The sequence below is a fragment of the Bacillus sp. 179-C3.3 HS genome (assembly GCF_047229225.1).
In the GTDB taxonomy this organism is placed as follows: domain Bacteria; phylum Bacillota; class Bacilli; order Bacillales; family Bacillaceae; genus Bacillus.
The window spans coordinates 230,686-288,356 of the sequence record NZ_JBFEFT010000001.1 but is presented as its reverse complement, the minus strand read 5'-3'; the positions used below and the strand labels follow the sequence as shown (position 1 = coordinate 288,356).

Annotated in this window: 63 protein-coding genes and 2 pseudogenes (2 of these 65 only partly in view); 22 read left to right on the top strand and 43 right to left on the bottom strand. The window is 41.1% G+C overall.

Translation table 11 applies throughout. The annotated features are described in order from the left end of the window. Positions 1-692 carry the 5' portion of an acetoin biosynthesis transcriptional regulator AlsR gene (gene alsR, locus AB1K80_RS01485; RefSeq protein ID WP_412854843.1) on the bottom strand. The gene continues 196 nt to the left of window position 1, outside the view, so 692 of the gene's 888 nt are visible here — the first part of the coding sequence; the start codon lies at positions 690-692; its stop codon lies off the left edge, out of view. Positions 693-842: 150 nt separating this feature from the next. On the opposite strand from alsR, the gene alsS reads away from it, so the two are divergent. The 5 genes from alsS to AB1K80_RS01460 all read left to right on the top strand — a co-directional run bounded on the left by alsS (position 843) and on the right by AB1K80_RS01460 (position 5,115). Then, entirely contained in the window at positions 843-2,543 is a 1,701-nt protein-coding gene (gene alsS / locus AB1K80_RS01480; RefSeq protein WP_412854842.1) for an acetolactate synthase AlsS, read from the top strand. Between the two features lie 34 nt (positions 2,544-2,577). Further along, positions 2,578-3,348 carry an acetolactate decarboxylase gene (gene budA, locus AB1K80_RS01475; protein WP_412854841.1) on the top strand — a complete coding sequence of 257 codons (771 nt, stop codon included), beginning with the start codon at positions 2,578-2,580 and terminating at the stop codon, positions 3,346-3,348. 153 nt (positions 3,349-3,501) lie between these two features. Beyond that, complete coding sequence (locus tag AB1K80_RS01470) at positions 3,502-3,978, top strand: Lrp/AsnC family transcriptional regulator (protein WP_412854840.1); 477 nt, start codon at positions 3,502-3,504, stop codon at positions 3,976-3,978. A 16-nt stretch (positions 3,979-3,994) separates the two neighbouring features. After that, entirely contained in the window at positions 3,995-4,579 is a 585-nt protein-coding gene (locus AB1K80_RS01465; RefSeq protein ID WP_412854839.1) for a chromate transporter, read from the top strand. Then, the gene (locus AB1K80_RS01460; protein ID WP_412854884.1) at positions 4,579-5,115 is read left to right on the top strand and encodes a chromate transporter; all 537 of its coding nucleotides are present in this window, start codon (positions 4,579-4,581) and stop codon (positions 5,113-5,115) included. The genes AB1K80_RS01465 and AB1K80_RS01460 overlap by 1 nt, the downstream gene beginning before the upstream one ends. Before the next feature lie 35 nt (positions 5,116-5,150). On the opposite strand, the gene AB1K80_RS01455 is transcribed toward AB1K80_RS01460, so the two are convergent. Together AB1K80_RS01455 and AB1K80_RS01450 are read right to left on the bottom strand one after the other, a co-directional pair. Then, complete coding sequence (locus AB1K80_RS01455) at positions 5,151-6,470, bottom strand: UDP-glucose dehydrogenase family protein (RefSeq protein ID WP_412854883.1); 1,320 nt, start codon at positions 6,468-6,470, stop codon at positions 5,151-5,153. A 118-nt stretch (positions 6,471-6,588) separates the two neighbouring features. Next, positions 6,589-6,732 carry a hypothetical protein gene (locus AB1K80_RS01450; protein WP_412854838.1) on the bottom strand — a complete coding sequence of 48 codons (144 nt, stop codon included), beginning with the start codon at positions 6,730-6,732 and terminating at the stop codon, positions 6,589-6,591. Between the two features lie 186 nt (positions 6,733-6,918). Between AB1K80_RS01450 and AB1K80_RS01445 the strand changes: the two genes are divergently transcribed. Together AB1K80_RS01445 and AB1K80_RS01440 are read left to right on the top strand one after the other, a co-directional pair. Further along, positions 6,919-8,526, top strand: a complete 1,608-nt coding sequence (locus AB1K80_RS01445; RefSeq protein WP_412854837.1) for an SWIM zinc finger family protein — start codon at positions 6,919-6,921, stop codon at positions 8,524-8,526. Beyond that, entirely contained in the window at positions 8,513-11,290 is a 2,778-nt protein-coding gene (locus tag AB1K80_RS01440; RefSeq protein ID WP_412854836.1) for a DEAD/DEAH box helicase, read from the top strand. Before AB1K80_RS01445 ends, AB1K80_RS01440 begins: the two co-directional genes overlap by 14 nt. Positions 11,291-11,363: 73 nt before the next feature. On the opposite strand, the gene AB1K80_RS01435 is transcribed toward AB1K80_RS01440, so the two are convergent. The 3 genes from AB1K80_RS01435 to AB1K80_RS01425 all read right to left on the bottom strand — a co-directional run bounded on the left by AB1K80_RS01435 (position 11,364) and on the right by AB1K80_RS01425 (position 13,922). Then, positions 11,364-12,152: a PAS domain-containing protein gene (locus tag AB1K80_RS01435; RefSeq protein ID WP_412854835.1), complete on the bottom strand. Its 789-nt coding sequence runs from the start codon at positions 12,150-12,152 to the stop codon at positions 11,364-11,366. A 145-nt stretch (positions 12,153-12,297) separates the two neighbouring features. Continuing rightward, entirely contained in the window at positions 12,298-13,167 is an 870-nt protein-coding gene (locus AB1K80_RS01430; protein WP_412854882.1) for a Cof-type HAD-IIB family hydrolase, read from the bottom strand. A gap of 398 nt (positions 13,168-13,565) precedes the next feature. Continuing rightward, positions 13,566-13,922, bottom strand: coding sequence for a hypothetical protein (locus AB1K80_RS01425; protein WP_412854834.1), 357 nt, complete (start codon positions 13,920-13,922; stop codon positions 13,566-13,568). 118 nt (positions 13,923-14,040) lie between these two features. Here AB1K80_RS01425 and AB1K80_RS01420 point away from each other — a divergent pair, with 118 nt between their 5' ends. Continuing rightward, positions 14,041-14,451, top strand: coding sequence for a YwpF-like family protein (locus tag AB1K80_RS01420; RefSeq protein WP_412854833.1), 411 nt, complete (start codon positions 14,041-14,043; stop codon positions 14,449-14,451). Positions 14,452-14,478: 27 nt separating this feature from the next. Here the strand turns inward: AB1K80_RS01420 and mscL are convergent, their stop codons facing one another. Then, on the bottom strand, positions 14,479-14,874 hold the full coding sequence (gene mscL / locus AB1K80_RS01415) for a large conductance mechanosensitive channel protein MscL (protein ID WP_412854832.1): 396 nt from the start codon (positions 14,872-14,874) through the stop codon (positions 14,479-14,481). 114 nt (positions 14,875-14,988) lie between these two features. Beyond that, on the bottom strand, positions 14,989-15,423 hold the full coding sequence (fabZ, locus tag AB1K80_RS01410) for a 3-hydroxyacyl-ACP dehydratase FabZ (RefSeq protein ID WP_412854831.1): 435 nt from the start codon (positions 15,421-15,423) through the stop codon (positions 14,989-14,991). 217 nt (positions 15,424-15,640) lie between these two features. Between fabZ and AB1K80_RS01405 the strand changes: the two genes are divergently transcribed. Continuing rightward, complete coding sequence (locus AB1K80_RS01405; RefSeq protein WP_412854830.1) at positions 15,641-16,696, top strand: tetratricopeptide repeat protein; 1,056 nt, start codon at positions 15,641-15,643, stop codon at positions 16,694-16,696. An 18-nt stretch (positions 16,697-16,714) separates the two neighbouring features. On the opposite strand, the gene AB1K80_RS01400 is transcribed toward AB1K80_RS01405, so the two are convergent. From AB1K80_RS01400 to spoIIID, 4 genes are all read right to left on the bottom strand, one after another. Then, positions 16,715-17,533, bottom strand: coding sequence for a flagellar hook-basal body protein (locus AB1K80_RS01400; RefSeq protein WP_412854829.1), 819 nt, complete (start codon positions 17,531-17,533; stop codon positions 16,715-16,717). 24 nt (positions 17,534-17,557) lie between these two features. Beyond that, positions 17,558-18,397 (bottom strand): flagellar hook-basal body protein, encoded by an 840-nt coding sequence (locus AB1K80_RS01395; protein WP_412854828.1) that lies wholly within the window; start codon positions 18,395-18,397, stop codon positions 17,558-17,560. Positions 18,398-18,531: 134 nt separating this feature from the next. Next, entirely contained in the window at positions 18,532-19,533 is a 1,002-nt protein-coding gene (gene mbl / locus AB1K80_RS01390; protein WP_412854827.1) for a cell shape-determining protein Mbl, read from the bottom strand. A 184-nt stretch (positions 19,534-19,717) separates the two neighbouring features. Continuing rightward, positions 19,718-19,996: a sporulation transcriptional regulator SpoIIID gene (gene spoIIID / locus AB1K80_RS01385; protein WP_008343327.1), complete on the bottom strand. Its 279-nt coding sequence runs from the start codon at positions 19,994-19,996 to the stop codon at positions 19,718-19,720. A 345-nt stretch (positions 19,997-20,341) separates the two neighbouring features. Between spoIIID and AB1K80_RS01380 the strand changes: the two genes are divergently transcribed. The 3 genes from AB1K80_RS01380 to AB1K80_RS01370 all read left to right on the top strand — a co-directional run bounded on the left by AB1K80_RS01380 (position 20,342) and on the right by AB1K80_RS01370 (position 22,663). Further along, complete coding sequence (locus tag AB1K80_RS01380; protein WP_412854826.1) at positions 20,342-20,755, top strand: MarR family winged helix-turn-helix transcriptional regulator; 414 nt, start codon at positions 20,342-20,344, stop codon at positions 20,753-20,755. Positions 20,756-20,770: 15 nt separating this feature from the next. After that, positions 20,771-21,937 carry an MFS transporter gene (locus tag AB1K80_RS01375; RefSeq protein WP_412854825.1) on the top strand — a complete coding sequence of 389 codons (1,167 nt, stop codon included), beginning with the start codon at positions 20,771-20,773 and terminating at the stop codon, positions 21,935-21,937. Positions 21,938-22,063: 126 nt separating this feature from the next. Continuing rightward, complete coding sequence (locus AB1K80_RS01370; RefSeq protein WP_412854824.1) at positions 22,064-22,663, top strand: undecaprenyl-diphosphatase; 600 nt, start codon at positions 22,064-22,066, stop codon at positions 22,661-22,663. A gap of 37 nt (positions 22,664-22,700) precedes the next feature. Here the strand turns inward: AB1K80_RS01370 and AB1K80_RS01365 are convergent, their stop codons facing one another. Next, entirely contained in the window at positions 22,701-24,074 is a 1,374-nt protein-coding gene (locus AB1K80_RS01365) for an MFS transporter (RefSeq protein WP_412854823.1), read from the bottom strand. Positions 24,075-24,240: 166 nt separating this feature from the next. Here AB1K80_RS01365 and AB1K80_RS01360 point away from each other — a divergent pair. From AB1K80_RS01360 to AB1K80_RS01350, 3 genes and pseudogenes are all read left to right on the top strand, one after another. Next, a pseudogene (locus tag AB1K80_RS01360) lies at positions 24,241-25,128 on the top strand (transporter substrate-binding domain-containing protein). A 54-nt stretch (positions 25,129-25,182) separates the two neighbouring features. After that, positions 25,183-25,845: an amino acid ABC transporter permease gene (locus AB1K80_RS01355; RefSeq protein ID WP_412854822.1), complete on the top strand. Its 663-nt coding sequence runs from the start codon at positions 25,183-25,185 to the stop codon at positions 25,843-25,845. 10 nt (positions 25,846-25,855) lie between these two features. Then, a complete protein-coding gene (locus tag AB1K80_RS01350) occupies positions 25,856-26,596 on the top strand; it encodes an amino acid ABC transporter ATP-binding protein (protein WP_412854821.1) in 741 nt (246 codons plus the stop codon). A 97-nt stretch (positions 26,597-26,693) separates the two neighbouring features. On the opposite strand, the gene AB1K80_RS01345 is transcribed toward AB1K80_RS01350, so the two are convergent. Further along, positions 26,694-27,590 (bottom strand): peptidoglycan DD-metalloendopeptidase family protein, encoded by an 897-nt coding sequence (locus AB1K80_RS01345; RefSeq protein WP_412854820.1) that lies wholly within the window; start codon positions 27,588-27,590, stop codon positions 26,694-26,696. Between the two features lie 115 nt (positions 27,591-27,705). Here AB1K80_RS01345 and AB1K80_RS01340 point away from each other — a divergent pair, with 115 nt between their 5' ends. The 4 genes from AB1K80_RS01340 to rpsN all read left to right on the top strand — a co-directional run bounded on the left by AB1K80_RS01340 (position 27,706) and on the right by rpsN (position 29,665). Further along, the gene (locus AB1K80_RS01340; RefSeq protein WP_412854819.1) at positions 27,706-28,215 is read left to right on the top strand and encodes an N-acetyltransferase family protein; all 510 of its coding nucleotides are present in this window, start codon (positions 27,706-27,708) and stop codon (positions 28,213-28,215) included. 323 nt (positions 28,216-28,538) lie between these two features. Continuing rightward, a complete protein-coding gene (locus tag AB1K80_RS01335; protein ID WP_412854818.1) occupies positions 28,539-28,961 on the top strand; it encodes a hypothetical protein in 423 nt (140 codons plus the stop codon). Between the two features lie 138 nt (positions 28,962-29,099). Then, the gene (gene rpmG, locus AB1K80_RS01330; RefSeq protein WP_003214771.1) at positions 29,100-29,249 is read left to right on the top strand and encodes a 50S ribosomal protein L33; all 150 of its coding nucleotides are present in this window, start codon (positions 29,100-29,102) and stop codon (positions 29,247-29,249) included. Positions 29,250-29,395: 146 nt separating this feature from the next. Beyond that, positions 29,396-29,665: a 30S ribosomal protein S14 gene (gene rpsN / locus AB1K80_RS01325; RefSeq protein WP_412854817.1), complete on the top strand. Its 270-nt coding sequence runs from the start codon at positions 29,396-29,398 to the stop codon at positions 29,663-29,665. Positions 29,666-29,920: 255 nt separating this feature from the next. Here rpsN and moaA read toward each other — a convergent pair whose 3' ends face one another. Beyond that, positions 29,921-30,928: a GTP 3',8-cyclase MoaA gene (gene moaA / locus AB1K80_RS01320; RefSeq protein WP_412854816.1), complete on the bottom strand. Its 1,008-nt coding sequence runs from the start codon at positions 30,926-30,928 to the stop codon at positions 29,921-29,923. Positions 30,929-30,938: 10 nt separating this feature from the next. Further along, positions 30,939-31,649, bottom strand: a pseudogene (fdhD, locus tag AB1K80_RS01315) (formate dehydrogenase accessory sulfurtransferase FdhD); the annotation flags it as partial. Between the two features lie 212 nt (positions 31,650-31,861). On the opposite strand from fdhD, the gene AB1K80_RS01310 reads away from it, so the two are divergent. After that, the gene (locus AB1K80_RS01310; protein WP_412854815.1) at positions 31,862-33,124 is read left to right on the top strand and encodes an OFA family MFS transporter; all 1,263 of its coding nucleotides are present in this window, start codon (positions 31,862-31,864) and stop codon (positions 33,122-33,124) included. 83 nt (positions 33,125-33,207) lie between these two features. After that, on the top strand, positions 33,208-35,556 hold the full coding sequence (locus AB1K80_RS01305) for an FdhF/YdeP family oxidoreductase (RefSeq protein WP_412854814.1): 2,349 nt from the start codon (positions 33,208-33,210) through the stop codon (positions 35,554-35,556). Between the two features lie 39 nt (positions 35,557-35,595). Here AB1K80_RS01305 and AB1K80_RS01300 read toward each other — a convergent pair whose 3' ends face one another. The 6 genes from AB1K80_RS01300 to AB1K80_RS01275 form a co-directional block, all read right to left on the bottom strand. Then, positions 35,596-36,270, bottom strand: coding sequence for a VWA domain-containing protein (locus AB1K80_RS01300; RefSeq protein WP_412854813.1), 675 nt, complete (start codon positions 36,268-36,270; stop codon positions 35,596-35,598). A gap of 83 nt (positions 36,271-36,353) precedes the next feature. Then, positions 36,354-37,052, bottom strand: a complete 699-nt coding sequence (locus AB1K80_RS01295) for a VWA domain-containing protein (protein ID WP_412854812.1) — start codon at positions 37,050-37,052, stop codon at positions 36,354-36,356. Positions 37,053-37,374: 322 nt separating this feature from the next. Beyond that, positions 37,375-38,400 carry a stage II sporulation protein D gene (gene spoIID, locus AB1K80_RS01290; protein ID WP_412854811.1) on the bottom strand — a complete coding sequence of 342 codons (1,026 nt, stop codon included), beginning with the start codon at positions 38,398-38,400 and terminating at the stop codon, positions 37,375-37,377. Positions 38,401-38,654: 254 nt separating this feature from the next. After that, positions 38,655-39,962, bottom strand: a complete 1,308-nt coding sequence (gene murA / locus AB1K80_RS01285) for a UDP-N-acetylglucosamine 1-carboxyvinyltransferase (RefSeq protein WP_412854810.1) — start codon at positions 39,960-39,962, stop codon at positions 38,655-38,657. Between the two features lie 32 nt (positions 39,963-39,994). After that, entirely contained in the window at positions 39,995-40,729 is a 735-nt protein-coding gene (locus AB1K80_RS01280; protein ID WP_412854809.1) for a YwmB family TATA-box binding protein, read from the bottom strand. A 116-nt stretch (positions 40,730-40,845) separates the two neighbouring features. Continuing rightward, positions 40,846-41,076: a DUF1146 family protein gene (locus AB1K80_RS01275; RefSeq protein WP_412854808.1), complete on the bottom strand. Its 231-nt coding sequence runs from the start codon at positions 41,074-41,076 to the stop codon at positions 40,846-40,848. Between the two features lie 170 nt (positions 41,077-41,246). On the opposite strand from AB1K80_RS01275, the gene AB1K80_RS01270 reads away from it, so the two are divergent. Further along, complete coding sequence (locus tag AB1K80_RS01270; RefSeq protein WP_412854807.1) at positions 41,247-41,714, top strand: hypothetical protein; 468 nt, start codon at positions 41,247-41,249, stop codon at positions 41,712-41,714. Positions 41,715-41,762: 48 nt separating this feature from the next. Here AB1K80_RS01270 and AB1K80_RS01265 read toward each other — a convergent pair whose 3' ends face one another. The 21 genes from AB1K80_RS01265 to prfA all read right to left on the bottom strand — a co-directional run. Continuing rightward, positions 41,763-42,158 carry a F0F1 ATP synthase subunit epsilon gene (locus tag AB1K80_RS01265; protein ID WP_412854806.1) on the bottom strand — a complete coding sequence of 132 codons (396 nt, stop codon included), beginning with the start codon at positions 42,156-42,158 and terminating at the stop codon, positions 41,763-41,765. A gap of 24 nt (positions 42,159-42,182) precedes the next feature. Then, positions 42,183-43,604, bottom strand: a complete 1,422-nt coding sequence (gene atpD / locus AB1K80_RS01260; RefSeq protein ID WP_412854805.1) for a F0F1 ATP synthase subunit beta — start codon at positions 43,602-43,604, stop codon at positions 42,183-42,185. 24 nt (positions 43,605-43,628) lie between these two features. After that, entirely contained in the window at positions 43,629-44,492 is an 864-nt protein-coding gene (locus AB1K80_RS01255) for a F0F1 ATP synthase subunit gamma (RefSeq protein ID WP_412854804.1), read from the bottom strand. An 88-nt stretch (positions 44,493-44,580) separates the two neighbouring features. Continuing rightward, the gene (atpA, locus tag AB1K80_RS01250; protein ID WP_412854803.1) at positions 44,581-46,089 is read right to left on the bottom strand and encodes a F0F1 ATP synthase subunit alpha; all 1,509 of its coding nucleotides are present in this window, start codon (positions 46,087-46,089) and stop codon (positions 44,581-44,583) included. A gap of 16 nt (positions 46,090-46,105) precedes the next feature. Next, positions 46,106-46,651, bottom strand: a complete 546-nt coding sequence (locus tag AB1K80_RS01245) for a F0F1 ATP synthase subunit delta (RefSeq protein WP_412854802.1) — start codon at positions 46,649-46,651, stop codon at positions 46,106-46,108. Next, complete coding sequence (atpF, locus tag AB1K80_RS01240) at positions 46,648-47,169, bottom strand: F0F1 ATP synthase subunit B (protein WP_412854801.1); 522 nt, start codon at positions 47,167-47,169, stop codon at positions 46,648-46,650. The genes AB1K80_RS01245 and atpF overlap by 4 nt, the downstream gene beginning before the upstream one ends. A 131-nt stretch (positions 47,170-47,300) precedes the next feature. Next, the gene (atpE, locus tag AB1K80_RS01235) at positions 47,301-47,513 is read right to left on the bottom strand and encodes a F0F1 ATP synthase subunit C (RefSeq protein ID WP_412854800.1); all 213 of its coding nucleotides are present in this window, start codon (positions 47,511-47,513) and stop codon (positions 47,301-47,303) included. Positions 47,514-47,565: 52 nt separating this feature from the next. Beyond that, positions 47,566-48,300 (bottom strand): F0F1 ATP synthase subunit A, encoded by a 735-nt coding sequence (gene atpB / locus AB1K80_RS01230; RefSeq protein ID WP_412854799.1) that lies wholly within the window; start codon positions 48,298-48,300, stop codon positions 47,566-47,568. Between the two features lie 7 nt (positions 48,301-48,307). Continuing rightward, positions 48,308-48,691 carry an ATP synthase subunit I gene (locus AB1K80_RS01225; RefSeq protein ID WP_412854798.1) on the bottom strand — a complete coding sequence of 128 codons (384 nt, stop codon included), beginning with the start codon at positions 48,689-48,691 and terminating at the stop codon, positions 48,308-48,310. A gap of 490 nt (positions 48,692-49,181) precedes the next feature. Next, positions 49,182-49,811, bottom strand: a complete 630-nt coding sequence (gene upp / locus AB1K80_RS01220; protein WP_003214553.1) for a uracil phosphoribosyltransferase — start codon at positions 49,809-49,811, stop codon at positions 49,182-49,184. Positions 49,812-49,958: 147 nt separating this feature from the next. Continuing rightward, positions 49,959-51,206 (bottom strand): serine hydroxymethyltransferase, encoded by a 1,248-nt coding sequence (glyA, locus tag AB1K80_RS01215; RefSeq protein WP_412854797.1) that lies wholly within the window; start codon positions 51,204-51,206, stop codon positions 49,959-49,961. Between the two features lie 176 nt (positions 51,207-51,382). Next, a complete protein-coding gene (locus tag AB1K80_RS01210; protein WP_412854796.1) occupies positions 51,383-51,922 on the bottom strand; it encodes a TIGR01440 family protein in 540 nt (179 codons plus the stop codon). A gap of 12 nt (positions 51,923-51,934) precedes the next feature. Then, the gene (gene rpiB / locus AB1K80_RS01205; protein WP_412854795.1) at positions 51,935-52,384 is read right to left on the bottom strand and encodes a ribose 5-phosphate isomerase B; all 450 of its coding nucleotides are present in this window, start codon (positions 52,382-52,384) and stop codon (positions 51,935-51,937) included. Between the two features lie 141 nt (positions 52,385-52,525). After that, the gene (locus AB1K80_RS01200; RefSeq protein ID WP_412854794.1) at positions 52,526-52,984 is read right to left on the bottom strand and encodes a low molecular weight protein arginine phosphatase; all 459 of its coding nucleotides are present in this window, start codon (positions 52,982-52,984) and stop codon (positions 52,526-52,528) included. A 58-nt stretch (positions 52,985-53,042) separates the two neighbouring features. After that, a complete protein-coding gene (locus AB1K80_RS01195) occupies positions 53,043-53,597 on the bottom strand; it encodes a manganese efflux pump MntP family protein (RefSeq protein WP_412854793.1) in 555 nt (184 codons plus the stop codon). 69 nt (positions 53,598-53,666) lie between these two features. Further along, positions 53,667-54,710: an L-threonylcarbamoyladenylate synthase gene (locus AB1K80_RS01190; protein WP_412854792.1), complete on the bottom strand. Its 1,044-nt coding sequence runs from the start codon at positions 54,708-54,710 to the stop codon at positions 53,667-53,669. A gap of 161 nt (positions 54,711-54,871) precedes the next feature. Then, complete coding sequence (locus tag AB1K80_RS01185; protein WP_412854791.1) at positions 54,872-55,315, bottom strand: GNAT family N-acetyltransferase; 444 nt, start codon at positions 55,313-55,315, stop codon at positions 54,872-54,874. Between the two features lie 62 nt (positions 55,316-55,377). Then, positions 55,378-56,034: a stage II sporulation protein R gene (spoIIR, locus tag AB1K80_RS01180; RefSeq protein WP_412854790.1), complete on the bottom strand. Its 657-nt coding sequence runs from the start codon at positions 56,032-56,034 to the stop codon at positions 55,378-55,380. Between the two features lie 58 nt (positions 56,035-56,092). Continuing rightward, positions 56,093-56,632, bottom strand: a complete 540-nt coding sequence (locus AB1K80_RS01175; protein ID WP_412854881.1) for a hypothetical protein — start codon at positions 56,630-56,632, stop codon at positions 56,093-56,095. A 143-nt stretch (positions 56,633-56,775) separates the two neighbouring features. Continuing rightward, positions 56,776-57,663 carry a peptide chain release factor N(5)-glutamine methyltransferase gene (prmC, locus tag AB1K80_RS01170; RefSeq protein ID WP_412854789.1) on the bottom strand — a complete coding sequence of 296 codons (888 nt, stop codon included), beginning with the start codon at positions 57,661-57,663 and terminating at the stop codon, positions 56,776-56,778. Next, positions 57,653-57,671, bottom strand: partial view of a peptide chain release factor 1 gene (prfA, locus tag AB1K80_RS01165; RefSeq protein ID WP_412854788.1) — the final stretch only. 1,049 nt of this gene lie beyond the right edge of the window; 19 of the gene's 1,068 nt are visible here — the last part of the coding sequence; its start codon lies off the right edge, out of view; the stop codon is at positions 57,653-57,655. Before prfA ends, prmC begins: the two co-directional genes overlap by 11 nt.

Sequence of the window (57,671 nt, the reverse complement as noted above, 5' to 3'; positions counted from 1 at the left end):
CCAATCACCATTTGATACTCCGCCGCTTCCTGCACAATATTTGGAGAAAATCCGTACTTCTCACACACCAGCACAAAGTGTTGATAAAGAGACGGCCATGACTCCTTTGACAGAGAAATAATCGGTTCATTCTCAGTATCCTTGATGGACACTGTCTCCTTTTCAGCGAGTGGGTGATTTTTGGGTATCGCAAAAATACACTCACTTCTCTTCATTAAACGACTAATGAGTTGATCGTGCGGAGCAGATGGATGCAAAAAACCAATATCGATCTCCCCATTCAAAAGTGCCCGTCGCTGTTGCTGTACGGAAAGCTGCTTTAACTCCATACTGACAGAGGGATACATTTCCCTGAATTCACGCACAACTGGCGGCAAAATATCATATGTCGCCGTGCCAACAAAACCAATGATGATCTTGCCAAGTTCTCCCCTTGCAGTATGTCGTGCATGATCCACGGCTTTACCTAACTGTTGAAGGACCCCTCTCACCTCATGTAAAAACACTTTTCCAGCAGCAGTTAACTCTACTGCTCGCTTAGACCGGTGGAACAATGGAAACCCCAATTCTTCCTCAAACTGCTTAATCTGTTGACTAAGTGGAGGCTGTGTCATATTCAACCGTGTAGCCGCTCGTCCGAAATGCAGCTCCTCTGCCACTGTGACAAAATACTGCAAATGTCTTAGTTCCATCCTTTCACTCCCTCTTGATTCATTCGCAAAACATATCAAAACCCTTTTAAACATATATTGGAAATTTTACCTCTTGAAATGTATAGTAAATCATATCATGAAAATAAATTTTTCATATACATTTTACTTTCCGAAAGGAGTGAGGGGTGCATGATGACTCAAGCACAACCCCTAACAAAACGAGGAGCAGAATTAATTGTCGATACACTGATCGCACAAGGTGTCACCCATGTTTTTGCCATTCCAGGTGCAAAAATTGATGCAGTATTTGACGCATTGAAAGATCGTGGTCCAGAGCTCATCTTATGTCGACACGAACAAAATGCAGCCTTTATGGCAGCAGCGGTTGGCCGTCTAACTGGAAAACCAGGTGTTTGTCTCGTCACATCAGGCCCGGGTGCAGCAAATTTAGCGACAGGGCTCTTAACAGCCAATACGGAAGGTGATCCTGTTGTAGCCATTGCTGGGAACGTCATTCGAGCGGATCGGCTCAAACGAACACACCAATCACTCGACAATGCAGAGCTATTCAAGCCAGTGACAAAATATAGTGTTGAAGTACAAGACGTGAAAAATATACCTGAAGCGTTAACCAATGCGTTTCGTGCGGCACAAACCGGTCAAGCTGGGGCAGCATTTATCAGCTTTCCACAAGATGTCGTAACAGAACAAACCACACAAACACCTGTGTCTGCCCATCCTTCTCCAACATTAGGCCCTGCACCGGATGCTCTCATCAGTTCGGCCATCGCCAAAATCCAAAATGCACACTTACCTGTTGCCATCGTTGGCATGAAAGCTAGTCGTCCAGCTACAGCACGAGCAACAAGGAAGCTATTAAAAACGCTTGGTATTCCATTTGTAGAAACTTACCAAGGAGCGGGTGTTCTCTCAAGAGAGCTAGAACATCAATACGTTGGTCGAATCGGTTTATTTCGGAATCAGCCGGGAGATCTTTTGATTGAACAAGCAGATGTGGTGTTGACCATCGGCTTTGATCCAATTGAATACGATCCAAAGCTCTGGAACCTAAAACCAAAACAGCGCCAACTGATTCACGTTGATGACATGCAAGCAGATATTGACCATTTCTATGAACCAGCGCTTGAGCTAGTTGGGGATATATGTGAAACAGTCGAACACCTCGCACATGACAGTGTTCCACTTTCACTCTGTGAAGACAAACAAACGCTCATCACTGACTTACAACAACTATTAAGAGACATGGAAAAAGCGCCAGAAAGAGAAAGTCACCTTTCTCACCCATTGCATGTCGTTCAAACCCTTAGACAACTCATTCCAGATGATACGAAAGTGACTTGTGATATCGGGTCACACGCCATATGGATGTCGCGCCACTTCCGTTCATACGAACCGAATACATTCATGGTGAGTAATGGAATGCAAACGTTAGGTGTGGCTTTACCATGGGCGATTGCGGCATCCATTTTGCATCCAGACGAGACCATTATTTCTGTTTCAGGTGATGGCGGCTTTCTCTTCTCTGCCATGGAACTAGAAACAGCTGTCCGAATGAAAACAAATCTTGTTCACCTCGTATGGAATGACAGCACATACGATATGGTGGCTTTCCAGCAGGAAATGAAATATAACCGCACATCATGCGTGGAATTTGGACAAATCGACTTAGTGAAATACGCAGAAAGCTTTGGAGCCACTGGATTACGTGTGAATTCGCCAGAAGAGCTTTCAACAGTCCTTCAAAAGGGTATCAACATAGAAGGACCTGTCATTATTGATATTCCGATCGACTATCAAGACAATCCACACCTCGCCGGTCAAAAATGGCCAGAAGCATTTCGTGAAAAACGAGCGCTAAACATCAAGTAGAACATGATCGATTACATCAAAGGAGTGAGCGAATATGGGAATGATGCACCCAATCAATCAACATCACAACACAAGAGAACGAGACAAAAAGCAAGAGGTCTTTCAAGTATCGACGATGACCTCGCTGCTGGAAGCCGTTTACGATGGAGATTTCTCCCTATCACATATTCCTGAACACGGTGATTTCGGAATCGGCACATTTAATCAATTAGATGGGGAATTAATCGGCTTCGACGGAGCATTTTATCGCCTTCGATCTGATGGAACGGCAACACCCGTCACAGATCAAGATTATTCACCTTATTGCTCTCTAGCATTCTTTGAAACAGATATCGTCCATCGAATTGATGCACCCATGACATCCAAGGAACTTGAAGAAGAAATAGATCGCATCTTACCTAGTAAAAATGTATTCTATGCCATTCGCATTGATGGCTCATTCAAAAAGGTTCAAACCCGGACGGTTGAAAAACAGGAGAAACCCTATGTCCCAATGGTCGAGGCGGTGAAGTCACAACCAATTTTTGATTTTGAGAACATTCGAGGAACCATTGCAGGATTTCGCACACCACATTATGCACATGGCATCGCAGTGAGTGGATATCATCTTCATTTTATTGATCATGATCGGCATGTCGGCGGTCACGTATTTGATTACACCGTCGATCAAGTCACCATCCGCATTTCTCAAAAAAGGCACATGAATTTACATCTGCCAAATACACAGGACTTCTTTCAGGCAGATATCGACCGAGCTGACCTTGCACAACAAATAGCCAGTGCTGAAAGCAGCCCTGATCAATAAAGTGAACACCCCGTAGGAATCGGGGTGTTTTTTTCATACAAATCGACATTTTTTATTTATCATTATGTTCATTTAGTGTTTTAAATACAAATATGACCTTCCTTTCGAAACAAAGTGTGATAGAATACTAGCAGAAAGAAAGGTGGTCATATTGTGCCAAACGACTATAGCATACCGAATTTGACATTAGATGAAAGAGATAAACACATTTTATCCATATTACATGAGGATGGGCGCATTTCTTATACGGACCTCGGGAAACAAGTCGGACTCTCACGTGTTGCGGTTCAAGCTCGAATTCAGCAGCTCATTGAAGCCGGTGTCATCGAAAGATTTACCGCTGTTATTAACCCTGCTAAAATCGGCATTCATGTGTCTGTCTTTTTTAATGTGGAGGTCGAGCCGAAACATTTAGAAGCAGTTGCCCTTCAGCTTGAACAGGAAACAGCCGTGACTAGCCTTTATCATATGACAGGACCAAGCAAATTACATATGCACGGAATTTTCCAAGATGAACAGGAAATGGAGACATTTCTTACGAAAAAACTATATCCACTCGAAGGCGTCGTGAGCGTCGATTGTCAGATGCTCATCAAACGATATAAAAGCCGAATGGGTATGAAATTGTAGATAGGGGTTGAACCGATTGCATTCATATATCGAACTCATCATCGCCATGGTGCGAACCGGAACGCTCGGCTTCGGCGGAGGTCCTTCCGTCATACCACTCATTCGCCACGAGGCCGTGGTGAAGTATCAATGGATTGATGATGATGAATTTGGAGAAACACTCGCGATTGCGAACGCATTGCCGGGTCCGATTGCTACCAAGATGTCTGCTTATCTCGGCTACCGATTAAAAGGGACATTTGGTGCCATTATCGCAACAGCAGCACATATATTACCGACATGTCTAGCCATGGTTGCACTTGTTACACTTGTCAGCGTCTTAAGCTCATCACAGGTCATTCAAAACATGATTGGCGCTGTGACACCGGTCATTGCCGTTCTTTTAGGCATGATGGCATATGAATTTGGCCAAAAGGCTTTAAAAGGATTTGGACTAATCTTCGGTGTCGCACTGTTTCTTCTTGCATTTATCGGCCTTCAAGTACTCTCCATCCATCCGGGGATCATTGTCATCATCTTTTTATTCTATGGTGCCTTTCATTTTAAACTGAAGAATCGCTGGAGAAGAACCGAGGAAAAGAAAGGAGAATCCTCATCATGATGCTGCTTCTCTTTCTATTTTGGGCATTTTTCATCTCGAATCTATTGGGCTATGGCGGAGGGCCTGCCTCTATTCCGCTCAACTATGAAGAAATCGTCAATCATTTTCAATGGATGACAAACGAAGGGTTCTCCAATATGCTCGCTTTAGCCAATGCATTGCCAGGGCCAATTGCGACGAAAATTGCGGCATATGTCGGTTATGATGTCATGGGCTGGCCTGGCTTTGTCGTGGCAATCCTTGCGACAGTCTTGCCATCTGCTATTGCCTTGATCTTATTGCTGAAGCTCATCAACCGTTTTCGTCAGTCTCCTGTCGTGAAAGGAATGACCTTATCTGTACAACCAGTCATCGCCATCATGATGCTTGTCTTAACATGGGAAATAAGCGGAGATGCAGTAAAAGCCATCGGCTGGACACAATCACTCGCGATTGCAGCCATCTCATTTTTCTTGATGAAAAAGCTAAAGGTACATCCTGCTTTTCTGATCGTGGCTGCTTTTTTATACGGAGGCCTAATCCTTCCGCATTCATAAAATAAACCGATAACTTGAGGGTTATCGGTTTTCTTTTACAAATAAATTGGTGTAACAGATCGTCGTCCAACGGAATGATATTCAATACCTGCAAGCTCCGCCTCTTGAAGTGAATGGCAGTTTCGTCCATCAAACATAAGCGGTTCCTTCATCAATCTCTTAAAGGTCTTGAGTGGAAAGTTTTGAATATCCGTCCATTCCGTTAAAATACAGACCGCATCGGCGTTCTCGATGGCTTCTTCAATGGTTTGTGCGAAGTAGACGTGATCTGGTAATTTATTCGCTGCTTGGCGCATGGCGACAGGGTCATATGCGATAAGCTCTGCGCCTAATCGGTGTAACTCATGTGCAATCGGAATAGACGGTGCCTCCCTCATATCGTCTGTATTCGGCTTAAAAGAGAGCCCAAGAAGCGCGATTCGCTTACCGTCCAGCTTTAACCCGAGCCTCTCCTGAATTCGGCGAATGAAATAGGCTTGCTGCTGATTGTTGACCTTGATTACGGCTTTCAATAGCTCAAAGTCATGCTTCACATGGCCAGCCATTTGAACAAGCGCATTCGTATCCTTTGGAAAACACGATCCGCCATATCCAATACCTGCTTTTAAAAAGGCCGCACCGATTCGCTGATCGAGCCCCATCCCCTTTGCGACCATCTCAACATCAGCACCTGTTTTTCCACAAATGGAGGCAATTTCATTCATAAAACTAATTTTTGTTGCAAGAAAAGCATTTGATGCATATTTGATCATTTCAGCACTCTTCCGATCGGTTCTCACAAATGGCAGGTGAAAATCCGCATACATCTCCTCTAAGCGATCTAATATGTCCGGTGTTTCAGCCCCAATGACAAGGCGATCTGCCCTGAGCGTATCAGAAATGGCAGATCCTTCTCGTAAAAATTCAGGAAGAGACGCGATATGTAACGGTTCCTTTCTCCCTAATTCTTGATGTATAAAGCGGTCAATTCGATCACAAGTCCCTACAGGCACTGTACTTTTCACTGCAAGCACAGCACCAGATTTCGCTTCTATCCCCATCTCTTTTGCTGCCTGAAACACATACTGCAAATCAGCTTGACCATCTACCTGCTGCGGCGTGCCAACAGCAATCATCAGCACATCTGCCTGTTGGTAAGCAGTCTTCCCCTCTACTTGAAATTGAAGGCGACCTTGATCAAGATTTCGTCTAAGCAGCTCTTGTAATCCCGGTTCATACATCGGAGGGTTTCCTTTGCTAAGCTGCTTCAGCTTGTCATCGTCAATATCTATACATGTCACCTCATGACCCGCCTCTGCTAAACACACACCTGTGACAAGGCCCACATATCCACAACCTGCAATTGCAATCCTCACAGCTCCATCAGCTCCCCCAATACGCCTTCTACTTGTAATGTCATCGTATGCCGGGAGCTTCCTTTCCATTCATAAAAGCATACAAAAACCCCCTGCTGTCAGTAGCAGGGGGTCCACTTTATGAAACAAAACCGTTACGAATATGTGCAATTAAGTTTTCAAGCATTTCTTTTGTTGTCACATCATGAGAATTTTCACCAATATCATGAGCGTACATCAAAATCTTTAAAAATTCTTCTTGATTTAAACCCTTATTCTCCATGTTTATATCCTTTCGAATCCACTAATTTCATTATTATATGATGTAAGGTTGGTTTATGCAATACTCTAATACATCATTCGACAGCATTTGAAATTTATGACCATTTTCATGAAAAACTTTTTTCTAAAACGCCATTGAGCTATAATAAAAGAATTGGAATCTTTTACTTGGTTAGGAGCGGATCAAATGCTTCAGCACAACATCAATGAAGAAGAAATCAAGCAAACAGCCGAACAGATCAAAGAACTTCTTCCCGTGACAGATGAAAACAAACAACTCATCAAAAAAGCATTGATTACTTATAGACAGGACAGCGTATACCGTCTCAAGCAAGAATCTGACACTGAATGGTCAGCTTACGTACACGATGTCGTGGCAGCAAAGGTTCATCTTCATGTCCTGTTTCCAATGAGAAGCAGTTGCACATGTCCTGTTGATGGCCTTTGCAAGCATATTCTTGCTGTCTTTTTTACACTATACGCTGAAGTAGAAAGTGTGACTGGTTTGACAGAGCATTGGTCAGAAAGAGATGAATTACAACGCAGCAAAGAACTTATCCGACAGCACTTCCAAGTGAAGCGCCCGGACGAACAATCACTCCAAAGCTGGCTCTCTTTTTTCCACGAGGAATTTCACCTCTGGCTCAAACGGACACCGAAGTCGCAGCAAACACCGCAGCACTTGTATTACGGTTATTTATCTGTTTTGAAAAAAAAGGCACCGACCTCACCTGAATTCAAGAGTTTATATGCGATTCATACGTCTCTCGATATGTGGTTAAGGCTTCATGAACTCATTGAACTTGGCCGGATCGATGCGGAAAAAGATTTTTATTCCATGAATCCTTATGTTGAACAGTTGATGAACACCATTTTTGATGCAGTGGATCATCTAAAAACATATGCACTTTCCTTTTCCCTCGATCCATTTCTCGAAAACACACCAACGACCGTACGAACACTTCTTCAAATCAATGGCCCTTTCCAGCATGAACGGGTCGCTGTTTTTATGGAGATTTGGGGATCGATTTTAAATAGAACGAAGTGGGTGAAAAAGGAAACGGAATTACTAAAGAGCGCACAGCTTCAAGAACAAACGGTTGAGCGCACCATCGGACTCATGCATATGGATTATTTACTCAAAGAAGACGAACAACTCTTTGTGCAATTACGCCTGCTAAATGCCGATATGCTCCCGAATGTGCTCAATTGGTTAAAGGATCTCACAAACCGCAAGGACTGGAAGCGCCTGAAACACTGGTACAATGAAATCTCATATGTATTAGAGGAATACTGCCAGCTCAATCTTCCTTATCAGGAACTAAGAGGTGCTGTGAGTGATTTCTTCTTTTATTTAGATGCATACTTCAAACAGACAAGAGATGACCACTTATACGAACGATATTGTCAAACGTGTATGCCGTATGCCTTTACTGAATATAGCCAGCTTTTGTATGAACGCCAGCGTTATGCAGAATGGATTGAAATTCACAGCCTTGTTGGTTTCTCCATCAGTGAATTAGAAAAAGATCTGATCAAACAAATTGCCAAAGAGGAACCAGAAGCACTCATCCCATCGTATCATCGTGAGATCTCGGCTCTTCTCGATCAGAAGAATCGAAGTGCCTATCGAGAGTCTGTGAAGATGTTAAAGAAACTGCGTACGCTATATCATAAAACAAAAAAAACCGTGATTTGGGAAAGATATATCAAGCAGCTGCATAGTTCAACGAAACGGCTGCGCGCGTTCCACGAGGAAATGAAGAAAGGAAAATTGATTGATGACACGCCATAAACAAATTGTCATTCACGCAGAACAAACAGAAGATTTCTCTTTCACCATTTCAGCGCAAACCGAGGACGGACACACTGTACCGCTCAATGAAATGAAAAGGCAGCTTTTCCAGTGGCATGAATCTTCATTTTATGGAACGTTCTTAGAAGATGTCAGCTTTATTGGAACACCTGCCTTCCTGTTAAGCCCTTGGATGACGGTTGAGTTATTAGGGAAAAATTCATTTAATTCGTTTAGCCATGTGGCGTTAACAGAGGAAACCGAACCGCTGATGAAAGCAGCCTCAACCATTTACGAATTCATTGAAGATGAAGATTTTGTTCCTGATTACGAGGCATGGACAAATGGTGTGCTTCGGTTTAAAGACAAGGAAGACTTGTTGGATGGCTACACAGCCGATTGGTTCTCCTCTGCTGTACAGGACTACATTCAATATGATGACGTTTTACAGGAAAAGTGGAACCGAATGACCACACAATCACCTGCTCTCACCTCTTTCCAAGGACATTTTTTAGATGAATTGGATTTCCTAGAGACGATTGGCTGGATTGATGATCAGACTCCATTCACAGTCGGTTTACGCTTAAATGAGCCAGACTTCGACGGAGATGAATGGAAAATCGAATTGTTCTTGCGTGATAAAAAGAACAGCGATCTTCACTTTTTTGAAGGCGCACGCTCATTAAAAAGGTCTTGGCATCCTTATCAAGAAAAAATCACGAGAGAATTAGACAGGTTCAGTCAAATAGTCCCTTGGCTTTCCTTCACATCTGGCACCACGCTCATGACAGAAGAAGAAGCGTGGCTCTTCCTATCTGAAGCAAGTGAAACGCTTGTGAATATGGGGATTGAGATTCTCCTTCCATCTTGGTGGCAAATTGTAAAAGAAAGCACAATGATGCTCAAAGCGAGGATCTCCTCTACACCTAGAGGGGAGTCACATGTTGGAATGGATGCGTTAATGGACTTTAATTGGCGTTTTGCTACAAACGGTATCGAATTAACAGAAGATGAGTTCAATGAACTTGTTCAAAGTAAGCGCCGCCTCGTCAACATTCGGGGTCAATGGATTAAAATAGATCCAACCTTTATCCAACAAATGAAAAAATGGATGGAGCGAGCTGAAAACGAAGGCTTGCATATGTCTGACATACTCTCGCGCGAATTAGCTGATCAAGAATCATCCTCAGAAGCCATTCCAGAGCTTTTGGATCCATCAGCTTTTACCCATATTCAATTTGAGCTTTCATCACAATTAAGAGGTCTTATCCATCAATTAAATGATACACAAGAGTTGCCTCGTTACGAAATGAGTGAGTCCTTTAAAGGCACACTGCGTCCGTATCAGCAGCATGGTGTCAATTGGCTCTTGTTTTTAAGATCTCATGGATTCGGAGCATGTTTGGCAGATGATATGGGGCTTGGGAAAACCATTCAAATGATCGCTTATTTTACCTATTTGAAAGAACAACAACAAGATGCCAATCCGTCTCTCATCATCGCACCTACTTCTGTTTTAGGTAACTGGCAAAGAGAGCTAGAAACATTTGCACCGCATTTACGTATCGCCCTGCATTATGGGCCATCGCGTCCAAAGGGTGAGCACTTTACAGAAGCATATAAAGAAACAGATATTGTTCTGACCTCCTACGGTCTCTCACACTCCGACCGGGATGAACTAACGTCTATCAAGTGGGATACCATTTGTTTAGACGAAGCCCAAAATATTAAGAATGCCCATACAAAACAGTCTAGGGCGATTAGACAATTAAAAGGACAACATCACATTGCCTTGAGCGGGACACCGATGGAGAATCGACTGACAGAACTTTGGTCCATTTTCGACTTCGTCAACAAAGGATACCTTGGCAGCCTGACGAGCTTTCACAAAAAATTCGTCCTTCCGATTGAGAAAGATCGGGAAGAGAAAAGAATCGAACAACTACAGCGGCTGATCAAACCATTCTTATTAAGACGAACAAAGCAAGATGAAGAAGTTGCTCTCAATCTCCCTGAGAAATTAGAAGAGAAGCAGTTCATCCCGCTATCAGCCGAACAGGCTTCTTTATACGAACAGCTTGTAAAAGATACATTTGACCATATGGCTTCCTTAACTGGTATGCAGCGAAAGGCCATTATTTTGAGTATGCTTGGCAGACTCAAGCAAATTTGTGACCATCCTGCCCTTTATTTAAAAGAAAGCGGAACAGATGTGCAGCTACTCAAGCGTTCATTAAAGATGGATAAACTAGCTGAGCTATTAAAAGCGATTCATGCCCAAGAGGAAAGCTGCCTCATCTTTACGCAGTACATTGACATGGGCAACATGATCAAGCAATTAGCTGAGAAAATGTTCGGAGAGCCCGTTCAATTTCTGAATGGGAGCCTATCAAAGCAGGAACGAGACAAAATGGTGGAACGCTTCCAAAAGAAAGAGTTTAACATTTTAATTCTTTCTTTAAAGGCAGGAGGAACAGGACTCAATTTAACAGCGGCAAACCATGTCATTCATTACGACAGATGGTGGAATCCAGCTGTCGAAAATCAAGCAACAGATCGCGCTTATCGTATCGGACAAAAACGATTTGTTCACGTACATAAGATGATCACAACCGGCACCATCGAAGAAAAAATAGATCAAATGCTTGAAACAAAACAAACACTAAACGACCAAATTATCCAGAGTGAAAGCTGGATTACCGAACTATCAACAAACGAGCTGGAAGATCTATTTACACTAAGCGCTTCAGCTCAATCTTCTTAATATGAAAAAAGAGGACTTTCTCACGTTTCATGAAAAGTCCTCTTTTTCAATCAATTATTCACAATAGAATGCGTCAAATGTGTAGCTTTTTCAATGCAGATTTCACATTCATATATGTATTCAAGTCACGGAAATCCTCTCTCATTTCTCCCATCTTCATTGCCAGATTCGGTTTAATGCCGGTCACAATTAATTCTGTACCCGTCATTAAAATCAAATCGTTGAGCTTAAAGATGGCATCTGCTACAAATGAATCCACCTCTAATAACCCAGACAAATCCACAATAAAATAATCATCCTTAGATTGTGAGATATAAGTAGAGACCGTTGAGATAATTTTATCAAATCTTGGAGCAGTTAACGTTCCGATGATTGGTAACACAGAGATGCCATCCTTCACTGGCACAATTGGGACAGAAATATTCAGCACTTCATCAATTGATTTTTCTAGAAGCTCCTGCTGCTCCTTCTCTTTCGTTACGTCCTTTTGTAATCCAACGAAATAGAGACGTTTTTCTCCATTCTCTTCAATCCAAAGCGGAGCGACACTCAACTCGTTCCAGAACATTTGTCCAGATTTTTTATAATTTTTCACCTGAACAGTGACAGGTTCTCTATTCTCAATGGCTGCCCTAATTCGTTTCAAGGCGACTTGCTCCGTTTCATCCCCTTGAAGAAAGCGACAATTCCTCCCCAATATCTCCGTTTCCTGATAGCCTGTCATATCCAAAAAACCCTTATTCACATAGATTAAAGGATTATCAGGTAAAGACGGGTCCGTTACCGCCAAGCCAACTTGAGTATAGTCTAAGGCTTCCTTGATTAAATGCAGATTTTCTGACTTATAAGATTCCAGCGCCATTCGTTTACTCTCCTTAATTTCTTAACCAGCGGTTTATATTCATAGTTAAATTATAAGTTGTTCCACAACCGGTGTAAATAGAAGTGGTTCTGAATGCCCTCTTTTGTAGAATGCGCTTCATCTTATTCCATTTATGCAAACACATCTATTTTGCTTCATTTAATAGGCGATGTATCATAGATGCGACACCATGTTCATCATTTGTCAGTGTGACCCAATCAGATATTTCCTTGATATCTTCCCGTGCATTTCCCATCGCTACTCCTACACCAGCTACCCGTAGCATTGATTCATCATTCAAACTATCTCCTACCGCTAATGTCTCACTTAAAGGAATGCCGAGTTTCTCTGCTAACCTGATTAACGCTTGCCCTTTAGACGCATCCTTTGAACCAATCTCAAAGTTATGATCAGCAGAACTAACCATTGTAAAATGTGGGTCTTGCCCAAATGTCTCCCACCCGTCTTTCAATCTGTCTTGAAAGAAAGAGAATCCTAAAATGTTGTAAAATGAGAGCGGTTGATCGCGGCCAAATAATTCTTCATATGTATCAATATAAGCAAAACCAGTCTGACTGTATTGCACTTCTGCCGCTTGCTGTAGAACATTCATGTCTGTTTCTGGATTAGCACTTTTCAAACGATCCATTTCAATTTCAAGAAGCTCTTTCCCACGATTAGGTGTGAAAATGGCCTCGTTTGTAAATACCTCATAATAATAATTTCGTTCCTCGAGCCATGCTAAGATGCGTTTGGCTTTCTCTTCTTGTAAACAAGCAGAATGATATACCTGCCCTGAAGGATCATGAATGACAGCACCATTTGCACTAATCACCCAAGTGTTCATTCCAATCTGATCAAAGATTGATTTCACATCAAAATACGCTCTTCCTGTTGATACGACAACCTCTATACCACTTGTAGCAGCTTCCTTTAATGCGTGTATATTTTCTTGACTGACTTTATGCATACTGTTTAATAACGTTCCGTCTAAATCCGTTGCAATTAATTGAATACGTGTCATGGCTCTCCCCTTTTCTTTCTCTATGTTTCATTCAAATTCCGACGATAAAATCCATCATCATTATGAAATGAACATCCACTATTTGCAAGTGATGATTGGCCTGATCATCAAAAAGGATACCCGGTCATCAGACAATGACCGGATATTCATAAGGGGGGTTAAGGGGGACGCACTCACCAAATCACAAGAAGCATCGGTTCTATTACGCAGTTTATATGGGCATAAGGCAAAGTCTATCAGCTGTAGCTAGAGGAGACTTCAGATGCTAGACCCTTGCCTTGAATCTCTATCCTCCTTTCCTTTCAACTATCTCCAGTCTACTGAGAAGGAACGCATGTGACAAAAAATGAAAATGACGAAATCATCCCTCTAAATTTGTTATTTAGCATTCAATAATGGTTTTTGACCCCATGAATATAAAACATCATCTTGTTTTGTTTCACAAAAAACTTATTTTTCATAAATAGATAAAAAATTTTAGAATGAAGCCAATTACTAGAGGGCATTTGGATATAATCAGATCCATCCCATGCAAACCAAGAAAAACAAAGCTTTCCATCAGCTATAGACAATTGGAATTCAAAGCGATCCATGTGGTCATCAGAGACGTATTGAAAGGTGATCGACTGCCCTTCTTCCATATACACATCACAGAACATATGGACATCTCGCCATGAATACACACGCATATTGCTTGTCTGTTTTTCATCATCAATATGTATTTCTTTTAGTTTATAGGACTCCATAAAACATCTCCTTTCGTCTTATCTACAGATCATGTTGAATAGGTAGCGGTTTCATTTTTACAGAAGGTGTATGCTATAATGAAACATACGAATATCGAACGCTTGTGAGGTGATATATTTGAAAACCTTTAGGCTCATTGATTTAAAAATCGAACTTGATTCAAAACAAGATAAAATGTCTAGCATTCCCCTTAGTGATGGTTTAATCATCAACAAAGAAGACGGTGAAAATCACTGGATGATTGAAGCACTGATTCCTAAAAAGCACAGACAATTGTTTGAAGTCCTCTTTCAACAGCACACTGAAGTAAAGATACTTGTGACGATCACAAAAGAAAACAACCGCCCTGTTCATCTATCAGTCCAAGTCAAAAACATCGTGACATTGGAAGAACATATCTCTGTCCTACTTGATGGTAAAATGATTACAAATCGTTACAGAACTGAAACCGAAGAAGTATTAAAGGACCTCGTCAAAGAGGGGCTTTCAGGAGAAAAACTGCTAGATGCATTTAAACAAAACACATAAAAAAGAGCGGGATTAGCCGCTCTTTTTCTATTGCATGTCTTTTGATTGGCTTTGATTTTTCAATAAATCTCTAATTTCAGTTAGCAACACTTCTGTCTGATCCGGTGCTTCCACAGCCTCTTCTTCCTCTACCTTGTTCCGTTTTAATTTATTCAAATAACGAATAAAGATAAAAATGGAAAACGAGATGATCAAGAAATCAGCTACAGTTTGAATGAAATTCCCATATAAAATTTGTGCAGATCCAATTTTAATAGATAGACCGCTAAAATCATGTCCGCCTATGATAATTCCGATGAGCGGCATGATGAGGTCGTTGACAAGTGAAGTGACAATTTTGCCAAATGCTCCCCCAATGATGACACCTACAGCCAGATCAATGACATTCCCCTTGACTGCAAACTCTTTAAACTCTTTTAGCATCCTATATCACCTTCATCTTTTTTGTCTAATATGACGTTTTTTTGTCAGAAATGCAAGTCCTTATCCGTTGAAACAAATAAAAAACGGTTCATACAAGATGAACCGCTAGATCGATCATGATACTTTAGGACCAATTGAAAATGTAAGTTCTGCTTCACACGCTACTTCGCCATCAACTGTTGCGACCGCTTTTCCTTTTCCGATAGGGCCGCGAAGACGTGTAATTTCAACTTCTAGACGAAGCTGATCACCAGGCTTGACCTGTCTTTTGAATCGGCAGCCGTCAATTCCTGCGAATAAACCAATTTTCCCTTTGTTTTCTTCCTTGCTTAACATCACCACTGCACCAACTTGTGCCAATGCTTCGACAATCAACACACCTGGCATTACTGGATATCCTGGGAAATGTCCATTAAAAAATTCTTCATTTGCAGTCACATTTTTCAGTCCAACCGCTCTCTTCTCATCTTCAATCTCTAGAATTCGGTCAACCAATAAGAATGGGTAACGGTGTGGAATAATGTCTTTAATTTGCTGAGCATCAAGCATATCTTGATCTCTCCTTTTTTCTATATCGCTAGTTATCAATGATTCCTCTAGAAGTATATTATGAATGCCATCATTTTTCAATGTCTAGGCAACATTTATGTAAAAAATTAACATCTATTATTACCTATTGTCTTCAAATATAATCCACTCTACTCTCTTGGTAATTTTACAAATATGGTAATATATATTACATCATTGATGAAATAAGAGGGTAGAAATGAATTTTATAAGTGATAGATCCATTAGAAAACTTCTCCATTCGTGGTATACCATGCTCAAGCATCGACATTTTTCAAAAGCTGAAGACATAAAATCAACTTTATCGAAATATAAACGGAAATTAGCAAAGAAACAGGAACTCTATTTACACTATCAACTCATGTTATTTCGTCATCAACTATGGATGAATCAAACAGAAGAATTAGAAACACTGAAACAGGAACTCATGCAACATAAGCATCACATGACCAAGGAGCTACAATATTACTATTACTTCTTTCTTGCTCTATACGAATCATTAAATAGCGATCAAAACGATGCCATTCATTATATTGAGTTGGCAGAAGAAAGATTGCCAGCGCTATGCGATGAGCTAGAAGAGGCGGAATTTCACTTCCGAACAAGTGGGATCTATTATAATAACCGATACTCGGTGTTATCCATTCGCCATGTGCAAAAAGCGATCAACATCTTTTCAAAATACGGAGATACCCACAGCATTTATCGGTGCAAAATTGTGCTCGCGCTGAACTATAGTGATCAAAAAAAATATAAGGAAGCAGAAGCCATTTTTCTGGATATGATTGAGTATGTCAAAATGATTGATGACCAGGAACTGCTTGGCATTGTCTATTATGATGCTGGCTTTATTCAATCTAGACAAAACCGACATAAAGAAGCACTTGAATACTTTCAAAAGGCACTACGTATTCCCGCCTACCGGAAGTGTACACATTCTTATGCATCATGCCTTTACGAAACGGTACGTTCTTGCTTGAAAGAAAACTTAATTGAAGAAGGAATGACATATCTACAAATGGGGATGGAAGAAGCATCGGCTGCACAGCTTGAGGTCTTAAGATTAAAGCTGAAAACCTTATCTCTCCTTTACAGCAAAGAGCCAAAGGCAGACGAACAAATTGAAAAAATTGTCACATGTCTTGAAAAGAAAGAAGCCTGGATTGATCTGGAGGATCTTCTTGCAGATGTCTCTGATTATTATAAAAAAAAGGGCGACTATGAGCGAGCCGCCTTTTTTATTATGAGAGGCTGACACATGACGCCAGCTCCCTTATCTAATGGTATTTATAAGTCCTAACATCTGATCACCCATTGTAATGGATCTCGAGTTCATCTGATAGGCTCTTTGTGTCGTCATTAAGTCTGTTAATTCTTTCGACATATCCACATTCGAGGCTTCAAGTGCGCCTTGCTGAAGCTGAATGGCTTGGCGATTCGCCCCATTTAGTTCCGCGAATGCGTCTGGATAGTTACCATCTACTGAAAATAAATTATCACCTTCAGAGATGAGCGCTGAAGAATTATTCACCTGTACCACACCTAGATTGACTTGCTGATTCGGTTGATTGTCTCTTGAAATAGCGGTAAGCCTTCCGTTTTTATCAATTGAAATATCACGGAAATTGGCATTCAGGACAATTTGGTTTCCGTTTTCATCTAGAATCGGATACCCTTCACTCGTGACAAGCTGGACTTCGTTACGGTTATTTCCTGGTTGTAAATAAAGAGAGCCGCTTCTTGTATAACGAATATTTCCACCAGCATTGACCTGCAAGTACTGTGATGGCGCTGTAAACGCAACATCAAGGTCCCGCCCAGTCTGTTTGATCGTACCTTGCAATGAATTGATGGAAGCATTTACGACCGCACCCGTTCCAAGTCTAAGTCCATCAGGTGTCAGACGACTGTTTGCCACCTGATCATTCCGTTCATCTACTTGATTAAACTGCTGCCTGACTAGCTCTGAGAAACGGGTATTTTTCGAGCGATACCCTGTTGTTTCACTGTTGGCGATGTTATTACTAATGATATCAAGTTGCTTTTGTACCTCGTTCATCGACACCGCTGCATTGATCATGGATCTAAGCATGTGGATCCTCCTTTCTTTTCTCGATTAGTACACTCTTCCAATCTCATTGACTGCTTTTTCTAAGCTTTTATCATAGGCCTGAATCACTTTTTGATTCGTTTCAAATGCACGATAGGCCGTTGTCATTTCGGTATATGATTTGGTAACATCTACGTTCGATAGCTCGGAGACGCCTTGACTTAACGTATACGTCATTTGACCGTTATTCACTGCACTCGGAAGATCCTGATTATCTACTGTACGGTATAAATCATTTCCTTCACGTGCCAAGTTTCGTGTATCCATCGCGACTCGCACATCAATTTGTCCGAGGTTTTGTCCATTTTCAGTCACCGTTCCATCTGCGTTCACTTTGAAGTTTTCACTTTGAACAGTAATGGGTTGACCAGTCACTGATAGGAGAACGCGACCATTGATCGTCAGCTGATTTTGTTCATTTAACGTAAAGGAACTACTCTTTGAATAACGGACGCCTTCTGGTGTATTGACGGCATAAAACAACGCTGATTTTTGGTTCGTTTCTGGGTTGATCGGCACGTTATTTTCAATCAATGCAACATCTGTTGTTTGATCCGTTGTTTTTAACGTTCCTTGTGTAAATTGTGGGATCAGCTCTTGCATATAGGCACCAGTATTAATCCCACCGATTGCCGTTTGCTGAGGGACATTAAAGCCTCTGCCTGATGATGTTTGGAAACGTCCTGATTCCATACGATTTAGCAGCATTTCTGGAAACGCACGCATCGCTCCTTCATCAGCTTTATAACCTGGTGTATTTGCATTTGCTATATTATTTGAAAGCATTTCTGTCCGTCGCTCCTGGGCGATCATGGCAGAAGTTGCGGTGTATAGTCCTTTTAACACGTACTTCACCTCATTATGTTTCTTTCACATGACATAAAACAATTGGGACACAATCTTCTAAGGTTTATATCGGCTTCTTTTTCGGCTTCTTTAATAAAAATCCCTCATTCTTTTCAAAAGAATGAGGGTGATCATTAGCTTAGTTTACGCTTAGGCAATTTGTCCATATTATCTAGCATCACGCCAGTACCAACCGCTACACAATCCATTGGATTTTCAGCAACAAAAACTGGTACTTTTAGCTCTTCTGCAAGCAATTGGTCAAGCCCGTTGAGAAGGGCTCCGCCACCTGTGATGATAACACCACGGTCAATAATATCAGCTGATAATTCAGGAGGTGTTCTCTCAAGAACTTGCTTCGCTGCCTGAACAATCGTAGATACTGGTTCACGTAATGCTTGTTCTACTTCTTTACTTGTGACATTGATCGTTCTTGGTAATCCTGTCACCATATCTCGTCCACGAATCGAGATCTCTTCGTGACGTGCGTCTGGGAATACCGTTGCAACTTGGATTTTAATATCCTCTGCTGTACGTTCACCGATCAACAGCTTGTACTCTTTTTTAATGTAATTTAGAATTTCTAAATCAAAGTTATCTCCAGCCATTTTGATAGAAGAGGCGGTTACAATGTCACCCATAGAGATGACAGCGATATCCGTCGTTCCGCCTCCAATATCTACGACCATGTTTCCACTTGGCTGAAAAATGTCCATACCAGCACCAATTGCTGCTACTTTTGGTTCTTCTTCTAAAAATACATGCTTTCCGCCGCTTTTTTCTGCAGCTTCTTTGATCGCTTTCTGTTCAACAGATGTAATGTTTGTCGGACAGCAGATGAGCATACGAGGCTTAGAGAACAGCCCTTTTACATTTAATTTGTTGATAAAATGCTTTAGCATTGCTTCCGTTACTTCAAAGTCAGCAATTACGCCATCTTTTAATGGACGAATCGCAACAATATTCCCAGGCGTACGTCCAACCATGCGTCTAGCCTCTTCTCCAACAGCTAGTACTTTCCCGCTGTTTTTGTCAAGCGCTACAACAGATGGTTCATTTAACACAATTCCTTTTCCTTTAACATGTATCAGTACATTGGCAGTACCAAGATCAATTCCAATATCCCTAGCAAACATCTATATATATCCTCCTTGAAAATCTGTTTCCATAGCAAACGCCACATTCTGCCCTAATTATATATTCTATCATAATTTGATAAAAAAAAGATATTTCTTTACAAAAGTCTTTACAAAAATTGTGGTTAGAAACGACCGATATGAGGAAGATATATATATCATGTTTATGAACAAAGAACTACACTTACTGTTTCACAGGCTCGCCTTCTAAAATTTCTTCTTTTTTGTATTTTAATTTAGTGGCTTCTCCTCCTCGCAGGTGGCGGATTGATTTATGATAATCCAGTATCTCCTTTACTTCATTAGCCAGATCTGGATTAATTTCTGGCAGTCTTTCTGTTAGATCCTTGTGTACAGTACTTTTAGAGACTCCAAATTCTTTCGCAATGACACGAACGGTTTTCTTTGTCTCCACGATGTACTTTCCTATCTTGATTGTTCGCTCTTTGATGTAATCGTGCACACCACTCGACCTCCCTAAAATGGATGTGAGAAGTATGAAATGAGATCCGTATGAAGACTATCCATTAACAGCGGCGCTTGTTCGTTGTAATTTCTCATCCATTAGGTAGTAAATGCCAAACACGATCCCTCACCTCAAACACTCTCTTTGTCAGGTTTGTAACAGTGTATTAGCATTGCTTAGGGATTATGCTAAAAATGAGATGGGACAAGGGATTTATCAGAAAAGCAAAACACAAATTCATTTCGGGTGACGAAGATTTCCACTTTACAAGCTTGTGCAGAAGGCGTAAAATAAAAAACATCAAATTATTTACCTAGATAAATATTTAACGAAGGTGTGCATATGGATACTTTAAACAGAGCGTGTTTACATCAAATTCATCAACGCGCACGGCTGCTTTCTAAAAAGGCAAACGAAGCGCTTGCTCCTTATGACTTGTACATGTCCCAGTGGACGGTACTTTTTTGTTTGGATACTTTTGGTCCGACAACACAAAAAGACATTTGGACATATTTAAATGTCGAAGCCCCAACCATTACCCGAACCGTTACTCGGCTAGAAGCGAACGGCTGGGTCAAACGTGTACAAGGAAAAGATAAACGGGAAAACCTCATCGTGATGACAGATGAGACGAAGGCTATCTTAGAAGACATCAAACGCACGATGGAACAATACGAAGAAGAATGTCTTTCAGAATTTACCTACGAAGAAAAACAACTCCTTCATACACTTTTACACAAATTATCAATTGAATAGGAAGTGACTTACACCATGAACGAACGCATTTGGACGAAAGATTTTATCATGATTGTCTTGGTGAACTTATTTACATTCACCTCTTTTTATGCCCTTTTGACATTGTTGCCCATTTACACGATGGATGAACTAAATGGAACAGAATCACAGGGCGGGCTCCTTGTGACCGTCTTTTTATTATCTGCCATTGTAACTAGACCGTTTTCTGGAGCGATCATTGAGAAATTTGGCAAAAAACGCATGGCGATTTTGTCCTCAATTGGCTTTGCTTTACTCACATATTTATACATTCCGATTGATCAATTCCAACCGCTATTGCTATTGCGTTTTGTACAAGGGATCTTCTTTAGTCTTTTGACAACCGTCGCAAGTGCCATTGCTGCGGATATGATTCCAAAAAAGAAACGCGGAGAAGGGTTAGGGTATTTCGTGATGTCAATGAACCTCGCGATTGTCATTGGTCCATTTATCGCGTTGAATCAAATAGGAAAGGTAGGCTTTCATTCGTTATTTCTTCTATTTTCCATCATCGTCACCATCGGCGCGATTTTTACGATGTTGATTAGACAACCTGAGACAGAGAATGGTGGAAGTGCCGTGTTCCGATTCTCGTTCTCTCACCTGATTGAAAAAGGGGCGTTAAAAACAGCGGCAGTCGGTATCATCATTTCCTTCTGTTATTCGCCAATCATTTCATTCATTTCAGTCTATGCCAACTCTCTTCATCTAATGGATGCGAGCAGTTATTTCTTCATCGTGTTTGCAGCAGCCATGCTTGGGTCACGTCCATTCACTGGCAGACTGTTTGACCGAGTAGGACCAAACATTGTGATCTATCCTTCAATTGCCCTATTTGCGATCGGTTTATGGATGCTCACAATCACACATTCAGCCACAATGCTACTTTTATCAGGCGCTGTCATCGGACTTGGCTATGGTTCTTTGGTGCCTTGCCTTCAAACACTTGCTATACAGTACTCGCCAGCGCACCGAACAGGTTATGCGACGGCTACATTTTTCACATTGTATGATACTGGGATCGCTGCTGGTTCATTTGTCTTCGGAATCCTTGTCGGCTTCACAGACTTCTCGAATGTGTATCTCATTGCAGGCATCGTCGTCTTACTAAGTATGGGCGTCTTTTATTGGAGTGAACGAAAACCCCAAGAAGCAAAAGCGTAAAAGGTCTTTGCGACTAGGGTACTGTTTTAAACTTCACCTGAAACATGCTAAAATAGTTGTTGCTTCAATTGAAAAGTACAGACTCATTTGAAAAAAACAGCATGTAGCGAAAGTATAGGTGATGATTTGAATTACGATTTGTTCCAAGTCATACACGGGCTGGCTCATCATTCTGATGTTTTAGATCAAGCCATGATTTTCATTACGAAGAAAGCCATTCTCGTGTATGCCCTTGTCTTATTGATTTGTTGGCTTTTAGGTAATCACAATTTCAAGAAGCATATCTTCTTCTCCGGTGTAACAGGCATCGTGGCACTTATCGTGAATTTTGCCATTACACTGTTTTATTATGAAGAACGTCCGTTTGTCGCACATAAAGTCGACACACTGATCCCACATTCAGCAGACGCCTCCTTTCCAAGTGACCATACAACCGGTGCACTGGCACTATCACTAGCCATTAGATCCCGTCATAAAAAACTTGGCAACATTTTACTCGTCTTCGGCTTACTCACAGGTATATCCCGCATTTGGGTTGGTCATCATTATCCATTTGATGTATTAGGTAGCTTGATCGTGTCCATTGTGGTTGTTTTTATGATGAATCGATTATGGACGTTTTTCGACTCTCCCATTGACCGCATCGTGTCATTTTATGAGACGCTCATCGGGAACATATTGAAAAAGAAAACAAAGGATCAGAACGATCACTTTTCAAACGATTAAGCGATTTGTGATAAAGAGGAATTCTTCTTCCGCTTTATCACATCGCTTTTTCTTTTATGACGATACTTGAAAAATAGAAACTCACTCCAATGCCAATCAGAGAAATGAAGATCAATATCCAGCCTAAACGCTCAAAGTGAGCACCGGCTATTTCATCTCCAAACAGCATCCCTAGTACAGCTGATGACAGAATAGAACCAAGATAGCGGCATGTTTGAAAAAGCCCTGAGGTTGTGCCAATCATTTGCTGTGGACTTGCCTTTAACATCGCGGCTTGAAGGGCAACATTTCCCACACCGTAACTGAGTCCAAGCAATGAAAGGGTGACGCCTTTTCCCCATAACGGCGCAGGAATAAAAAAGAAGGAAAGGGCTGACGAACCAGCTAGCATCAACACAGTGCTTGCCAAAATCGGATGGCGCTCATCTCCTTGATCCACCCACTTCCCTGTCAGCGGCGAAACAATGATGCTGATCCCAGACATGCACAGCATAAAAAGCCCCGTCATTTCAACACGCCAGCCTAATTCATCTTGAAAATAACTAGGCAGACCAAAAAAGAGACAATAGAAAAACAGATTCAGAATGATAAATTGCACATATACAAGTGACAGCCGCTTCTCTTTTCGAAACATTCGAATTTGAATAAACGGGTCATCCACCTGATACTCCCACCAAATAAAAGCACCTGCACTGATAAGACAGAGAACTGCTTGTACATATTGAACGCCTTCAGCAAGTGACAATAAAAACGAAAGCAGCAGCACAATCGTCGCTGTAAACAGGAGCATCCCTGGTAAATCGAGCTTTCGCATTGTTTCGCCAAAACGAAGTCTCTCTTTCTTCTGCTCCTTTGGGAATAAAGCATGTCCAAGAACATAACTGATCAGAATAAAGGGAAGATTCACTAAAAAAATCGCCGGCCAGCCGCCAACGATCATAAGAAATCCGCCAACCGTTGGACCAAGTGCGGTCATTGCAGAAGCAAAGATCGATAGCACGGCTAAAGCAGACGCTTGCCGTTCCTTCATATGATCTCGAATAAGCCCAACACCAGATGGATAGATGGCACTACTGCCAATGGCTTGCATCACCCGAATGACAATTAACACTGCAAACGCCTGTGCAAAAGGCGCACATATGGCCGAAATAGCCACAAGCACCAATCCGAATAAAAACAATGTTCTACGACTCACCACATGATCTCCCATTCGACCACTCATCGGTTGCGTGACCGCACTCGCTAAGTAGAAAGTCGAGATGAGCCAAGAAGCCGTCGTAAACGACAAACCGAACTCATGCTGAATATGATGCAAAGCCAAAGACATCATAGAAGAATTCAATGGATTTAACATCGTTCCAAATGCGATAGCAGTGAGAAAGACTTTTCGATTATTCGTTGCGCCATTCATAGACCAACCCCCTCACCAAATGTGCTCCTCTTATTATGAGATCCACTTTCCTTTTTTATCCTCTTCGATTTAAACGAAAGGACAGTTCTCTCTTGGATAAGCAAGGCATACATTTTAAAAGAAAGTGTTGGAAAAACACACATAAAATTGAGAATAAGAGGAACAAATGGTACGATGCACACATATTCAACAGCCTACTATCTTCTGATTAGGAGACTGGCTAAAAAGGAGGAGAGACATCATTCATAAAAAAAGACGGTTTTGGATCCCAGCCCTTTTCTCAGTTGCAGTATTACTTCTGTCTTCGTGTGGTTCAAACGAAACAAATGGGAACGGAGATAAACGTAATTCTACAGCGAAAGGGTCCCCCATTTTGGAGGATGGTCAATTTATTTTCGCAGCATCAGGCGAATTTCATCCATTCAGCTACATGGATGGTAATCAAATGTCCGGCTTTGATATTGACGTAGGATATGCCATTAGTGACAAACTAGGCTTAGAGCCTATACAGAAAAAATACAAATTCGCTGGCATTGTCGAAGGGGTAAAGGCAGGAAAATTTGATGCCGCCGTTGCGAGTCATACCATCAATGAGGAACGCAAAAAACAAGTTCTTTTTTCTAAGCCCTACTACTACTCTGGTCCACAAATTTTCACAAGACCAGGGGCAGATATTCAAAGGGCAGAAGACCTAAAAGACAAAGAAATCGCTGTCTCAAAAGGTTCATCCTACGCGCATATTGCAAAGAAACACAGTGGACAGGAACCAAAGTATTACGATAGTGATGTGGTTGCCTTAGAAGCATTAGCCAAAGGAAAACACGATGCCGTTGTCACCGATTTTGCCACAGGGGCCGAAGCCATGAAAAAGAAGCTAAAAATCGAAGCACAGGAACGACTTGGCCAAAGTGAGCAAGCAATCGCTGTTTCAAAAGATAATGAACAACTCATAAATGAGATTAACAGTGCCATTGATGCACTAAGAAAAGACGGAACATTACGACAAATTAGCGAGAAGTACTTCAACGAAGATATTACGATCAAACCAGATTAAAACTCGATTGTGCGCCTGTTCTAGGCGCACTTTCTTCAAATGGAGATGATCAATTTGCCTAGTCTAGCCCACTTTTTTCAAACGCTTATCGCGTCTAGAGGCGTCTTTTTAGAAGGAATGCTCCTGACATTACAACTAACGGTGATCAGCATCTTGATCGGGATGATCATCGGACTTTTCTTTGCTTTACTGAAAATATCCAGAGTGACAGTTTTCGGCTATATCGCCAATGCCTATATCTTTCTCGTGCGGGGAACACCCCTCATTGTTCAAATCTTCATCTTATATTTTGGTCTCACGGAATTGAATATCCCTGACTTTTGGGCAGCATCTATCGCACTTGCTTTCCACAATGGCGCCTACATCGCAGAAATATTCCGAGGTGCCATCCAATCCATCGACCCAGGCCAAAAAGAAGCCGGACGTTCCCTCGGAATGGGGCGCTTTTTAACAATGAGACGAATCATTCTCCCACAAGCCATGCGACGCGCCCTTCCCCCTCTTGGCAATCAATTTATTATTGGCTTAAAAGACTCATCACTTGCCGCTTTTATCAGTGTCAATGAATTATTTAACGTCGCCACCACCCAAGGCTCCAACAGCTTTGACAATATGACGTATTTACTCGTTGTAGCAGTGTACTATTTAGTTCTCGTCCTACTCTTAACATTTGTTGTGCAAACCTTTGAGAAAAAACTCGCAGTGAGTGACCAATAGGAGGAGTAGCATGGCAGAATCAAAAGAAATCATTCGTCTAAAAAAAGTCAACAAATACTTCGGTGATTTACATGTCTTAAAAGATATTGACCTAACCGTCTATGAAAATGATGTCGTTGTCTTAATTGGAGCAAGCGGTTCAGGAAAAAGCACATTACTACGCTGCATGAACTTTTTAGAAATGAAAAATGATGGAGACATCATCATCGACGGCAATCCGGTTCATCCGAAACGCGACCAATTAAACGACATGAGACAAAAAATAGGCATGGTCTTTCAACATTTCAATCTCTTTCCGCACAAAACCGCCCTTGAAAACATCATCGAAGCGCCGGTGATGGTCAAGAAAACAAAGAAAGCGCAAGCCATAGATGAAGCCAAAATCTTATTAGAAAAAGTTGGCCTAGCGGATAAAGCAAAAGTGTACCCTTCCAAATTATCAGGCGGCCAAAAGCAACGTGTCGCCATTGCCCGTTCTCTCGCAATGAAACCAGATGTGATGTTATTTGACGAACCGACTTCCGCTCTAGACCCAGAGCTTGTAGGCGAGGTGCTACAAACAATGAAAAGTCTCGCAAAAGAAGGGATGACGATGGTCATTGTCACACATGAAATGGGCTTCGCTAAAGAAGTCGCCGACCGAGTCGTGTATATGCATGAAGGACGCATCGTCGAAGAAGGCACACCATCTGAATTATTCGATGCCCCGCAAGAAGAACGGACCAAACTGTTTCTCAGCTCCATTTTATAAGGAACACACTCTTACATTTTCGTCGTCATTTCTTCACCCATTAATGAAGAAATAGAAAAAAACCTCTGATATGAATACTCAGAGGTTTTTCAAGTGATTAAGATTGTTTTGTTTCATCAGATTGACTGCTGTCTTTAGATGAATCTGAAGATTTTTCTTGATCAGAGGATTTCCCCTTCTCATCAGATTTCTCTTCAGTTGAACCCTTCTCCTTATCTTCGGTAGCAGGCTCTTTCATTTTTTCGTCAGCTTTTGGCTGGGCAGGTTGTTTTGCAGGTTCTTTCGCTTCTTCTGTCACTTCTTGCGCTGCTTTTTCAATTGTAGAAACAGGCTTATCAATGAAGCTAAGCGGATTAAGCGCTAAACCTTCCATTCGAATTTCAAAATGCACATGGTTACCACTTTCTGCACCATAAAGATTTTTACCAGAAGCACCGATGACATCATTTTGCTTCACTTCATCGCCTTCTTTGACACTCACTTGAGACAATGATTGATAAACAGTCGTCAATCCATCTTCATGTTCAATTTCAACGACATGACCAAGAACAGGATCTTTTTTTGCTTGAACAACAGTTCCACTAAGAGCAGCTGTCACATCAAACACTTTTCCATCTTTATCTGCAAGATCAATACCTTTGCTTAAGGTATAGGTGTTATTATAGTTTACTAGTGCTGCTTCTTTTTCTTTTTGATCAGCATCTGCTTCATAGAACTTTTTCACGACAGAGACATTATCAGAATTCTGGACTGGCATCGCAACATTTTCAATTGGCTTTCCAACTTCAACGGCATCATCACGCTGTTCTTGTCCTGTTTGATTTCCATCAGATAGTTGGTCTTTCACATCTTTTGATACCGCTTGGTACCAAAGAACTGCTGTTAACACGACCGCTGCGCTGACTAAGTAAATAGCAGGGAATACCCAACGCTTACGGAAAAATTGCTGAATTTTTGTGATTTTGGAAGTACGTTTCTTTTCTTCCTCTCTCATTTTTCATCACCTCAGCAACATTCTGAACACTTTTCAGAAAATATATACACAAGAAATGATTTTTCTTTTTATTTTGCGTCATCCCCCCAAAAATATGTATGATAAGTGAAAAAAGATGGAGGACTTTATATTGAACACTTTCAACCGCATTGCAACAGAAGCTGATCTCAAAGCGATCGTCGAGATCTACAATTCAACGATTGCATCAAGAGAAGTTACAGCCGACACAAAACCTGTCACAGTTGAAGACCGACGAGATTGGTTTTTGAATCATTCAGAGAACCGACCTCTTTACGTGAAAACAGATGATGAAGGCAACATCTATGGCTGGCTCAGCTTTGAAACGTTTTACGGTAGACCTGCATACAACGGAACCGTAGAAATGAGTATATACTTAAATCAACATTACCGCGGAAAAGGGTTAGGATCTCTTTTTTTACAAGAAGCCATCGAACTAGCTCCCTCATTAGGTATACGAACATTGCTTGCCTTTATTTTCGGTCACAATAAAGCCAGTATTCGACTATTTAAAAAGCACGGATTTGAAACCTGGGGCCACTTGCCACGTATTGCAGAAATGGATGGTAACCGCTATGATTTAGAAATATTAGGAAAAGAATTGTAACCAGAAGCGTCTCTTGAAATGGGGACGCTTTTTTATGGCAGATGTAATAGATGTTGAAAACAGGCTATTTTTAAATGAGGATGGAAGAACAACTTTTTGCCCGTACAGGTTCATGTTTTAGATAAATCGAAAACAGCTTGATATACACAAGTTGCTTTACTACGAGAGTTCCTGATTACATGATTTGATTGGTTCTTTTTTGAAATATTGTATATATCATACATCAATAGATAAAAATCACTTAAACTTTTACTATTCACTCTTCCTAAGTACTACATGCTCAAGTAAGATAGAGAAGTGAATGCATAAAGGAGTGAACATTGTTGCAACAAACTGAGAAAATGATCCAATCTCTTCATTCAATGATAAAGTGGGGAAGAGTCGGTAGCATATTCCTTTATATTTCAGGAGGATTTTCTATCCTTGTGGGATTTTGGCTTGTCCTACCTGCTGCTCTCGGGGTTTTTCTGATCATGATGGGCATTTATGGACAAAAGTCTGTGAAAGCAGCTGAACAATTGATTCAAGAACCTGACACTTCATATGAAGATTTATTAGATCAATATGCCAAAATGATGAAAATGCAAGCGCTATTCGCCATATCTAGTATAGGCGCAATCATCGTATCATTTATCGCAATCATCATGGCTTTTATTCTTTTCGGCAGCATTGCCCTTTTTGAAGATGAGCCAAATGATTACGAAGTTGAATACTATGAAGAAGAAGAACTCGGTGATTTTTATTAAAAGTATCGGGGTATCAGTTGCATCTGCGATACCCCCCTTTTCCTTTTAGCCCCTGATGCTACAAGCTTGACAATAAGATTATATCTCATTAAAATATAAATCGTAATGATTTCGAATTAAAGGAGGTCAACGTGACAAATGCGTGTAAAAATTACTCTAGCCTGCACAGAAACAGGTGACAGAAACTACATCACAACAAAAAATAAACGAACAAACCCAGACCGTTTGGAGTTGAAAAAGTATTCACCTCGTTTGAAGAAATATACCCTTCATAGAGAAACAAAGTAATTTTTCCGGAATTTAAATCGTAATGATTACTTTTTGATACTTAGGTATTCATTATGCACAAAGGTATTGCTTGTAGTGTAGCACCTAAAAAGCGGCAGTAAACTTACCAACAATGTTGAAATAAGCAATTCAGCAGGAGGATTGTCATGGCCAAAAAATCAAAGTTGGCAAAAGAAAAGAAGCGACAACAGCTTGTTTTTAAATATGCAGAACTAAGGAAAAGATTGAAAGAAACAGGTGACTATGAAGCATTAAAGAAATTACCCAGAGATTCTTCACCTACTCGTTTAAATAACCGTTGTGAATTAACAGGTCGGCCTAGAGGGTATTTAAGGAAGTTTAGATTATCTAGGATTGCATTTCGCGAGCTTGCCTACAAAGGCCAAGTGCCAGGTGTGAAAAAAGCAAGCTGGTAAAAGATTGATTTGATCATATCACAGCATTTGTAAAAGTAAAGCTGCGTAATATGGCTAAAATCTCATTTCCATGCCTTCTATTAAGTTTTTTAAAGCAAAAGAGAGCATTTTAAAAACAGCAGGGTTTCTGCTGTTTTTCTTGTTGTGATGCGTTTATAGTGGCAATCATTCGGTTTTCAAAAAAGAGATTTTCCTGAATGATAATGGTATTTTTTCGTCTTTCCAACACTGAATGATCATGATATATTGTGGGCACTAACCACCGATGTAAGACATCTCTACTTTTTTCTGATCTTTCTTTTTCTCTCTCTCCGCTGAATATTGATCAAGCCTATTTGACCATAATTCTTTCAGTAACTTTGTTATATCTTCATCATGTTCTGTCGAACGAAGGATACCTTTCAGATCAAAGCCAGAGGATGCGAAAAGACAAGTGAATAGTTCTCCTCGTGCGGATAGTCTTGCTCTATTACATGCTCCACAAAAAGCATCTGATACAGAAGAAATAATACCGATCTCTCCTGAACCATCTTCATAATAATAGCGATTAGCTACTTCGCCTGCATATCGAGGTGGTGTTGGTTTAATCGGATAGACCGAATGAATGCGATCAATGATTTCTTTTTTTGTTACCACATGTTCTAGGTTCCATTTATTCGTATTGCCAACATCCATAAATTCAATGAACCTAAGAATATGTCCTTGTTCTTTGAAATAGGCGGCCATAGGAAGGATATCCTGTTCGTTCACACCTTTTTGGACAACCATATTTATCTTAATTGCTAGACCAGCCTGTTTGGCTGCTTCAATCCCATCAAATACTTTTTGGATGGAAATTTGTCTGCCATTCATTTGTTTAAAACGGTTTGAGTCTAATGAATCCAGACTTATCGTAACTCGCCGAAGACCTGCTTTCTTTAGCTTGTCTGCATATAAAGGTAAAAGAGTGCCATTGGTCGTCATGGCGATATCTTCAATACCTGGAATTTTCGCAAGCTTTTCTATTAAAATAGGCAAGTCCTTACGCATTAATGGCTCTCCACCCGTAATCCGTAATTTCACTACGCCCAAGTCTTTTGCAAAGAGTGTAGCAAGTCGTTCAATTTCTTCAAAACTTAACAGTTCTTCTTTATTCAAAAAAGGATAATTGGGGCCAAAGATGTCAGCAGGCATACAGTAAGTACATCTGAAGTTACAGCGATCTGTTACGGATATTCTTAAATCGCGTAATGGCCGATTCTTTTTATCTAATATACTGACCATTCTTTGCCTCCTATTCTCTAATGCGGTGGTGGTGAGTATAGATATTAAACGATTCACCTCTTACGAATCCTACTGTTGTGATATTTAACTCTTCTGCCATTTCAAGTGCTAGTTCAGTAGGTGCAGACTTTGATATCACAATAGATACACCTAGTTTTGCTGCCTTTAACAGAACCTCCGATGATACCCGACCGCTAAACACAAGGATTTTATCTCTAAGCGGAATTTGGTGAAGTAAACAATACCCATAGATCTTGTCCAAGGCATTATGTCTTCCTATATCAGTTCTAGTGATGAATAGCTTTTCTGTGTCACACAGTCCAGCATTATGCACACCACCTGTATGTTGAAATAACTCACTTTCATTTTGTAAACAATTCATGAAATGAAGACATGTTTCCGCCGTTATACTGATTTTATCAATGGCTGTTTTCGCTGTCTTCACGTCTTGGAGAAAATAGAAATGTCGCCCTTTACCGCAGCAAGATCCAATCACCCTTTTTGTAAAATCAGAGGATTGAAAACGGTTTGGAAGAATTAAATCGACATAGGCAAACCCCATACTTTCATCTATTGTAAACCTTTTAATCTCATTTTCAAATCGAATCACTCCTTCTGAAGCTAAAAACCCGATAACCAACTCTTTCAAATGCTCCGGCGAACAAACGAGGGTCACAAACTCTTCTCCATTCACCATGACAGTCAAAGGAAACTCTTCTACAACCACATCTGTTGTACAATTCAATTTCCCTGATCGGTATTGGTGAATCACTCGTTTCTTTTTAACAGAAGGATTCATCTTAAATTCTTCCTTTCACACAAATTAGTTGATACTGAACCAACCAAATTGTGATATTATTTTAAAAAGTCATAAAAATGTAACATATTTCTATCTTATCAAAATTTCCGATTGTATCATATGGGAGGAACACAATGAATACATCCAAAAATCGTTGGCTCATCGCCACAAGTGCTGTAGGGATTCATTTATCCATTGGATCTGTTTATGCTTGGAGTGTTTTCACGAACCCTTTACATCAAGCTTATCAATGGTCACTGACTGAAATTAGTTTTACCTTTAGTATCGCCATTCTATTTCTAGGCTTATCTGCTGCTTTCATGGGACATTTTGTTGAAAAATTTGGACCAAGAGCATCTGGGCTTTTTGCCGCTTGTTTCTTCGGAATTGGAATGACTGGGTCAGGGTTCGCTGTCCACATGTCTTCTTTACCTTTGCTCTATTTATTTTATGGTGTACTCGCTGGCATAGGATTAGGTGTAGGCTATATTGCGCCAGTGTCAACATTAGTCAAATGGTTTCCAGATAGAAGAGGTCTGGCAACTGGTTTAGCAATTATGGGCTTTGGATTTGCATCTCTCATTTGCAGCCCGATCATCCAATTTCTTATCGAAAAAGTTGATATTGCAAATACGTTTTACATCCTCGGCATCATCTATTTTATCATCATGGTTGTCTCATCTCTTTATTTATCAACACCAACACCAGATGACGTCAAACACTTTGATTTAAACACAAAACAAAGAAAAGTCCCTCAGGATTTGTCACAACTTACAGCAAATGAGGCCATCAAAACGCGGCGATTTTATTACTTGTGGTTGATGCTCTTTATTAATATCACTTGCGGAATTGCGATCATTTCAGTGGCATCACCACTGTCTCAAGAGAGTGTTGGATTCACTGCAGGTGCTGCTGCTACTCTTGTAGGTATTTTAGGTGCTTTTAATGGATTAGGACGGATCGGCTGGGCGTCCTTCTCAGATTATATAGGGAGACCCAATACATATACGATTTTCTTTAGTATACAGCTCATTGCTTTTCCTTTACTTCCCTACATAAAAGATCCGCTCATTTTCTCAATTGTGATGGCTGTCATTTATACGTGCTATGGTGGAGGGTTCGCTTCTATTCCGGCTTATATTGGAGATTTATTTGGTACAAAGCAACTTGGTGCAATACATGGTTATATTCTCACTGCTTGGGCTGCTGCCGGTTTAGCTGGACCGTTATTTTCATCCTTTATTCGGGATATAACAGGCAACTACACACAAAGTCTCTTAGTATTCTCCGGCTTATTTTTTATCGCCCTGATCATATCTCTTCTCATCCGAAAAGATATCGAGCAGCTTAAACAATCAAAAGTGACTGCTGACCTATCCGTCACTGCACGTACTTAAATTGAATTTGACAGAATCACCATCAGAGGTAATGATTAGGTATATGAAAACGCTTTACAAAGTATTAGGAGGGTGATGATATCATGGGGAAAACAAAACATACGGGGCCAATGAAACTCAATAAAAAACCCTCACCTAAGTTGTGGGCCTCTTTTGCTCCTATGGGACTTGGAAAAGTGAAACCTAAACATATCAGAGATACGATGAAAGTCGCCTGGGAAAACAAAGATAATCTTCCATATGCGTACCGCATTTTAACTCAAGGTGTATGTGATGGCTGTGCACTTGGCGTGTCAGGTTTATACGATCAGACACTTGCTGGCCCTCATATTTGTACAACAAGACTAAATGTACTTCGTCTGAATACAATGCCAGCTATTGATCCGAAGTGGTTCCAAGATATTGATCTGTTAAAAAAAATGGATAGTTCCTCACTGCGAAAGCTTGGACGTATTCCCTATCCACTCATCCGAAAAAAAGGGGAGAATGCCTTTACTCGTATTTCTTGGGATGATGCATTAGATCAAATCGCTACGAAAATCCAATCAATTGATAAACGACAGCTTGCTTTTTACTTAACAGCAAGAGGCATCACGAATGAGGTGTATTATACTGCTGCAAAAGCTGCACGTTTTATCGGAACAAATCATATCGATAATGCTTCTCGTATTTGCCATTCGCCTAGCAAAACCGCTCTGAAACGCTCTCTTGGAATCGGGGCTTCTAGTTGCAACTATAGTGATTGGATCGGAACTGATGTGTTGGTTTTTTGGGGCTCTGTCGCAGCAAACAATCAGCCTGTTTCCACCAAATACATGTATGCAGCAAAAAAGAAAGGAACCAAAATCATTGTGATCAATCCATATAAAGAGCCTGCTATGGAAAAGTACTGGGTGCCCTCTATTCCCGAAAGTGCTCTGTTTGGAACAAAGATTGCTGATGATTTCTACCAAGTCAATATAGGTGGCGATATTGCATTTATGAATGGCGTCATTAAACATTGGTTTGACATGGAGCGCCATGCTCCCCATTCCGCTCTTGATCATGAATTCATTCAAGCACACACGACTGGCATAAACGATCTAAAGAAACATGTCTCTGAGTTAAAATGGAGCGACTTAGAAGAATCCTCAGGTTTATCAAAAGAAAGAATGAAGGAATTTGCGGTACTACTTGCCAATGCCAATTCAGGCGTTTTTATTTGGAGCATGGGCCTTACCCAGCACCGCTTTGCTACTGATAATATCTCGCAGGTCGCAAACCTTGCCATGTTGCGTGGTTTTCTTGGTAGAAAACATTGTGGGGTCATGCCAATTCGCGGACATAGCGGAGTACAGGGCTCAGGAGAAATGGGTGCTGATCCATTTGTTTTACCAGGTAGTGATTTTGATGAAGAAAATATAAAAAGAATCGAGAAGATTTGGGGATTTGAATTGCCTACATGGCATGGCGACACCATTGGTCAGTCTTTTGAAAAAATGGCTCTTCCAAAAGAACATCCACAAAAGCTCAAGATGCTGTTTACTAGTGGAGGGAACTTTTTAGAAACGATGCCTAATCCGGAAGCGATCGAAAAAGCATTATCCGGACTTGAGCTCCGTGTCCATCAAGACATTATATTGAACACCTCGACATTGGTAGATGCAGAAGAGGCAGTAATTGTCCTCCCTGCCATGACCAGATATGAACAGCCTGGTGGAGGGACATCAATGAGTACAGAGCGTATGGTATATTTCAGTCCAGAAATTGAAGGACCGCGTATTGAAGAAGCCAGAGCAGAATGGGACATTTATATTGATCTTGCGAAAAGAGTCCGTCCAGAAGAGGCTGCACTCATTCATTTTGAAAATGCTGAAGATATTCGTCGTGAGATTGCCATTGCCAATCGACAATATGATGGTATTCAGCATTTGCGTCATAAAGGAGACGTTTTTCAATGGGGCGGAGCATGGCTGTGTGAAGGCGGGATTTGTCCAACGCCAAATGGGAAAGGGCTTCTTCTACCAGCTCAACTACCTCAATTTAGGAAAGCTGAAGGCCATTTTCATATTACGACAAGACGGGGCAAGCAATTCAATTCAATGATCTATAGTGAAAAAGATGCCTTTAACGGTGGAAAGCGCCATTCTATCTTAATGAATGAGATCGATGCAAAAGAGCTATTCGTACAAGAAGGAGATCCAGTCGTTCTTTTTAATCAATTCGGCTCGTATCAAGGAGTTGCACAGTTTGGAGAGTTAACACGTGGCAATATCGCTGTGTATTGGCCAGAAGGAAATGTGTTACTTCCTAAGGGTGTTTATGAAAGCTATTCACAGATTCCAGAATATAATACGGCGGCCATATTAGAGAAGGCTGAAACCTTCCATGCAAGAAAAGATCAGCACTATGTCGAGAAACGTATTGATGAACTTGAAACCACGTTGAATTAAAAATAGCTGGGGTTTTGCCCCCAGCTGACCTTTATTGTTTTATTGTCCGAATGCACTCGCTTCTTTTTGAAGAATGTCATTCAACTCTTCTGAATTTGCGGCTGGTTGATATTGACCACCACCGGCTTTCGCAACAGATTTCAAACTTTTTTCTTCTTTCTCATTCACGTCAAAACCAATGATATTGACGATCGTATCAATGCCTTCTTCATGTAACTCTTTTGCTGCTAGTGAAGGGCTTCCTCCACACGTCTCTTTACCATCGCTGACAACATAGACAATATTTTTTCCTTCAGCTTGATGATCTTCAAAATCTTGTTTCGTGTCAGTCAATGCTTTTGCAAGCGGCGTCCAACCCGTTGGTTTATATACATTCAATGCTTCTTGAAATGTCGTTTGTTCGTATGCTCCAAATCCATAGACAGCTTCTGAGCTTGCACAAGAAATGGCTTTCCCTGCATTTTTATTTGTGCCTTCATGGCCAAAAACACGAAGCATGATTTGCGTATCCTCTGATAACACACTTGCAAAGCTTTGAATCGAACGTTTGGCGATCGCAATTTTCTTTTCACCTTCAACAGATTGCGCCATACTTCCGCTAAGGTCCAATAATACCACCACGTGTGCAGGATCTTTTTTCGTCACAGCATGAGCAGGTGACGATAGGAGTAAGACGAGAGTTGCTAAAATGGTGAAAATGATATTTCTTTTCATGAATCAAAACACTCCTTTTCAATGTGATACAGAAAAAGAGAAACGAAAGCATTCCATCAATCGTTTCTCTTTTCTTCAGCAAATTATTCGTGTAGTTTTAATGATTCTGCTGTGAAGATAGAACCCATTTCTTTACCAGTGCTAGCTTGGTAGTAATGACCTTTACCAGCCTTCGCTACTTGCATTAATTGACCTTCATAGCCTTCGTTAAAGTCTAATCCAATCACATTTACAACAGTAGAACCCTTTGATTTATGCAATTCTTTTGCTACTTTGACTGGGTTTCCGCCACAAGTTTCTTCACCATCAGTGATTAAATATACGATGTGTTTTGTTCCATTTTGAAGCTGCTCATCTGCTTGCTTTGCACTTTCAAGAGCGCGTGCAATTGGTGTCCATCCATTTGGTCCAAGTCCATTTAACGAGTTTTCAAAGCTTTGCTTCTCGTAAGGCTGTACGCCGTAAACACCTCTAATGACTTCACAAGATTGTGCTTTACCAGAGTTTTTGTTGTTTCCTTCAGATCCAAACAAGCTCATACGGATTTTAGCGTTTTCCGGAAGTGACTGGGCAAATTTAAATACCTCTTGTTTCGCAAGGTCGAATTTGCGTTCTCCATCCACTTTTCTTGCCATACTTCCACTTGCATCAAGCAAGATGGTCACTCTGACATCCTTCTGATGTTTTTTAGAATCTTTCGCTTCTGCAAATACTGGTGTAGAGACTGACATTGATACTGTCAATACAGCCAACGCTACAAGTGTAAAAACTTTTTTAAGCATTTTTGTCCTTCCTCCTTATGTATTGATTGAGACACCTTAATCGTAAAAGATTCTGACTTGGAATGGTATAGGACTCGATCCCTTTTTCTGTTTCATCAAAATCACTAAAATTCTGTCAGATATCTAGAACATTTCGCCTAACACTTCTTTTTTTCCCTCGATTTCTCTGTCTTTCGAGGGGCATTGTATCGGCCATCGGTTCTTGTCGGGACATAAATGTTTAAGTTTTCCTGTGCTGTGTCTTAAGTCTTAATTTGACACATTCTGTTCAAATGTTTTTTAAAAGACAAAAAGATGCCTCATGTCAGAGGCACCTTTGTTGTTATTTTTTAGCCATGTAGGTGTTGAGAAAGCGATCCGCTGACTCGATTTCGATCCCTTTGTAATAATGTTTCACTATGCTTTCTACTTTTTTTCCTGATTGTGCCATATAATGTGCGCCATATTGACTCATGCCCACGCCATGGCCATACCCCTTTGTTGTAATGACAATTTGTTGACCTTTTCGCTCCCACGTAAAGTCTGCAGAGTGCAATCCTAATGCTTCGCGAATGGTTCTGCCTGTTAAGGTTTTGCCGTTGATCACAGCTTTTGCTACTTGGTTGCCTGGCGTCCGTTCTACAATTTGTCCAACCTGATGTTGATTGGTGAGATTCACACCTAATTTTTGCTGAAATTCGTTAACCGTCATGGATTTGACGTTTTGAAACTTTGGTGACTTTTCATCCCATTTGCTGGAGACGCTTTTTAAATAGGGGATTTCATTTTTCCAATAGGCTTCGGCATTTTCGGTTTTCCCGTTGCTTGTTGAGAAGAAAGAGGCATCAATTGGTTTTTCGTCATATGTCAGGACTTTCCCTTGTGTGCTAGCCACGGCGTCTGTGATTTTCTTTAATTTCCAATTGTACGATTTTCCCCAAATGTTCTTAAGCTCCTGCTTATTTTTGTAGACTTGGAACATTTGGGTGTCATCGACAAGAGACCCTTTTGGAGATTTCACAGTCTTGTCGATGATCATTTGCCGGACGATATACGTTCTAGCGGCGAGTGCTTGTGCTTTGAGTGCTTCTATTTCGAAATCTGCAGGCATTTCAGATGCCACTACACCGATGACATACTCTTCTAAGGGGATATTCTCCACTTGCTGATAAGCTGATCGATAAACAGGTATGGAGACGGGTGATTGCTTCAATTTGACAGATCCTTTCACCTCTTGCTTGACCGTTGGTTCCGCCGCTATGTGTTGATTAGCCGTCGGCTTCCCTTGGAATGTCGGCAACACAAGTAGAGTTGGAATCATTAAAATGATGATGCATATTCCTGCGATTGTCCATATCATTGGTTTCATATGTCGCTGCCTCCATTTGTCATTGAATCTCTTTTATCCTATGGTCAGGGACAAGCTAATATGACAGCTTATTTTATGGATTGGACAAGTCTTGGACGGAATATTCATGGTCATGTGGATTTGATTTTACTGGTCGTCTTTATGAATAAAATTTTGAGTGATTGGATACACTAATGATAAGCTTTTGAATTGGATAATCTATGAGTCTAAAAAAAAATCAGCATGCCCTCATGGACACACTGATTCCTGTTTTATTAAGCATTCAGATCTGACACAACTTGTTCTTGTGTAGCATCTGCTGATTCATCATTGACTCTTTCGATATCTGCACCAATTGCTGCAAGTTTTTGATGGAAGTTCACATAACCACGGTCAATGTGTTTTAATTCAGTAACACGTGTATGACCTTCTGCCACTAATCCAGCAAGCACAAGTGCTGCTCCTGCTCTTAAATCAGTGGCCGCCACTTCAGCTCCTTGAAGTTGAACAGGCCCATTGATAATCACAGAGCGACCCTCAATTTTAATATCACCATTCATGCGACGGAATTCTTCTGCATGCATAAAACGGTTCTCAAATACAGTTTCTGTGATCATACTTGTGCCATTTGCACAAAGCAATAAAGCCATCATCTGAGATTGCATATCCGTTGGGAAACCAGGATGCGGCATTGTTTTGAGATCGATTGGCTTGAGCTCAGATGGTCCAATGACTCTTAAACCTTCTTCTTCTTCAATGATCTGAATACCCATTTCTTCCATTTTCGCCACAAGTGACGTCATGTGCTCAGGCACTGCGCCTTTTACAAGAACATTTCCTTCTGTAATAGCTGCTGCTACCATGAAAGTACCCGCTTCAATTCGGTCTGGGATGATATTGTGTTTTGCACCGTGAAGTGTTTCCACACCTTCAATTTTGATTGTACCCGTACCAGCACCGCGAACCTTACCGCCCATGGCATTGATGTAGTTTGCTAAATCAACAATTTCAGGTTCTTTTGCAACGTTCTCTAGAATCGTCGTTCCTTCTGCTAATGCTGCTGCCATGATGATGTTTTCAGTAGCACCAACACTTGGGAAATCCAAATAGATTTTCGCGCCTTTTAATCGGCCCTTTACTTCAGCTTCAATGAAGCCATTACCTACTTGAATTTTTGCTCCCATTGCTTCGAAGCCTTTTAAGTGCTGATCAATTGGTCTTGAGCCAATCGCACAGCCACCAGGTAAAGCAACTCTTGCATGACCTGTTCTCGCTAAAAGTGGTCCCATCACGAGCACGGATGCACGCATTTTACGAACATACTCAAACGGAGCTTCAGTTTTCAATGCATGAGATGCATCTACTGAAACTTCGTTATTTTCAAAATGTACTTCTGCTCCTAAATGACGTAACACTTCATTAATTGTATATACATCGGAGAGCGTAGGTACATCACAAATTACGCTTTTTTCTGTACTAGCTAACAAAGATGCAGCGATAACTGGTAAAACGGCATTTTTTGCGCCTTCTACTTTCACTGTGCCGTTTAACTTTCGACCGCCGCGGACGATGATTTTTTCCAAGGTCTTCCCCTCCGCGTCCCAAATTCTCTATATTAATATTCAGTCGTTACGATTGGTGTGCCAACCGTAATCGTATGTTTTTTGTTCATTCCCGAACTTCTTATGGCGATTTGAACATTCATTTTTTCATTTGAAGTCATAATGAACTGTTCCCACTTATCCGTGTAAGCGGAAATCGATACAAAATTAGACTCAACAAGATACTCAACTGGTTTTGCTTGAAACTCGTTTGCTATCATTTCAGCTTTTTTTTGCAAAACAACATTCATCATACCATTTACATGACCATCGAGACAAGTGAAAATCATAAATTTCTCTTGTAATATGCTTTTTGCATGACGGACGAACTGATCATATGTATGCTTCCAGGTATTCAGTGGATGAGAACCTTTTTGCTCATATAATAAATACGACTTTTGTTTCGATTTTGTGTCGGTCTTCACGAGTATAATTTTAGAAAATGTATCATTTTTTTCATTTCGATATAATCCTGTGACTTTGGTGACATGTTTCTCTTTTTTTTCGGTCCACTCATACTGTCGTAGTTCGGCTTTCAAACGTTTCACTTTTTTTGAAAATTGTTTTGATGTGAGATCTACATTTGTTTTAGCGTGAAGTGTCCAGCCATCTACTTGTACTCCCTGTTCTTTGAAACCCTCTGCGATGTGGTCAAGCGGAGATAATTCTTCCGCACGAACACCTTGAATGATCAGAACAAAAAATAGAATAAATGCAATCATTGGCCAACCTTTTAAACACTTTCTCACTTGTCATTCCCCCTTACTACCATTGTTACCGTGTAGGGATGAATGCATACGTAAAAAAAGTGGTCAAAGACCATCCTTTTGTCTGTTCCCGAAGATGCTGAATCACAAACCTTTTCCTAAAACATATAAGGGATTTGTTTGGAGAAATGTAAGTAATCAATGAAGAAATTGCTGACTGCAGATCCAATCGCAATGGTCAAAAGGATCATGAGCAACCTTGCTTGAACGACTTTCCCTTTTTTAATGAGTGGATCAATATTGACAGCAAGTAACGCCCACCAAGTGATGGCTATAAAAAACAGGTGGATCATGATACTCACAATTGCTTGTTGTCCGAGGTCTTGCATTCAGTCGAATCCTCCTTTTATTTATTTCTGTAAAGGAAAACTCCCTTTCATTATATCCGCGAAAAATGGAAAGATGATTCTTTTGGAAAAAAGAGCTATATTTAGTCTGAATCCCCTCTTATCCTGATGAAAAGGAGATGATATACTTCGTGTGGAAGGAGCTGAACAGATTGAAAGATTCTTTTCCTCACTTTGTTGATTTGTACGGAGAATTGGTTCCCTCTTTTGATCTTGAATGGGAAGCCATTGCATTCTACTTTGATTATAGACAGACACAGCTAGAAGAATTAACTCAATTGTGTCTTTTTCATAACATTTCTTTGGATTATTCTGAAGAAAGTCTCTATCAGCTTGAAGCTTTATACTTTGATGCGTTTACCCAACAACTTTTTGCTGAGTGGGAGATGCCCGTTGATGCTTTAGAAGCCATGATGAGTGTGTATATGGGAGAGGTTGTGATTCGACATCATCCCGATGCAGATTGGGTCGTGCGGCCTTATATGGACTCTCCGCATCAATATACGCTTGGTTTGCGCCGAAACAATAAAACGTGGCATAGTACGCAGTTTTGTCAGCACTTATATCTCAAAAAACAAACGTCTCATCCGTATGTGACGATCTATCAATCATTGATGTAAATCTCAAAAAAATCCTTCTTATCATAGCGATAAGAAGGATTTTCTATTTTATTTCCCTGCTACATTTAAACGGTTTAGCGCCCGTTTTAATGCGAGTTCCGCCCGGCGTACATCACTTTCATTCGGGTGGTTCAAATGCTCTTCAGCGCGCTGTTTCGCTGATTGGGCACGTTCTACATCTACTTGTGTTGATGTTTCCGCAGCCTGTGCAAGAATGGTTACCTTTTCAGGACGAACTTCAACAAATCCGCCACTTACTGCAACCAGTTCCGTTGAACCACCATTATTTAAGCGAACTGCACCGATTCTTAGCGGAGCAACCATTGGAACGTGACCAGCTAAAATACCAAGCTCGCCGCTTTCTGCTTTTACACTGACCATTTCCACATCCGCTTGATACACTGGGCCGTCGGGAGTAACGATATTGACTTGAACGGTCTTCATGCTTTTACCCTCCTAAGGACCAGATTAGGCCTCTACACCCATCTCTTTGGCTTTCTCAATCACTTCTTCAATGCGACCGACTAAGCGGAAAGCATCTTCCGGAAGATGATCGTATTTACCAGATAAGATTTCTTGGAAGCCTTTCACAGTTTCTTTCAATGGCACATAAGAACCTTTTTGGCCAGTAAACTGCTCTGCTACGTGGAAGTTTTGAGATAGGAAGAATTGAACACGACGCGCTCTGTGTACCACAAGCTTATCGTCCTCAGATAATTCATCCATACCTAAAATCGCAATGATATCTTGTAGCTCTTTGTAGCGTTGAAGTGTCTGCTGAACTTCACGCGCAACTGCATAATGCTCTTCGCCAACAATCTCAGGTGCAAGTGCACGAGATGTTGATGCAAGTGGATCAACAGCTGGGTAAATCCCCATTTCTGTCAGCTTACGCTCAAGGTTTGTCGTTGCATCAAGGTGAGCGAACGTTGTAGCTGGAGCTGGATCTGTATAGTCATCCGCAGGTACATAGATCGCTTGGATCGAGGTAACGGATCCTACGTTTGTTGACGTGATACGCTCTTGTAATTGACCCATCTCTGTTGCAAGTGTCGGCTGATAACCTACCGCAGATGGCATACGTCCAAGAAGGGCTGATACTTCAGAACCTGCTTGTGTAAAGCGATAGATGTTATCGATGAAGAACAATACGTCTTGACCTTGTTCATCACGGAAATGCTCTGCCATTGTCAAACCAGTTAGGGCAACACGCATACGTGCACCTGGTGGCTCGTTCATTTGGCCGAAGACCATGGCTGTTTTTTCGATAACGCCAGAATCCTTCATTTCATAGTAAAGGTCGTTTCCTTCACGTGTACGCTCTCCAACACCAGCGAATACAGAAATACCGCCGTGTTCTTGTGCGATGTTGTTGATCAATTCTTGAATCAGAACGGTTTTACCTACACCGGCTCCACCGAAGAGACCGATTTTACCACCCTTGATATAAGGAGCGAGAAGGTCAACAACTTTAATACCAGTTTCAAGAATTTCAACTTCTGTTGAAAGTTGATCAAAAGAAGGTGCTTGTCTGTGGATTGGATCTCTTTGAGCTTCCACACCAAGTGGCTCATCTAAATCGATGTTATCTCCAAGTACGTTGAATACACGTCCTAGTGTCACGTTACCAACTGGTACTGATATTGGTGAACCAAGGTCTACAGCTTCCATGCCGCGTTTCACACCATCTGTTGATGCCATTGCGATGGTTCTTACTGTATCATCACCTAAATGTAGTGCTACTTCTAAAGTTAAGTCGATATCAACTTCACTTTCGCTTTCCGCTTTATGCGAAACTTTGATCGCATTATAAATCTCAGGCAAGTGACCGTCTTCAAAACGAACGTCTACGACTGGTCCCATGATCTGACTGATGCGTCCTGTTTTCATTGCATTCCCTCCTGACAATTATTTCTATTCTAAGGCAGCTGCTCCGCCGACAATTTCTGTAATCTCTTGTGTAATCGCTGCTTGACGAGCACGGTTATAAGAGAGTGTCAGGTTGTCGATCAATTCTTTTGCATTGTCTGTTGCACTCTTCATCGCTGTCATCCTTGCAGCATGTTCACTTGCTTTGCTGTCAAGAAGCGCACCGAAAATCAAACTCTCTGCATATTGAGGAAGGAGAACTTCAAGAATCTCTTCTTCTGAAGGCTCAAACTCATAAGATGCGGAACGTTTATTAGATGACGCCTCGGAAAGGTCCGTTAGCGGCAATAATTTTTTCTCTGTTACTTCTTGTGAAATGGCACTGACAAAGTGATTGTAGAACATGTAAAGTTCATCAAACGCTCCATCAGAGAACATTTGCACCGTACTGCTTGCTAATTCCTTAATATCAGCAAACGCTACTTCATCTCCAAGCCCTGTCACTTCAGAAATCACTGGAATACCGCGCTTTCTAAAGAAGTCGCGTCCAATTTTACCAATCACAATGACCGTGTATTCATCAACAGATTGATGACGGGATTGAATCGTTTGGTAAGCGGCACGCAAAATCGAGCTGTTAAAAGGTCCTGCAAGTCCTCGATCAGAAGTAATGACGAGATATCCTGTTTTCTTCACAGGTCTTGAAAGAAGCATTGGGTGTTTAGCACTTGTTCCAGTTGCTATCGACGCAACGACTTCCTGGATTTTCTCCATGTAAGGAACAAAAGACTTTGCATTGTTTTCAGCACGATTTAGCTTTGCAGCTGAAACCATTTGCATGGCTTTTGTGATCTGACTCGATTTCTTTGTTGACGTGATCCTTGACTTAATATCGCGTAATGAGGCCAAAGATTTCACCACCTTTTTTCAGGAATCCGTGTTCATTTACGTGAAAAGAGAGAAAAAGAGAATCTTTTTCTCTCGGAAAGATTGCTAATTAGTTGCTTGGCGCAAACGTACGTTTAAAGCCTTCGATTGCTGTCTTCCAGTCTTCATCAGCAGGCATATTTCCTGTTTGAGAGATTGTATCAAGCAAGTCTTTATGGTTTTCTTCAAGGTATAAGAAGAACTCAGCTTCAAAGCGTCTTACATCTGTTACCGCTACATCATCTAAGTATCCTCTTGTGAGTGCATAAAGAATCGCCACTTGTTTTTCAACTTTAAGTGGTTTGTTCAAGTCTTGTTTTAAGACTTCAACTGTTCTTGCACCACGGTTTAGTTTCGCTTGAGTTGCTTGGTCTAGATCTGATCCAAACTGAGCGAACGCTTCAAGCTCACGATAAGAAGCAAGATCCAAACGAAGTGTACCTGCTACCTTTTTCATCGCTTTGATTTGTGCAGAACCACCTACACGGGATACAGACAACCCTGCGTTGATCGCTGGGCGTACGCCTGAGAAGAAGAGGTCAGATTGTAAGAAGATCTGTCCATCTGTAATCGAAATAACGTTTGTTGGGATATATGCAGAGATATCACCTGCTTGCGTTTCAACGAAAGGCAATGCTGTGATAGAACCGCCACCCTTTTCGTCACTAAGCTTCGCTGCACGTTCTAATAAACGAGAGTGAAGATAGAAAACGTCACCTGGGAATGCCTCACGACCTGGAGGACGACGAAGCAATAGTGAAAGCTCACGGTAAGCTGCCGCTTGTTTAGATAGGTCATCATAAACAACAAGTACATGCTTGCCGTTATACATGAACTCCTCACCCATTGTGACACCTGCATATGGTGCAAGGTAAAGAAGTGGAGCTGGTTGTGATGCAGACGCAGTGACAACGATTGTGTAATCAAGCGCACCATTCTTACGAAGGGTTTCAACAACACCACGAACCGTTGATTCTTTTTGTCCAATCGCTACATAAATACAGATCATGTCTTGATCTTTTTGGTTTAGAATTGTATCGATCGCAACAGATGTTTTACCTGTTTGACGGTCACCAATGATCAATTCACGTTGCCCACGTCCGATTGGAATTAATGCGTCAATCGCTTTAACTCCTGTTTGAAGCGGCTCATGTACAGATTTACGATCCATTACGCCTGGTGCTTCACTTTCAATTGGACGTGTTTTGCTTGTTAAGATTGGACCTAGTCCATCAACAGGCTGACCAAGTGGGTTCACAATACGTCCGATTAGTTCTTCTCCTACTGGAACCTCCATGATACGACCTGTACGTTTTACGTCATCACCTTCGCGGATATCTTTATAAGGTCCTAAAATAACGATACCTACGTTTGACTCCTCAAGGTTTTGAGCCATACCCATTACACCGTTAGAGAACTCAACTAGCTCTCCTGCCATAATGTTGTCAAGGCCATGTACACGCGCGATACCGTCCCCTACTTGAATGACTGTACCGACATCTTTTACTTCAATTTCAGATTGGTAGTTTTCGATTTGCTGCTTTATTAGCGCGCTAATCTCTTCAGCTTTGATACTCACTAAGGTTTCACCCCTTCTAACGATTTTCGCCTGCAAGCTGACGTTCAATGCGGGAAAGCTTTCCGCTTACACTGCCGTCATAAATGCGGTTTCCGATACGGATTTTTACTCCGCCTATTAGATCCTTGTCAATCACGTTTTGAACACGAAGTGATGTGACTCCGGCTTTTTTGGCAAATACTTCAGATAAAGATTGGATTTCAGCACCGCTTAGCGGCTTGACTGAATACACGATGGCATCATCAATTTGTTTCGTACGGTTTGCTAGTTTGACAAATTCCGCAGTCATCTCAGGGATGATATTCGTGCGTCCACGGTCAATTAGTAAATACATCGTATGCAATACGTGTGTTGAAACACCTTTGAACGCTTCTGCAATCAATTGTTTCTTTTTTTCTGCTGTAATCTTAGGATGGTCAAGAAATGCATTCAGTTCTTGATCACCTTTCATTACTTTTTTAATCTCATGTAGCTCTTTTTCCGTTTCGTCTACTGCTGATGAAGCAAGGACGATATCAAAAAGAGCAGAAGCGTAACGCTTAGAGACAATAGTCACGCTCATCGGCTTTCGCCTGCCTCTTTAAGGTACTCTTGAATCAATTTTTCTTGTGCTTGTTCATCAAGTTCTTTCTCAATCACTTTAGATGCAATTAACACAGATAGTGATGCAACTTGCTCGCGCAGTGCAGCCACAGCTTGTTCCTTTTCTTTCACGATTTCAGTTCTAGCAGACTCTTTTAAGCGCTCTGACTCTTGTCGTGCTGCTTGAATGATTTCTTCTTTTTGTTTCTCACCAAGCTTTTTCGCATTTTCGATGAGTGTATGTGATTCTTCGCGTGCTTCTTTCAATAAGACACGTTGTTCTTCTAAAAGCTTCTCAGCTTCAACATGCTTTTGTTCAGCACTTGAAATTTCATTTCCTATATAATCTTCACGCTGTTTCATAATACCTAGTAAAGGCTTAAGCGCAAATTTCTTTAAAAGTGCAAGCAGGATGAGCAAGGAAAGCAGTTGGAAAAGCATATCTCCGCCTGTAAATAAACCAGTACCTGCTCCTAGTACCATTGGTAACTGTGACATGTTTGTTTGGCAACTCCCTTCTTCAAGTTAATTGTTAAGAAACCATAAAACATAAAGGAATGGCGAAGGTTCTGTCTAGAATGATCTTCGCCATTTCGTCTCATATAGTCTATAGTGCAGTTCTTAACACATTAACCGAAGAATGCAAGGAATGCGATAACTACTGCGATGATCGGAACGGCCTCAACTAATGCAACCCCGATGAACATAACTGTCTTCAATTCTCTTCCAGCTTCTGGTTGACGAGCAATACCTTCAACTGTTCTTGAAACGATTAATCCGTTACCAATACCCGCACCTAGTGCTGCTAAACCAATTGCAATTGCTGCTGCTAAAATACTCATTTATAAAGCTCCTCCTTTAATTTACGTCCATATAAGGACAAGAAATTTAAAATTAATGTTCGTCGCTGACTTTATGAGAGATGTACACCATTGTCAGCATGGTGAAGATGAATGCTTGGATGGCCCCGATAAACAAACTGAAACCTTGCCAAGCCAGCATTGGCACAATCGCACCAACGGTTCCGACGATGCCAAGCCCAATATTTTGAGCATAAAAGTTCGTGGCTAATCCTGCAATAAGACCAAGCAGAATTTCTCCAGCGAAAATATTACCATAAAGACGCAAACCAAGTGTGAGCGTGTTTGCAAATTCTTCAATAATTTTAAGCGGTAATAGTAAAGGAATCGGCGCGAGGAAACCTTTCACATAATTCTTCATTCCTCTATGTTTAATCCCATAATAATGGGATAGACCCACAACAGTAATCGCTAGCGTGAGTGTAACGCCTGGATCAGCAGTAGGTGATTTCCACCAAAGCTCATCTCCAATTGTAATGGCAAATGGTAAACCAAGCATATTAGAGACAAATATGTACATAAGCAATGTAACGCCAAGTGCAATAAAAGGAGCACCTGTCTTTATGTCCATCGAGCTTCCGATAATATTACGGACAAAATCAACAACCCATTCCATGAAGTTTTGTGCTTTTGTTGGACGGATTGCCAATGTACGCGTCGTAAGAACTGCTATGAGAAAAACGATGATGCTGGCTACAGTGATCATAAGGACATTGGACATATTAAATGTTAACCCTAAAAATTCTTCTGTTCTTGCACCGTGGTTCAAAGAGTATTCACCTCTCTTCCGTAGTAGAGCGTTTAAGCTGAATGAAGGAATCTATCATAATGACAGGATACATCGTCATTAATCCAATAACAACACCTGCCAGATGAACATATTCTGGATAACGCCAGGCAATGGCACCTGCGATGAGTCCGTTGCACCATCTTGCTGTACTTCCTAAAGATCGTACAGGTTTACCTGTTTCAATGGAGTGATCAAAAGCTTTCATTCTCCGATTCATAAGCAATAAATTAAAGAAACTCAATAATGTGCCGATAATGAGACCAAGAAATATTGTTTTATAGCTTGGAAGTGCATAACCTAAAACAGATATGGCCAAAAGATAAAACATATATTTACTTTGTCTACGAAAAGCAAGATTTGGATCATCCATCAAACTATCTCCTGATGAAGAATTTTATAAAAAAAAGGCATAAAAATGGTGATTTCAGATAGAAAAGACAAGATATTCCAAAATGTCCTATTCAAAAAATAAATCACCCAAGAAACTGATTGTGCAATCAGACTTGACATCTTAAAATTGTATGGGATTCTGCTTCATTAGCTGCTATGAATCCGTTTTTTCGGGGTTTTTTAGGATTCATATTGAGGATCGATAGAGTTCATAAGGCTATGAAAACCTTACCATAATACCCTCGTTTAGCATACAATAGGCGCTATGTTGTGTCAATCAGTTGAAAGTTAAAAAACGTTTCTATAAATATCGATGCACACAGAATGTTCACATTTTCAACATAAAGTCTGAAAAATATAACAATTGATGTAAAAGAGCTTCATTTCTGAACCATGTTATCATCGTTTTTTAGCATCATTTTCAAATGAAAGAAGCCATATACGGAATACGCACATGACTTCTTCATTCTTTATTTTGTTCCATACATACGGTCACCAGCATCACCAAGTCCTGGGATGATGTAACCTTTTTCGTTCAATTTTTCATCTAATGCTGCGATGTAGATATCCACATCTGGATGATGTTTTTGCATTTCTTCTACACCTTCAGGAGCAGCAATTAAACACATGAAGCGAATGTTTTTCGCACCACGTTTTTTCAAGCTGTTCAATGCTTCGACGGCTGAACCGCCAGTTGCAAGCATTGGGTCTACTACGATGAATTCACGCTCTTCCACATCAGATGGAAGCTTTACGTAATATTCAACAGGCTTCAACGTTTTCGGATCACGGTATAAACCGACATGTCCCACTTTAGCTGCTGGAATGAGTTTCAAAATGCCGTCTACCATTCCAAGACCTGCTCTTAAAATTGGCACAACACCGAGTTTTTTCCCTGAGATCACATTTGATTTCGCTACTTGTACAGGTGTTTCTACATCTACCTCTTCAAGCGGTAAGTCTCTTGTGATTTCGAATGCCATTAACGTTGCGACTTCATCCACTAGCTCTCTAAATTCTTTTGTTCCTGTATGAACGTCACGAATATATGTAAGTTTGTGTTGAATAAGCGGGTGATCAAATACATAAACCTTCGCCATTGCTTGCTACAACTCCTTTTCTTTCGTCTCCGGTGAACTTTTGCACACTTCCTACAATTCTACATAAAAAGACATGATCTTTCAATATGATTCGCAAATCCTACAAAAAAAACCCACATGCCAAAAATAGGCAAACGGGTCTGTTTTTTAATAATCTAATTCTTTATATAGAGGGAAACGGGTAGTCAGATCAGATACACGCTTTTTCGCCTCTTCTAATTTCGCTTCATCTTCATGATGTTTTAAGGCAAGAGCAATAATAGATCCGACTTCTTTCATCGCTTCTTGATCAAAGCCACGGCTAGTGACTGCTGCTGTCCCTACACGTACACCACTTGTGACAAATGGCTTCTCTGGATCATAAGGAATGGCATTTTTGTTCACAGTAATACCGATGTCATCCAGTACGTTTTCTGCAATTTTTCCTGTGATTCCAAGAGAACGCAAGTCAATCAGAACAAGATGGTTATCTGTTCCGCCAGATACAAGCTGAATGTCTTCAGATAATAGTGTTTCAGCAAGTTGTTTTGCGTTGTCAATCACGTTTTGGGCATATGTTTTGAAATCTCCGTTCAATACTTCACCGAAAGAAACAGCTTTGGCAGAGATGACATGCATGAGTGGTCCACCTTGAATACCAGGGAAGATCGATTTATCAATCTTTTTCCCGAATTCTTCACGGCATAAGATCATCCCGCCACGAGGACCGCGCAATGTTTTATGTGTTGTCGTTGTGACAAAATCTGCATAAGGAACTGGATTTGGGTGAAGACCCGCTGCAACAAGACCTGCAATGTGAGCCATATCCACCATAAAGTAAGCACCGACTTCATCAGCAATCTCACGGAACTTTTTGAAATCAATTTGACGTGGGTATGCACTAGCACCCGCAACGATCAATTTCGGCTTATGTTCACGTGCTTTTTCAAGTACATCTTGATAATCAATATGTTGCGTTTCTTTATCTACACCATATTCTACAAAGTTGTACTGTACGCCACTAAAGTTCACAGGACTTCCATGTGTTAAATGTCCCCCATGTGACAAGTTCATACCTAGCACCGTATCACCATGATCAAGAATGGTAAAGTAAACGGCCATATTCGCTTGTGCACCTGAGTGAGGCTGTACGTTTACATACTCAGCGCCAAAAATCTCTTTTGCGCGATCACGTGCAATATCTTCTACAACGTCTACATGTTCACAGCCGCCATAGTAGCGTTTCCCAGGGTAGCCTTCAGCATATTTGTTTGTTAAAACAGACCCCTGTGCTTCCATGACTGCTTCGCTTACGAAGTTTTCTGATGCAATTAATTCGATTTTGTCTTGCTGGCGTTTCCGCTCTAATTGAATTGCCTTGAATACTTGTGCGTCTTGCTCAGGTAAATGTTTCATCAGCGAAATCCTCTCCAATCTATTTCCATTCGATGTTTTCTCCATCCCATTGTACACGGTTTTTGACTAAAATGTAAAAGTATTTTTAGAAAATCGACTTATTTTTTATGAAAAACCGAATATTAAAGCAGAGACTCGACTTTATCATTCAACATTATATTAGAAATATATCTGAGCTACGATTTAGTATACACCGCTCGCTGCCCGCCAATCAGCTTCGGCCGTGTTTTGGCAAACGTCACATGCGCTTGTCCTAATTGATGGCGACTGAGACGAACGGGTACGGCTACACGCTTCAAGTGCATACCGATCAATGTATCGCCTATATCAATTCCAGCATGTGCTGCAATTGATTCAACTAACACAGGGTGTTCCATTTGCTGATAAGCGTGGGCTGCCATGGAGCCGCCTGCCTCGCGTACCGGTACAGCAGACACCACTTCTAATTGATAGCGGCACGCCACCTCTTCTTCCACAACAAGGGCACGGTTCAGATGCTCACAGCATTGAAAAGCGAGTTCAATTCCCGTCTCTTGTCTTAATGTGTTCAGCTCTTTGTAGATCGCTTCAGCAATTTGCACACTTCCTGCTGTACCGATATGCTCCCCAGCAACTTCCGATGTACTGCAACCAACCACTAAAATATGACCTGCACGCAATTCGACTGTCTGATGAAACTCCTTTAACATGTCAAGCCAATCTCGACTTACGTTCATGCGACTCGCTCCTTATTGGTGCTTCTCTTCAAAGTCAGCAATTTTACCAATACGCACAGCATGGCGTCCCGCCGTAAATTCGGTCGTTAACCAAATATGTGCAATCTCCCTCGCCAATCCAGGGCCAATGACACGCTCTCCCATCGCAAGCACATTTGTATCATTATGTTCTCTAGTCGCCTTCGCACTAAATGTATCGTGCGCTAGTGCACAACGAATGCCCTTTACTTTATTCGCTGAAATACTCATGCCGATCCCTGTCCCGCAAATTAAAATGCCTCGATCAACCTCTCCGTTTGCTACCATGTTGGCAACAGGAAAAGCATAATCTGGGTAGTCTACAGAACCTGAATCACATTCACAGCCCATATCAATATATTCAATCTTCAATTCATCCATCAGTTGTTTGATTTCTTCACGAATATTTGTTCCGCCGTGATCGGATGCAATGGCTACTTTCATCGGGCAATTCCTCCTAAGGGTGAGTTGATCTGTCATGTCTTTCATTACTTCTGTATTTACAATTATATTTTAACCTCTCCAAAGTCATTTGCAAAGAAAAGCAGAAAAACCGTTTACAAAACGGTTTCAGAGGTCGTCCATTTATGAAGATGTCATCTCACTTTCGAGCTTTTCAGCCAGCTGATAGAGCAGCGTTTCTAGTTCATCACGTGTGTCCTGATAAATGGAGAGACTGCCTCCAAATGGATCCGACACATCACCTGCTTTTCCTGTCGCGAATTCTTTTAATGTGTACACCTTCTCAGCCGCAAACGCATATTGTGCCAGAATCAACTCTTTATGCTGGCTCGTCATGGTGAAAACATAATCCGCTTCACGCAAAAGATTCTCCGTTAGTTTTGCTGATGAATGATTGAGTGGAATGCTTTTCTCAAATAATGCTTCTATCGCTTGAGGAGAAGCACCTCCCGCATCTGTTGCAAAAATACCAGCTGATTTCACTGTGATCTGCCACTTTTTTTCATCTGCAATCGAAGTAAAAAGGGCTTGAGCCATTGGACTTCTACACGTATTTCCAGTACAAACAAATAAGATATTCATCTTTCGCCCTCCTTTTCTTCTATTATATAAGATTTCATATGTGATGTAAGTGATTTGGCTACAGCGGGAATAGTAATTTGATGCCAAAGGCTAGTAAAATGATGCCACCAAGCGCCCCGCTATATGTACCGCTCCATGAACGGATCTGTTTACCTAGTAATAATCCGATCCAAGTGAGACCCATACTAAAAAATCCAAATAATAAAATGGTCATCCACACATGAGATCCATATATTCCAAGACTTAGGCCGACTGAAAAACTGTCTAGGCTCACGCTTGTAGCAAATAGAACGAGACCAGCCCCAACAGGAGCGATAAACGGCTCTTCTTGCTTACGAATAGAGGCAATGATCATTTGTAAACCTAGTACCACAAGAAGTGATCCTCCGATATAGGTTGCAAGGAGGCCTAGCCAGCCAGATAATAGTTGACCAGTCAACATGCCAAATAGCGGCATGATCATATGAAATATCCCAATCACAAGACCAATATACAAGATCTGACGGACCCGTAGCGGAATCATCCCCATGCCAAGTCCAACTGAAAAGGCATCCATCCCAAGTGCAAATGCCATTATACTGAGTGTCAGCCATTCGCCAACGAGTTCGTTCATGTCAATCCCCCTTGGACACGCATTCTTCTTTAATTTATGTTTGTCCAAGAAAGGTTAGAACTGATTGAACTATGAGAGCGTACGCCCTCCCGCCGCTTTTTGTAGCCGGTTCATAATGGCTGAACCAACCCCTTCTTCTGAAAAGACTTCAGAAATAATCAGGTCTACATCTGTTTCATCAAATTGTCTCAGTACATGATATAGGTTTGCCGCTACAGTTTCGGGTTTTTCTCTCCAACCACAGCTGTAGACAACATCTGCCGAAAACACCTGTTTCTTTTCTTCTGTTGTCAGTACACCTACTTTTTTCCCTTCAGCCTGATACCGATGAATATAGCGCTGCATGTCTTCATCTTTTCCATAAAAGAGATACATATGTGCTTCAGGTGCATAATGGGTATATTTCATACCAGGAGATACAGGCACTTCATCCTTTTTCGTTAACCCTGGATCTACATTCACGGTCCCTACAACGTTCTCTAACGCTTCTTTTGTAATTCCGCCTGGTCTTAGGATGACAGGAATCTCATCCACACAGGATACAACCGTTGATTCAACACCGATTCCAGTTGAACCTCCATCGACAATGCCAGCAATTCTGCCATCGAGGTCACTGGCTACATGATTTGCTTGTGTAGGAGACGGTTTACCTGAACAATTGGCACTTGGTGCGGCAATTGGCAGGCCAGCCGCTCGGATGAGTTCTAGCGCAACGGGGTGATCAGGCATTCTTACACCTACTGTGGATAACCCAGCTGTGACCTGCTTTGATAAAGCATCTGGCTTACATGGTAGGACAAGAGTTAAGGCGCCTGGCCAAAAAGCATCCATCAGCGCCTTGGCTTTTTCATTTTCTATTCGTGCAAATTCATGAAGCTGTTGAATCTCCGCAATGTGAACAATCAACGGATTATCACTTGGCCGCCCCTTCGCTTCATAAATTTTCAACACCGCATCTGTCTCTTTCGCATTTGCCCCTAATCCATAAACAGTTTCTGTTGGAAAAGCGACCACTTCGTTTTTCTGCAATAAGAGGGCTGCTTGTTCAATTTGTGGATAGTATGTGGATAAATCCTTTTTTAAATCCACAGACCACCTTTTTGTATTTAACATCAGACAAACTCCTTTTAAAAAAGATAAAACTGTTGATATATCTCAATTATCCTTTTGAAAGTATAAAAGATGAAGCTAAATAAAACAAGCGTTGTCCACAATTTGTGGATAACGCTTGTTTAACAGTGGATAAGTATGTGAATAAGTCCGCCATTTTGTGACTAACTGGTCTTTTTTTGAAGTAGAATCGCTTGTTCTTTGTCTAGCGACTCTTTTGCATGTGTTGATAACAACAGACTTTCCGGTATTTCCTTAATTGGAGAGAACCCCATTAATGATAAAAAGTCATGAGAAGATGCAAGATTCACGACGACATAAAAGGTATCCACACCTATTTTTTCTCCTAACGTTTGGACACTTTGAAACAAAGACACAATATGCCCCTGACCGAGTTGATCTGATATGACAAGCGACCGTAACAGCCCCTCTTGTTCATTAAGCTGTTCAAGACCTAAGCAACCTGCAAGCTGCCCCTCGGTATCCTCCATCACCACAAATGTTGTACGCGATGAAATTGTTACTCCACCTTTTGCTTGTCCTTTTTCCAGAAATGCATTGATCATTGCAGTATCTTCTTCTGTGGCAATTCTTAATTGATAATACATGCTTTCACCTCTTTTTGTTCTCTTACTTCAACTCTATGAGGCAAAAGCAGATTTAGACCAATTTAAGAGAAAAGACTAGAAACCCATTCAAACAAAAAGAATTTTACTTCACCTGTCTCTTCTTCCTCTTCTATCACTGCTTCATCAACAGACTCATTTGTTTGCTGTGCTGCCATTTGATCAGCCTCATCATCTACTGGCGATGCGATCGCTTCTCCGTTAGAAAAGTCGATAAAGCAGAGAGGCGGGAATAACACACACCACCAATTCGCTCCCTTCCCTTCTCCTAACGTAATGAGAATGGCTTCATATGTACCAGCAGGATAAACAACATTTCCATAAAGCTTTGTTGGAAAAGAAGCTTTTTCAAAACGGACCGACACAGATTGATCGATGTCTTGTTCTTGTAATTTCGCTTTAGCGATTCGATTGATTTCTGGCAGCTTTGAACGAATCACACGTCTCGCTTCTTCAATGGATGTCAGGTCTTTGACCCACTCCGTGATATTGGCATTCACTTCATCTCTAATACTTCGTTTTACATCCTGATCAGCCGAACGATCACTGTTGGCTAAAATGCGTAACCGAATGGCTTCATCTGGTATGACGACTGATTGGTTCGCTGAAGCAGTAGCTGTCTCCTCTCGGCCAAGATTGGCAAAAGCACCGCATAATAATAGAAACATATAAAGACAAATCATCATTTTACTTTTTAACATGACGTGACCCCCTAATTTGACTCTTCACTACAACCATCTTGTCCAAGATTCACATCTCTTAAACAGCCGAATGACCATTTTTAATAGAATGTGAGACAAAAGAAAAAAGTCGTTCTATAACAGAACGACTTTGAAGTGAAGATTGGTAGTCAGAGGGGTAGAGTCTCCCATCCCAATCTCGACTTATTTTTAATCCTGATTCTGTTTTGATGACCGTCATTTGCCCTTTTTTCTCGATTTCTTTTTTGACGTCTCCTTTTTGATTAATGAATTGAATCTTCATGTCATAGTCAAATTCAATTCTGTCATCGCTTTCATCTGAAGGCGTAAACGTCACTTTTTTCAGACGGATTTGGCAATCTTGATCTTTGGCGGCTTCCAAGATACTTGGAAACATGCTGTCTTGTGTGTATTCTTGATATTCATGCTCTGTTAAATAATGCTTCATCTTTTCCTTCATGTCAGATAGGTCATCCGTTCGATTCACTGTGTATTGTGCTTTCTTAAAGCTTTCCCCAAATGCTGCTGCCTCTTTTTTAAAGCTCGTTTTACTGCAAGCACTCACAATCAATAGTACACCGACGATGACCAACACCATCGCATACTTTCTGTTCACACCATTCGCTCCTTTGAAACAAACTTATGTCAAAACATTTTGATCAGAATGTTCATTCTTCTAAATATACGTTTCTCTTTTACCATAAGTTTCATCTTTTACATAATTAAAAAGTCCGACTTTGTTCAGCCGGACTTTCCATTTCGAATATGTGCACAAACAGCTCTGTCTTTCCCATTGATGTCCTTGACAATGCATACATCAGATGAAGGGAACGACTGGGTGAGAAGTGCTTTTACTTGTTGTGCTTGTGTGTGTCCAATTTCAAAAACGACAACAGCTTGATCGTTTAATACTTGATGCAGATCACGAACGAGACGCTGATAAAACCATAGTCCATCTCGTCCATCAGTCAGCGCATTGACTGGTTCATGCTTTGTGACAACTTCCGATAGACTGTCCATTTCTTCGAGCGAAATATACGGTGGATTGGAAATAAACAAATCCACTTTCAATCCTTGTGCAATGACAGGTTCAAGTAAATCTCCGTGTAAAAATTGCACGTGGTTCGCACCGAGTGCTTGCTGATTGCGCTTCGCTACCTCAAGTGCATCAAGTGAGATATCTGTGGCAGTCACGGATAGAGTTTCTTTTTCAAGGGCTAACGTGATGGCAATCGCGCCACTACCCGTGCCAACATCTACCGCCGTTAACTGCTGGTCGTGTGGAAAGATGTCATGTAACATATGTAAAGCCGCCAATACGACTTCTTCTGTTTCCGGACGAGGAATCAAGACATGTTCGTTTACTTCAAAGGGCCGTCCATAAAAAAATTCAACGCCAGTTAAATGTTGAACAGGCACACCGAGCCGGTGCTGTTCGACAAGTTCACTGAACAGTTGATCCTTTTTCTCAAGCAGCGGATCATGAAAACGCGCAAGTAGCTCACTTCTGCTCAAGCCAAGAACATGCATTAAGAGGAGCTCTGCTGCATTTTGGTCTCTCCCAACGTCCATTAACAAAGAAGAAGCCCATTTAAGGGCTTCAAACATCGTTCGTTGATTATTTTTCATTTTGAAGC

Bases quoted from the DNA above. Each gene is read 5' to 3' on its own strand.
- alsS (WP_412854842.1), top strand. From the start codon at position 843: ATGATGACTCAAGCACAACCCCTAACAAAACGAGGAGCAGAATTAATT.
- budA (WP_412854841.1), top strand. From the start codon at position 2,578: ATGGGAATGATGCACCCAATCAATCAACATCACAACACAAGAGAACGA.
- AB1K80_RS01460 (WP_412854884.1), top strand. From the start codon at position 4,579: ATGCTGCTTCTCTTTCTATTTTGGGCATTTTTCATCTCGAATCTATTG.
- AB1K80_RS01450 (WP_412854838.1), bottom strand. From the start codon at position 6,732: ATGGAGAATAAGGGTTTAAATCAAGAAGAATTTTTAAAGATTTTGATG.
- AB1K80_RS01445 (WP_412854837.1), top strand. From the start codon at position 6,919: ATGCTTCAGCACAACATCAATGAAGAAGAAATCAAGCAAACAGCCGAA.
- AB1K80_RS01440 (WP_412854836.1), top strand. From the start codon at position 8,513: ATGACACGCCATAAACAAATTGTCATTCACGCAGAACAAACAGAAGAT.
- AB1K80_RS01435 (WP_412854835.1), bottom strand. From the start codon at position 12,152: ATGGCGCTGGAATCTTATAAGTCAGAAAATCTGCATTTAATCAAGGAA.
- AB1K80_RS01425 (WP_412854834.1), bottom strand. From the start codon at position 13,922: ATGGAGTCCTATAAACTAAAAGAAATACATATTGATGATGAAAAACAG.
- mscL (WP_412854832.1), bottom strand. From the start codon at position 14,874: ATGCTAAAAGAGTTTAAAGAGTTTGCAGTCAAGGGGAATGTCATTGAT.
- fabZ (WP_412854831.1), bottom strand. From the start codon at position 15,423: ATGCTTGATGCTCAGCAAATTAAAGACATTATTCCACACCGTTACCCA.
- AB1K80_RS01405 (WP_412854830.1), top strand. From the start codon at position 15,641: ATGAATTTTATAAGTGATAGATCCATTAGAAAACTTCTCCATTCGTGG.
- AB1K80_RS01400 (WP_412854829.1), bottom strand. From the start codon at position 17,533: ATGCTTAGATCCATGATCAATGCAGCGGTGTCGATGAACGAGGTACAA.
- mbl (WP_412854827.1), bottom strand. From the start codon at position 19,533: ATGTTTGCTAGGGATATTGGAATTGATCTTGGTACTGCCAATGTACTG.
- AB1K80_RS01380 (WP_412854826.1), top strand. From the start codon at position 20,342: ATGGATACTTTAAACAGAGCGTGTTTACATCAAATTCATCAACGCGCA.
- AB1K80_RS01375 (WP_412854825.1), top strand. From the start codon at position 20,771: ATGAACGAACGCATTTGGACGAAAGATTTTATCATGATTGTCTTGGTG.
- AB1K80_RS01365 (WP_412854823.1), bottom strand. From the start codon at position 24,074: ATGAATGGCGCAACGAATAATCGAAAAGTCTTTCTCACTGCTATCGCA.
- AB1K80_RS01350 (WP_412854821.1), top strand. From the start codon at position 25,856: ATGGCAGAATCAAAAGAAATCATTCGTCTAAAAAAAGTCAACAAATAC.
- AB1K80_RS01345 (WP_412854820.1), bottom strand. From the start codon at position 27,590: ATGAGAGAGGAAGAAAAGAAACGTACTTCCAAAATCACAAAAATTCAG.
- AB1K80_RS01340 (WP_412854819.1), top strand. From the start codon at position 27,706: ATGGAGGACTTTATATTGAACACTTTCAACCGCATTGCAACAGAAGCT.
- rpmG (WP_003214771.1), top strand. From the start codon at position 29,100: ATGCGTGTAAAAATTACTCTAGCCTGCACAGAAACAGGTGACAGAAAC.
- rpsN (WP_412854817.1), top strand. From the start codon at position 29,396: ATGGCCAAAAAATCAAAGTTGGCAAAAGAAAAGAAGCGACAACAGCTT.
- moaA (WP_412854816.1), bottom strand. From the start codon at position 30,928: ATGGTCAGTATATTAGATAAAAAGAATCGGCCATTACGCGATTTAAGA.
- AB1K80_RS01310 (WP_412854815.1), top strand. From the start codon at position 31,862: ATGAATACATCCAAAAATCGTTGGCTCATCGCCACAAGTGCTGTAGGG.
- AB1K80_RS01305 (WP_412854814.1), top strand. From the start codon at position 33,208: ATGGGGAAAACAAAACATACGGGGCCAATGAAACTCAATAAAAAACCC.
- AB1K80_RS01300 (WP_412854813.1), bottom strand. From the start codon at position 36,270: ATGAAAAGAAATATCATTTTCACCATTTTAGCAACTCTCGTCTTACTC.
- AB1K80_RS01295 (WP_412854812.1), bottom strand. From the start codon at position 37,052: ATGCTTAAAAAAGTTTTTACACTTGTAGCGTTGGCTGTATTGACAGTA.
- spoIID (WP_412854811.1), bottom strand. From the start codon at position 38,400: ATGAAACCAATGATATGGACAATCGCAGGAATATGCATCATCATTTTA.
- AB1K80_RS01275 (WP_412854808.1), bottom strand. From the start codon at position 41,076: ATGCAAGACCTCGGACAACAAGCAATTGTGAGTATCATGATCCACCTG.
- AB1K80_RS01265 (WP_412854806.1), bottom strand. From the start codon at position 42,158: ATGAAGACCGTTCAAGTCAATATCGTTACTCCCGACGGCCCAGTGTAT.
- atpD (WP_412854805.1), bottom strand. From the start codon at position 43,604: ATGAAAACAGGACGCATCAGTCAGATCATGGGACCAGTCGTAGACGTT.
- AB1K80_RS01245 (WP_412854802.1), bottom strand. From the start codon at position 46,651: ATGAGCGTGACTATTGTCTCTAAGCGTTACGCTTCTGCTCTTTTTGAT.
- atpF (WP_412854801.1), bottom strand. From the start codon at position 47,169: ATGTCACAGTTACCAATGGTACTAGGAGCAGGTACTGGTTTATTTACA.
- atpE (WP_412854800.1), bottom strand. From the start codon at position 47,513: ATGAGTATTTTAGCAGCAGCAATTGCAATTGGTTTAGCAGCACTAGGT.
- AB1K80_RS01225 (WP_412854798.1), bottom strand. From the start codon at position 48,691: ATGGATGATCCAAATCTTGCTTTTCGTAGACAAAGTAAATATATGTTT.
- upp (WP_003214553.1), bottom strand. From the start codon at position 49,811: ATGGCGAAGGTTTATGTATTTGATCACCCGCTTATTCAACACAAACTT.
- glyA (WP_412854797.1), bottom strand. From the start codon at position 51,206: ATGAAACATTTACCTGAGCAAGACGCACAAGTATTCAAGGCAATTCAA.
- AB1K80_RS01210 (WP_412854796.1), bottom strand. From the start codon at position 51,922: ATGAACGTAAGTCGAGATTGGCTTGACATGTTAAAGGAGTTTCATCAG.
- rpiB (WP_412854795.1), bottom strand. From the start codon at position 52,384: ATGAAAGTAGCCATTGCATCCGATCACGGCGGAACAAATATTCGTGAA.
- AB1K80_RS01200 (WP_412854794.1), bottom strand. From the start codon at position 52,984: ATGAATATCTTATTTGTTTGTACTGGAAATACGTGTAGAAGTCCAATG.
- AB1K80_RS01195 (WP_412854793.1), bottom strand. From the start codon at position 53,597: ATGAACGAACTCGTTGGCGAATGGCTGACACTCAGTATAATGGCATTT.
- AB1K80_RS01190 (WP_412854792.1), bottom strand. From the start codon at position 54,710: ATGTTAAATACAAAAAGGTGGTCTGTGGATTTAAAAAAGGATTTATCC.
- AB1K80_RS01185 (WP_412854791.1), bottom strand. From the start codon at position 55,315: ATGTATTATCAATTAAGAATTGCCACAGAAGAAGATACTGCAATGATC.
- spoIIR (WP_412854790.1), bottom strand. From the start codon at position 56,034: ATGTTAAAAAGTAAAATGATGATTTGTCTTTATATGTTTCTATTATTA.
- AB1K80_RS01175 (WP_412854881.1), bottom strand. From the start codon at position 56,632: ATGGTGTTGGTCATCGTCGGTGTACTATTGATTGTGAGTGCTTGCAGT.
- prmC (WP_412854789.1), bottom strand. From the start codon at position 57,663: ATGAAAAATAATCAACGAACGATGTTTGAAGCCCTTAAATGGGCTTCT.